General features: G+C 58.9%; 28 protein-coding genes and 2 pseudogenes. 20 read left to right on the top strand and 10 right to left on the bottom strand.

Annotated elements, in window-relative coordinates; genetic code table 11:
• The 6 genes from HDE80_RS21780 to HDE80_RS21755 all read right to left on the bottom strand — a co-directional run.
• The coding region (locus tag HDE80_RS21780; RefSeq protein WP_221437773.1) for a hypothetical protein at positions 1 to 237 on the bottom strand (237 nt) is incomplete at its 3' end.
• A 483-nt stretch (positions 238 to 720) separates the two neighbouring features.
• The gene (locus HDE80_RS21775; RefSeq protein WP_184674404.1) at positions 721 to 1,440 is read right to left on the bottom strand and encodes an XVIPCD domain-containing protein; all 720 of its coding nucleotides are present in this window, start codon (positions 1,438 to 1,440) and stop codon (positions 721 to 723) included.
• 107 nt (positions 1,441 to 1,547) lie between these two features.
• Positions 1,548 to 2,432 (bottom strand): hypothetical protein, encoded by an 885-nt coding sequence (locus HDE80_RS21770; RefSeq protein ID WP_184674402.1) that lies wholly within the window; start codon positions 2,430 to 2,432, stop codon positions 1,548 to 1,550.
• Positions 2,429 to 2,953, bottom strand: a complete 525-nt coding sequence (locus HDE80_RS21765) for a hypothetical protein (protein ID WP_184674401.1) — start codon at positions 2,951 to 2,953, stop codon at positions 2,429 to 2,431. The genes HDE80_RS21770 and HDE80_RS21765 overlap by 4 nt, the downstream gene beginning before the upstream one ends.
• A 378-nt stretch (positions 2,954 to 3,331) precedes the next feature.
• Entirely contained in the window at positions 3,332 to 3,523 is a 192-nt protein-coding gene (locus HDE80_RS21760) for a hypothetical protein (RefSeq protein ID WP_184674399.1), read from the bottom strand.
• Positions 3,524 to 4,272: 749 nt separating this feature from the next.
• Positions 4,273 to 5,964: an AMP-binding protein gene (locus HDE80_RS21755; protein WP_184674397.1), complete on the bottom strand. Its 1,692-nt coding sequence runs from the start codon at positions 5,962 to 5,964 to the stop codon at positions 4,273 to 4,275.
• 319 nt (positions 5,965 to 6,283) lie between these two features.
• Here HDE80_RS21755 and HDE80_RS21750 point away from each other — a divergent pair, with 319 nt between their 5' ends.
• Positions 6,284 to 6,805: a hypothetical protein gene (locus tag HDE80_RS21750; RefSeq protein ID WP_184674395.1), complete on the top strand. Its 522-nt coding sequence runs from the start codon at positions 6,284 to 6,286 to the stop codon at positions 6,803 to 6,805.
• Between the two features lie 4 nt (positions 6,806 to 6,809).
• Here the strand turns inward: HDE80_RS21750 and HDE80_RS21745 are convergent, their stop codons facing one another.
• Entirely contained in the window at positions 6,810 to 16,238 is a 9,429-nt protein-coding gene (locus tag HDE80_RS21745; protein ID WP_345776491.1) for an amino acid adenylation domain-containing protein, read from the bottom strand.
• A gap of 1,638 nt (positions 16,239 to 17,876) precedes the next feature.
• Entirely contained in the window at positions 17,877 to 19,034 is a 1,158-nt protein-coding gene (locus HDE80_RS21740; RefSeq protein ID WP_184674391.1) for a HoxN/HupN/NixA family nickel/cobalt transporter, read from the bottom strand.
• 426 nt (positions 19,035 to 19,460) lie between these two features.
• Between HDE80_RS21740 and HDE80_RS21735 the strand changes: the two genes are divergently transcribed.
• From HDE80_RS21735 to HDE80_RS21665, 15 genes and pseudogenes are all read left to right on the top strand, one after another.
• The gene (locus tag HDE80_RS21735; protein WP_184674389.1) at positions 19,461 to 20,390 is read left to right on the top strand and encodes a LysR family transcriptional regulator; all 930 of its coding nucleotides are present in this window, start codon (positions 19,461 to 19,463) and stop codon (positions 20,388 to 20,390) included.
• Positions 20,391 to 20,809: 419 nt separating this feature from the next.
• Positions 20,810 to 21,970, top strand: a complete 1,161-nt coding sequence (locus HDE80_RS21730; RefSeq protein WP_184674387.1) for an NAD-dependent formate dehydrogenase — start codon at positions 20,810 to 20,812, stop codon at positions 21,968 to 21,970.
• 272 nt (positions 21,971 to 22,242) lie between these two features.
• The gene (locus tag HDE80_RS21725; protein WP_184674385.1) at positions 22,243 to 23,517 is read left to right on the top strand and encodes an outer membrane protein transport protein; all 1,275 of its coding nucleotides are present in this window, start codon (positions 22,243 to 22,245) and stop codon (positions 23,515 to 23,517) included.
• 26 nt (positions 23,518 to 23,543) lie between these two features.
• Positions 23,544 to 23,987 (top strand): YeeE/YedE family protein, encoded by a 444-nt coding sequence (locus tag HDE80_RS21720; RefSeq protein ID WP_184674383.1) that lies wholly within the window; start codon positions 23,544 to 23,546, stop codon positions 23,985 to 23,987.
• Positions 23,984 to 24,493: a YeeE/YedE family protein gene (locus HDE80_RS21715; RefSeq protein ID WP_184674382.1), complete on the top strand. Its 510-nt coding sequence runs from the start codon at positions 23,984 to 23,986 to the stop codon at positions 24,491 to 24,493. The genes HDE80_RS21720 and HDE80_RS21715 overlap by 4 nt, the downstream gene beginning before the upstream one ends.
• A 384-nt stretch (positions 24,494 to 24,877) precedes the next feature.
• Positions 24,878 to 26,216, top strand: a pseudogene (locus HDE80_RS21710) (IS1182 family transposase); the annotation flags it as partial.
• Positions 26,217 to 26,551: 335 nt separating this feature from the next.
• Positions 26,552 to 26,683: pseudogene (locus HDE80_RS22410) on the top strand (BrnA antitoxin family protein); the annotation flags it as partial.
• Between the two features lie 425 nt (positions 26,684 to 27,108).
• Positions 27,109 to 28,845, top strand: a complete 1,737-nt coding sequence (locus tag HDE80_RS21700) for a Stf0 family sulfotransferase (protein WP_184674378.1) — start codon at positions 27,109 to 27,111, stop codon at positions 28,843 to 28,845.
• A 10-nt stretch (positions 28,846 to 28,855) separates the two neighbouring features.
• On the top strand, positions 28,856 to 29,197 hold the full coding sequence (locus HDE80_RS21695) for a hypothetical protein (protein WP_184674376.1): 342 nt from the start codon (positions 28,856 to 28,858) through the stop codon (positions 29,195 to 29,197).
• A 62-nt stretch (positions 29,198 to 29,259) separates the two neighbouring features.
• Positions 29,260 to 30,627, top strand: a complete 1,368-nt coding sequence (locus HDE80_RS21690) for a hypothetical protein (protein WP_184674374.1) — start codon at positions 29,260 to 29,262, stop codon at positions 30,625 to 30,627.
• A gap of 21 nt (positions 30,628 to 30,648) precedes the next feature.
• Positions 30,649 to 32,085, top strand: coding sequence for a hypothetical protein (locus HDE80_RS21685; protein ID WP_184674373.1), 1,437 nt, complete (start codon positions 30,649 to 30,651; stop codon positions 32,083 to 32,085).
• 84 nt (positions 32,086 to 32,169) lie between these two features.
• Complete coding sequence (locus HDE80_RS21680) at positions 32,170 to 36,915, top strand: hypothetical protein (protein WP_184674372.1); 4,746 nt, start codon at positions 32,170 to 32,172, stop codon at positions 36,913 to 36,915.
• A gap of 8 nt (positions 36,916 to 36,923) precedes the next feature.
• A complete protein-coding gene (locus tag HDE80_RS21675) occupies positions 36,924 to 40,481 on the top strand; it encodes a hypothetical protein (RefSeq protein WP_184674371.1) in 3,558 nt (1,185 codons plus the stop codon).
• Positions 40,482 to 40,502: 21 nt separating this feature from the next.
• Positions 40,503 to 40,946 carry a phasin family protein gene (locus HDE80_RS21670; RefSeq protein WP_184674370.1) on the top strand — a complete coding sequence of 148 codons (444 nt, stop codon included), beginning with the start codon at positions 40,503 to 40,505 and terminating at the stop codon, positions 40,944 to 40,946.
• A 492-nt stretch (positions 40,947 to 41,438) separates the two neighbouring features.
• On the top strand, positions 41,439 to 41,822 hold the full coding sequence (locus HDE80_RS21665) for a hypothetical protein (RefSeq protein ID WP_184674369.1): 384 nt from the start codon (positions 41,439 to 41,441) through the stop codon (positions 41,820 to 41,822).
• A gap of 1,844 nt (positions 41,823 to 43,666) precedes the next feature.
• Here the strand turns inward: HDE80_RS21665 and HDE80_RS21660 are convergent.
• Complete coding sequence (locus HDE80_RS21660; RefSeq protein WP_184674368.1) at positions 43,667 to 43,825, bottom strand: hypothetical protein; 159 nt, start codon at positions 43,823 to 43,825, stop codon at positions 43,667 to 43,669.
• A 65-nt stretch (positions 43,826 to 43,890) separates the two neighbouring features.
• On the opposite strand from HDE80_RS21660, the gene HDE80_RS21655 reads away from it, so the two are divergent.
• A complete protein-coding gene (locus tag HDE80_RS21655; protein ID WP_184674367.1) occupies positions 43,891 to 44,133 on the top strand; it encodes a hypothetical protein in 243 nt (80 codons plus the stop codon).
• Positions 44,134 to 44,188: 55 nt separating this feature from the next.
• Entirely contained in the window at positions 44,189 to 44,965 is a 777-nt protein-coding gene (locus tag HDE80_RS21650; RefSeq protein ID WP_184674366.1) for an HNH endonuclease signature motif containing protein, read from the top strand.
• 159 nt (positions 44,966 to 45,124) lie between these two features.
• On the opposite strand, the gene HDE80_RS21645 is transcribed toward HDE80_RS21650, so the two are convergent.
• Positions 45,125 to 45,523: a hypothetical protein gene (locus tag HDE80_RS21645; RefSeq protein ID WP_184674364.1), complete on the bottom strand. Its 399-nt coding sequence runs from the start codon at positions 45,521 to 45,523 to the stop codon at positions 45,125 to 45,127.
• Positions 45,524 to 45,670: 147 nt separating this feature from the next.
• Here HDE80_RS21645 and HDE80_RS21640 point away from each other — a divergent pair, with 147 nt between their 5' ends.
• The gene (locus HDE80_RS21640) at positions 45,671 to 46,099 is read left to right on the top strand and encodes a hypothetical protein (protein WP_184674362.1); all 429 of its coding nucleotides are present in this window, start codon (positions 45,671 to 45,673) and stop codon (positions 46,097 to 46,099) included.
• A 78-nt stretch (positions 46,100 to 46,177) separates the two neighbouring features.
• Positions 46,178 to 46,843, top strand: a complete 666-nt coding sequence (locus HDE80_RS21635; protein WP_184674360.1) for a hypothetical protein — start codon at positions 46,178 to 46,180, stop codon at positions 46,841 to 46,843.
• Positions 46,844 to 46,962: the final 119 nt, after the last annotated feature.

Here is a 46,962-nt window from a genome sequence, read left to right as displayed (position 1 = left end):
GCCCGCACTCCCGCTCAACTGGCCCTGGCTGTTATAGGTGCGCAGGACATCCAGTGACAGGCCGTCGAAGATCAGACCTTCGTCCTGGCTCTCCAACACCAGGTTGCCGGTGGCGGTATTGACGACCGGGGCCACATTGCCCTGGCCGATCGCTGCCTGCCCTCCCAACCCCTGGCCCAGCTGACGCAGTGAACTGTTGTCCAGACCCAGACCATTACCCGATACGACAGCGACCATCGACTTACCCTTGCTTAAACATTTGGCGGTGGCCGGTCGTCATGACAGGCCTCATCCAAGTCTTATCTGGTCTGGCGCGGAAAAGTTTAGGGGGCGACGATTGGCCAGAACCGGCGGCTCGGCTCTCGAAGAACAAATCGCCTACATCCGCTCGATCAGCCAGTGCACCAACGTGGCCCCTATTGGCACTGATCGAGTCCCCCTGTGATGCGATGCCGTAACGGTTCGAGCAGTGCTACCCAGCACGCGCCGCACCGCACCCGCATGGCCTATCTATGAATAGAGATCGATTTTGACGGGGTGTCCACACGCACCACGCGGCACCGTGTGGCACTCGCAGCGGGTCAGGCGCGCGTAATTATGTGACACAAAACGACGCGCCCAGGAGCTGTTTTTGGGCTACCGACGCGGGAAGCGATCGGAAATGCCGCCGATCCATTTGTCTACTGACATCACTCCAATCTGGAACTGAGGAAGCCACGCTCAGCGCGTTATCACGGGATTGGCTTGTTGTTGCTGTGTTTGCGGGTTCATTTGTGGAGTTTGCTGATGCACATGAGCCTGCTGTGCGTTGTGTTGCCACGTCGTGCTGTGCTGCTGGATCGGCGTGTTCACGGCCTGAGCGGTGTCCACGCCATTGGCCACTTGCTTCGCGGGTGAGCGCAGATCGCCTTGCACGGCAAACGCGCGCGAACCGTCGTCGCTAAGCACCACATGGTCCACTTTGTTTAGACCATAAGCACGCGCACCCACTGCGACCCCTGCGGCCAGATTGGCACTGTGCTGATCCGGCGTTCGACCATTCTGGGCATCCAGGCGATGCACCGCACTCAGCGACTGCTGATACATCGCATGGTCAGGATGCGAGGGATGATCGAGATGGATCGGATGCGCCTTGGCGAAATTCGTAACGTCTTCCATCCCGCGGGCAGTTGCATCGACCGTGGCATCGTAGACACGCTCACCAAAATGCCCCACCGCCTTGGCGCCATCAACGGTCGCCTCAATCCCATGCGACGTCGCGTTGACGGTGGCGTCGTAGGCTTGGTGTCCGGCATGTGCGGTCGCCTCAATGCCGCGCGAGGTGGCATCGATGGTGGCGTTGTAGCCCTTGACCGTTTCATGCCCGACGTATTGCGCTGCGTGCCCGGTTGCATGTAACCCTTCAACTGCCTTGTCGTGGACGACGTGCGCCTCACGCACCACCGTTTCGCGTGTCGCGTCGTAAGCCTTAACGATTTCATGGTCAGCATATTGCGCTGCCTGCTGGGTCGTCCGTCCAATGGCATGAGCTCCTTGATTTTCTTTCTCTAAAATGGCGCGATCAAGAGCCAAGGTGTTGCGAGCCACAGCGTTGGGAATTTCCCAGCCGGCCGACACCGCGATGCGGGCATCTTGGATATCGTTGTGCGGTAGCGATCCACTATACCGTGATGAGCTTGGTAGCGCTCTTCGTTCGCTGGGCTAATGATCGACTGTCCAAGCAATTTGCTCTGGGGCACAAAGTTATCGATCGCATGCGCACTGCCTTGAATCTTGCCCAAGATCGGCGCGTGCGCGGGAAGAGCGTTGATGAATGCGTTATCGCTATAACCGGACTTGCTCAGAGCGTCGATGTCTTGTTGTGTGGCATAGGTACGCACCTCGCCAAAATGAGCCGCACCGGCACTGACCACATCGGTTGCACGCACATGATCAATGACTTGATGCCCTCCCGCTGGAATACCGAGACCAAGACCAGCAGCACCATAGGCGTTGAAGGTTTCGCCGTGCAGCCCGAATTTATGTGCGTTGATTTCAGCGAGGGTGCCGCCGAGCGAATGTCCCGTAACGGTGATGTCATAGGAATAATGAAATTTCGCGGCATCACTTTTGACTTTATCCATAACACGCTGGGTAAAGGCCGTAGAGTCGGGGCCTTGGGCATTCAGGCCAGTCAGAACCATACCGGCATCAACGCCACCATCATGCACAGGCTCCCTGTCGAACTCTGTGCCTCGGTAAGCAATGACCACATTGTGTGAGCCATCGGCGTTGCGATGATCGTATGCCGTAGCTTGGAAACCTGTGCGCGGATCATTGGCATAGTCGATGGGTTTGTAGTCAACACGATCAAGCGTAACGGTCGTGCCTAGTTGTGGCTGCTGATACGAATTTTGGGACAGCAACGCATAGTCCGTTGAGCGTAGAGTCATTTGCTACTCTCCGTGGCAGCCAATGTCACCGAAAAGAATTTATCTGGGTTCTGAGTGATGAAAGGTGTGGCTTGCGAACCGATTTCAACATCCTGCTGAGATGTTGCCCCTGAATATGAGTCTTTTGAGAAATAGGTTTTTTCAGATCTCTGCGCTGCGAGATCTGACTTGGGAATATCAGGGCTAAAAACCACGGACTTGACTTTCAATTGCGCGCCAGTACCCACCACCGCCCACTGACATACACCCATGCCGTAATAATCTTCGTCTTGCAGAAAATCTGTGTAGAACGTGCCCTTGTAGGCGTGATCCCCAACACGCGTAAGTTCGATAGAGACGCTTTTTTCCAATGTCGGCGTAGCGCCACTACCCGGTCGCATCGGAACGCAGCTCGGGTTCATCACCTGATACTTCACATAGCTGTCGATCGAATCGAACGGTCCCGGTGCACCTTCGATGGTCATCGTGATTTCGTAGCGCATCTTCGGATGCGGATTCGATTTGATGTCGGGATTTTTCATGGCTGCACCACATGCGGAAGTGATCAAGGCAAAAGAGAAAAACGCGAAAGAGCAAAGGCGTTTCGTCATATCAGTGGGTTCTCTGTCACACACCCGCCATCGGAACCTGCGGTCAGTGAGCACGGTTCGGGTTCAAGAAAGTTGGGCTTAGCCCTGCACCAAGCATCATTTGCTCTGACGTTCTGCGCGTCTGCGTTCAGCGCTTTGACTATGCTCGAAGTGATGTTGGAGTTCATCACCGTGCTCCTTGCGTCGGTTGACACGAGTGTAATCCCATCTCCCGTTGGCTTAAACCAAGCAACGACAATCAGCAATCCCTACGCGCGAAGCGTGATCAGGATGGCAATCCTGCCAGCGTTGGACCAATGGGTAATCGCGTTAAGGGCGTTTCGGCTTGCCATCCGTGTCACGTCCCGCGGTCCGCGTACTGTCGTCGCCGCCGCTGCCACCGGAGCCCGCGCCGGGATCGTTCCCTTCCCCGCCAACTTCACCATCGACACCTGCGGCGCCCTTATCGCCTCGCTTGGGATTGCTTTGGTTGACCTTGCTCGGATCGTCTTTATCGCTCATGGCGTCGTCCTCAGTGAAACTCTTGGTCGACAGCATAGGCGTCGGGCACATCAAGACCCGATGAAGAGGACTCAGCGCAACCGATCGGCCAGCAATAACAAAATGAACTGGTAGCGGATGGCCTAGGCGCATAGCGCATATGTAGAAATGAAACCGCTTGGGAAGCTACGGGCTCATCGCGACTGAAGAGATACCTGATGATCAAAGCAACGCCATCTTCCAGGTGGCGTTTATATTGGCCAGCGCTTCTATTCGTGCAAATTATTCGCGCAAAGCCGTTGTAAGGCCGAATTCTCGTCATACTGGGCCATCAACAGGTCAAACTAAACGGTGTAAGTCATCAAACAGGAACTGCCGAAAGAGTTGGCGTCAGGCCAGATCCACATGGGTGTTCTAGCTTCGGCAACTCAAAATGGATGGCTCGCTCGGCTTGATTGCCATGTCGACGTCGTGGTTCCGCGCCCTTATGGCTCGAAAGGCCCCGTACTGGGCGACAAGGTTCACATCCGTTTGCTGGCAATCAACCGAGTTTCGGGCTCTGTTGTTGGCGTCATGATTCAACCCGAAAAACGAGAATAGCGAGCCGGCAAGAAAGTTCGGGGGGAACATGATTTGCAAATGCGCCCTATGGCTTCCCAGCAATGGCGTGCGGGTTCGATTCCTGCCAGGAGAGCGGCATAGCAACGATGCGAGTCGTTTAGTTTTACGCCAGGCAAATGCGCGATCGGTGGATAGCGGTTTGGGTAGCCTCAACGCAAGTCGGGAAAATCCTCTTCCCAGTATTCGCCGGGAAGTCGCGTGGGATCGGCAGTGCGCGTCAACTCTTGCTGACGTAGTTCGACGCGTCGGATTTTTCCGGAAATCGTTTTGGGCAATTCGCTGAATTGCAGTCGGCGGATGCGTTTGTAGGGTGCGAGTTTTTCGCGCGAAAAACGAAAGACGCTGCGCGCCAGTTCCGGCCCGGCTTCGAAGCCCAGTCGCAGGGTGACGTAGGCTTTCGGTACCGAGAGCCGCAGCGCATCAGCGCTCGGCACAACGGCTGCTTCGGCGATGGCTTCATGTTCGATCAGAATGCTTTCGAGTTCGAACGGGCTGAGTCGGTAATCGGATGACTTGAACACGTCGTCGGCGCGCCCGACGTAAACGTAGTGGCCGTCGTTGCAACGCGTCGCGATATCGGACGTGTGATAGTAGCCATGGCGCATGGCATACGCAGTAGCGTCGACGTCGTTGGCGTAACCGGTCATCAGGCCGAGCGCACGCGCTTCCAGTGGTAGTGCGATTTCACCCTCTTCGCCTGGCTGCTCGTCAGCATCGACCAGTGCGACGCGATAACCCGGCAACGGGCGCCCCATGGATCCGGGTACGAGCGGTTGCCCCGGCGAATTGCCGATCACGCAGGTGGTTTCGGTTTGGCCGAAGCCGTCGCGTATGGTGATTCCCCACGCGTGCCGAACCCGCTCGATGATCTCCGCATTCAGTGGCTCTCCGGCACCGACGATTTCGCGAAGCGTGACTTGATACGCCACCAGCGGCTCTTGCACGAGCATGCGCCAGACTGTCGGCGGCGCGCACAAAGTGGAGACCTTGCAGCTCACCAGGACCTCCAGTACATCCTTCGGCACGAAGCGTGGAAAGTTGAACACGAAGACGCAGGCCAGCGCGTTCCATGGCGCAAAGAAACAGCTCCAAGCGTGCTTTGCCCAGCCGGGAGAACTGATGTTCCAATGGATATCGCCCGGTTGCAATCCGATCCAGTACATCGTCGAGAGATGTCCGACGGGATAACTCTGATGCGTATGTTCGACCAGCTTCGGCTTGGACGTGGTGCCCGAGGTGAAGTACAGCAGCATCGGATCTGTGGCACGAGTCGGTGCATCGGGAATGAAGTCGGGCGACGATACGTAGCCATCGCTCAAATCGATCCAGCCATGACACGGCTCGCCGACCGATATCCGCGTCAGCTTCGGATCGAGCGCTTCGAACTTTTGCGTCTCAGCACTGCTCACCACGACAAAATCCACCGCTCCGACACTCACGCGATCGCGCACGTCATCCGTGGAAAGCTGCGTGGAAGCCGGCAACACGATGGCACCAAGCTTCATCGCTGCCAGCATCACATCCCAGAGCTCGACCTGGTTACCCAGCATCAGCAAAAGACGGTTACCGCGCCTGACGCCTAACCCTCGCAGAAAGTTGGCCATGCGCGCCGATCGTTCGGACATCTGCGCGTACGAAAAACGCCGCCCCTCGTGCTCCGGGAGATCGACGATCCACAGCGCCGTGTTTTCATTACCGACTGCAATGACGTCGAAGTAATCAAGCGCCCAGTTGAAATCGCCAAGCATCGGCCAGCGGAATTCGGCATAGGCCCGGTCGTAGTCGGTGCGGTGACGCAAGAGCAGATCACGCGCGTCGACGAAGCTTTTCGCTGAGCTCATTGTTTTCTTTTGTGGGTGGCTTGGAGATCGCTGCGCTCATTGCGAGAGCGCGACCAACGATACCTCTTTTATGGCGGACTACGGATGCTGCGACTTCATCTTGTTAGGCAAAATGTGTAGCTCAATCGCGCCGATGCGTCTTGAACAGCCTATCCATCTATAGCGAAATGGCGTCGCCACAAAAATGGCCCGCGTCGGCCGCGCGACCGGGGCGGCAGTCACGCTCTTGCTCCCACTGGCTCGACCTCACGACGCCCAGTGCTGATATCTGCTATATCGTGTCCAACGCCACGCCAGTGGCCCTCGTGGAGTGCATCGCATGAGCTGGGGACATCGACCACAACCTGGAGAGTGGCTGGTCAATAGCCGTATCCTCGACGAAGCCGCCGAAACCATGCTTAGCCGCGTCAAAGTGGTGCGCCTTTATGACGTGCCCTATGTGGGCTCATGCAACAAAAAAGGCGACACGATCTACATTGACCACGAGCTACCGCCTCAACTGAAACATCGAGGCAAGATCTACGGCATCGACCGGTTCATCGTGATGCACGAAGTCGTCGAGATGTTGTTTGAACATACGCTGGGATTTCCGTATCGCGATGCTCACCAGATCGCACTACGCGCAGAACGCGCACTGGTGGAATCCGATGGCTTGCCGTGGGACGTCTACGATAAGTTTTGCAGCAAATGGATCAAAGTGATCGGTGGACGAAAGAGCTATCCGAACCCTCCTCCGGACATCGATTTACAGCCCGAGATCGACGAGGACGACAAAGTGACGCTACGTCGGATGGGTGCCAAAACGGCGGCGAAAACGGGACGCAATACCATGGGAAAGTGAGCACTTAAGCAGTCGTCGCCCCTAAACAACTCAGTCGATGACGCCAGGCAACGTATTTCCGCAGCAAATCGGCAGTCATCGGCGGATAGGGCATGCCTTCGCGGGAAAGCTCGGCCACGGCATTGCTTAGTTCAATCGGTGCAGACACGGTTTGGCCAGTCGCCTGCGTCGAAAGTTCGGCCGGCATGACCGAGGCCAATCGGCTGACGGCCGGATGCTCGCTACAAAGCCGCCGCCAGTGCCGGTAGTCGACGCGTTCGATGGCCAATCCTTCAACCGCTGTTATCTGTCGGGTCAGCTCGCTCAGCATGAACGACTGCGGGCTGGTCAGATTAAGGCTTTTGCCATGCATACCCTCGCGCAATGACAGTTCGACGATACAGTCGCCCATGTAGTCGACCGGTAACGAGTTGATGCTGGTGTCGATCTCCGGTATCCGTTCCAGAATCAGGCAGGCATCCACGAACAGACTCCAGGTATCGCTGGCATTGCTCGCGCCGGTTCTGCTCGAGCCGGCGATATGGGTCGGCCGGTAGATGGTGAAAGGAATGCCTCGCTCGCCACCGATGCGCAGTAGTCGCTCGGCCACCCATTTGCTTTGCGCATAGCCCGAGGCCAGACCCGGCCAATGCTCGGCCAGTTGTGCCTCGGTGGTGACATCGGGGCCGGCTGATTCGATCGGTGGAATGGTGCTCAGGGTGGAAATATAGTGAATGTGTTTGGGCATACCCTGGCCGGCCAGGCGCAGAATTTCCTGGGTGCCGAGCACATTGGCGGCCTTCAGGCTTTGGTACGTGTGCAGCGAATTCACCCAGGCGCCGTTGTGATAAATCACCTCGATCAGTCCGGCGAGATCATCAAACCGGCGCTGGCTCAAACCGAGGCGCGGCTGCGCGAGATCGCCCGAAATCACTGCCACGCGCCCACGCTCATAGTCCCTCAGGCCAAGCAGGCGCATATTCGCATCGAGCTTGGACATACCCTCTGCCACATCGTGGCAGCGGATCAGGCAATGAACGGTCGCCTGCGTCCGCTTCAGCAAGGACGACAGCAAGAAAGCGCCGAGAAAACCCGAGGCGCCGGTCAGCAGAATATGCGCCGGCCGAGTGCCATGCGAAGCTGATGCACCGGCACGAATGGTTTCGTCGAGCACGAGCTCCGTGCCGAGATCGAGCATGGACGACCGTGCTGGATCGATAGTCGAAAGCGCGAGCCTCGCCATGTCTTTCAACACCGGATGGAGGAACAGGTCACGTACCGCCACCGCCGCCTCGAAGATCTCGCCCATGCGCGCCGCCAGTTGCGCGACGATCAACGAATGGCCGCCGAGCTCGAAGAAATGATCGTGGCGACCGATCCGCTCGACGCCAAGCAATTCCCGCCATAGCGCTGCCAAGGCGATTTCAGTCTTACCGTGCGGCGGCTCATAGGCACGGCGGGCGAATGCCTGATCGTCCGGCGCGGGTAAAACTTTACGATCCAGCTTACCGTTGGCGGTCAACGGCAAGCGCTGCAGCGCGACGAAGGCGGACGGGATCATATACTCAGGCAGGCGCGTGCCCAGGTAGTCGCGTAACGTGGCAACCAGATCGTCGCCGGCGTAGTCGGCAACCACATAAGCGACCAGCCTGGACTCGCCCGGACGGTCCTCGCGCGCAAGCACGGCGTTTTCGCGCACTGCCGGATGCATGGCCAAGTGGGCTTCGATTTCGCCCAGCTCGATACGGAATCCGCGCAGCTTGACCTGATGATCGTCGCGGCCGAGAAAGACCAGATTACCGTCCGGCAAATAGCGCACTAGGTCGCCGCTGCGGTACATGCGCGCGCCTGGGCGGCTGTCGAATGGATCGGGAAGGAATCGCTCGGTGGTCAGCTCGGGACGATTGAGGTAACCGCGAGTGACGCCGACGCCGCCGATGTAAAGCTCGCCGATGCTTCCCTGGGGTACCGGCAGGCCATGCTCATCCAGCAAATACATTCGCGTGTTGGCGAGCGGCCGCCCGATCGGCACCGCCAGAAGATCGCCGAGAACATCGGGACAGACCCATACGCTGGCGCAAACAGTGATCTCGGTAGGACCGTAGGCATTGGCGAGTTTGGCATGGCGCATCCAGTGTTTCAGCAGGCTGGGGCTCGGCGCTTCGCCGGCGAGAATCAGCGTGGGGCGATGCGTCCACTGCGGCGGCTCGACATGACCTTGCAGAAAAGCCGGCGGCAAGGTGGCATGAGTGATCCGGTGGCGGCCGATAAACGCGATAAAGGCTGCTGGGCTTTGGCGTTCTGCTCCCGAAGGCAGATATAGCGCCGCACCCGAGGCCAACGTCATGGCACTTTCGAAAATGCTGGCGTCGAAACCAAGCGAGGCGAACTGGCTGACGCGGCTGTATGCCGTCACACCGAGCCGGTCACTCAGCGATTGGGCGAGGTTGATCACGCCATGGTGCTCGACCATCACGCCCTTGGGCGTACCGGTAGAGCCGGAGGTATAGATAATATAAGCCAGATGGTGAGAACCAAGACCAGTAACCTTGGGATCATCAGCCCGGCCGTCGGCCCAGGGACTGTCGTCATCGAGATCGAGCATGTCCGGCGATGCCAGCGCAGCCGCACCGAGCGCGACACGGCCGGCATCATCGCAAAGCAGCAGGTGCGGTGCCGCGTCGCAGAGGATTTGATCAAGGCGGGCCGAGGCATGGGTCGGATCCAGCGGCACATAGGCGCCGCCCGCTTTCAGAATGCCAAGCAGGGCGATGAACATGGCCGCCCCCTTCTCTACACAGAGCGCGACGCGCTGATCCGGCCGAACGCCCAGCTCGATCAGATAATGCGCCAGCCGGTTGGCCTGCGCGTTCAGTTCGGCATAGGAAAGCAGGCGTTCTTCGCATACCAGCGCGGTCGCCTGTGGTGATTCGTGCGCCCAGCGCCCCACCAGCTGGTGCATGCACAGCTGATCCGGATAAGGTGTTTCGGTTCGGTTCCAGCTCTGCAGCAACAGCTGCTGCTCGGCTGTGGACAACATGGGCATCTGGCTTATCGGTCGGGAATCCCCAGTTGCCATCGCTTCGAGCACGTGCTGAAGATAGCCCGCATGCCGAGCGATCGTTTCGGGATCGAACAAGGCGCTGGCGTAGTTGATGCCGCCGTGGACACCGCCGTCGACCTCACTGAGAACCAGCTCAAGATCGAACTTGACCCAGTCAAATTCCAAGATAGGTTCGACCCGGATACCGGGAAGTTCGAGCCTGCCCTCATCGTGACTTTGCCAGGCGAATAGCACCTGCACCAGCGGCGTCTGGTCCATGCGCCGTGGCACTTGCGCGACGTCCACCACCTGCTCGAACGGCAACTCCTGATGGGCTTGGGCATCCAGCGCAACCTGCCGCACCTGAGCCAATAACGAGGCGATGTCGGGCTGCGCAGAAAGGTCGATGCGCAAGACAAGCGTATTGATGAAGAATCCGATCAAGGATTCCAGCTCCTGCCTGCCCCGGCCCGCCGTCGGCGTGCCTATCAGCACCTCCTGCTGGCCGGCCAGACGCGACAACACCACCGCCCATGCGGCGAGCACGAGCATGAACAAGGTAACGCCGTGTTGCCGGGCGAGCCGCTTGAGGTCGCGCGTCAATTCGCGGTCCAGGGTTAACGGCAAAAAGGCTCCGGCGAAAATCTGCCGCGCGGGACGCGGACGATCAGTCGGCAATTCCAGCAAGGTCGGTGCGCCAGCCAGATGGCTACGCCAGTACGCCACCTGCTCCGCCAGATGTTCTGCGGTGAGCCACTTGCGTTCCCAGGTGACGTAGTCGGCGTATTGAATCGGCAATGGCGGCAGCGGGTCCTCGCGCGACTGACCCGCAGCCGCATAGCAGGCACCGAGTTCGCGGACCAGGATGCCGAGCGACCAACCGTCGGCGACGATATGATGCAGCGTCAGCGCAAGCACATGTCTGTGCTCGTCCAGCCGTATCAGGCTGGCCCGGATCAATGGCCCGGCCGCCAGGTCGAACGGCCGGTTCCGCTCCTCGACGAGAAGGCGCGCCCGGGCAGCCTCGACATCGGGCTGCTGGCTCAGATCATGTTCGCGCAGCAGCAGACCGGAATCTGCGGATAACAGCTCGGCATGTGGCTGGCCATGTTCGGCGACGAACACCGTGCGCACGCTTTCATGGCGCGCGAACACACTATCCAGCGCCTGGCGCAGTGCGGCAACATCCAGCGCGCCGTCCAGGCTCAGCGCGAGCGGAATATGGTAGGCGGCACTGGCGCCATCGAGCTGGGCCAGGAACCACAGACGCTGCTGGGCGTAGGAAAGCGGCAGTCGCTGCTCGCGCGGCGAAGGTACGATCGCCGCATGAACATTCTCGCCGGCTTCGGTCAACCGATCGGCTAGCGCTTGGGCGAGACCGTGCAATACAGGCTGGGCGAACAACGTGGCCAACGGCAGCTCCACGCCGAAGACCTGGGCGATGCGGCTGAGCAAACGCACAGCAATGAGGGAATGCCCGCCGAGTTCGAAAAATTGATCGTGTCGGCCGACTTGCGTCACTCCGAGCAGGGTCTGCCATAACTTGGCCAGCCCCAGCTCTATCTCACCCCGAGGCGGTTCGTAGATGGCATGGACTAGGGCCTGCTCATCCGGTGCAGGCAGGGCCTTGCGATCCAGCTTGCCGTGAGCAGTCAAGGGAATCGCTTCCAGCGTCACGAATGCCGCCGGAACCATGTAAGCCGGCAGCAGACTGCCAAGATGCACGTGCAGCGCAGTGGCCAAGTCATCCGAGTGACCCAGCGGCACGACATAGGCAACCAGCTGCGCCTCACCTCGCACACCGTCGTGCGCGATAACCACGCATTCGCGCACAGCCGGATGTTCGGCAAGGCGTGCCTCGATTTCCCCCAGCTCGATACGAAAGCCCCGCAGCTTGACCTGCTGGTCGTTGCGCCCCAGGAACACTAGCCGACCGTCCGCGAGATAGCGTGCCAAATCACCGGTACGGTACATGCGTGCGCCGGGACTCGGATTAAACGGATCGGCGAGGAAGCGCTCGGCCGTGAGCTCGGCGCGACCGAGGTAGTCGCGGGCGATACCGAGGCCACCGATATGTAATTGACCCACGGCACCCAGCGGCACCGGCAAGTCATGCCGGTCAAGCAGATAGGTGCGGGCATTAGCGATCGGACGGCCAATCGGCACGTGACTTGGCGACGCGGCGATCGCTTCGCCGATCAGCGTCAGCGAGGTGACCACATGGGTCTCGGTCGGGCCGTAGTGGTTGTGCAAGCGACAGGACGGCAGCCGTTTGAAAAATTGCCGGATAGCCGCCGTCAGCCGCAGCTGCTCGCCGGCCACGATGACATCGCGCAGCTCGAGCAGTAAGCCATGCTCGCCGCTGGATGCCTCGTCGACCACTTCGGCCAGGGTCTGCAGCGCGATGTAGGGCAGAAAAACCCGCTGGACGCGCTGCCGGCGCAGGAGCTCGATCAATTTGTCGGACTGCAATCGGGTCTGCGCGTCGACCAGCACCAGTGACGCTCCCGCGCACAGGCTGCTGAAAATTTCCTGAAAAGCCACGTCGAATCCCAGCGCGGCAAACTGCAAGGTACGCGGCGCCGGCAGACCAGCACGCTCGGCCTCCTGCTGCTGCCAGTGGACCAGGTTGACCAGTGGCCGGTGCGGCATCGCCACGCCCTTGGGCGTCCCGGTAGATCCAGAGGTATAGATCACGTAAGCCAGATGATCCGGGCTCGGATCGTGCGGCGATGCGCCGAGATCGTCTGCCGGAAGCACCCCGCAGCATGCCGCAAGCGTATCCAGATCGACCACCTGATGTTGCTCGATGGCCTGCGTGCCTAGAGCATCGCGTCCGGCGGCATCGCTGAGTATAAGCAGGACGCCGGCCTCGTCGAGAATCTGCCGTAACCGTTCGCTAGGATAGGTCGGGTCCAGTGGCACATAGGCCGCGCCTGCCTTGAGGATAGCCAGCAGAGCGGTAATCATCCCGAAGCTCCGCTCCACGCATATCGCGACGCGCTGATCGATGCCAACGCCGCTGGCACGCAGATGGCGTGCCCACTGATTGGCCTGGGCATTCAATTCGGCATAGGGCAACTGCTGTTCGCCATGGATCAGAGCGATGGTCAGCGGTGAGCGCGACGCCTGTCGTTCGAACAACTGATGGACACAATGGCTCTGTGGATAGGCCGCGCTAGTATCGTTCCAGCCATCCAGCAAGGCCTGCTCGTTCGGCCCCAGCAGAGGTACCCGATTCAGCGCCAGTCCCGGGCTGGCAGCCATCGCCCGCAACATGGCGATCAGGTAACTGCCATGCCGCGCGATCGACGCCTCGTCGAACAAGGCCGTGGAGTAGCCGAGAGCGCCGACCACGGCATCGTCCTTTTCATACAAGTGCAGCTCGAGGTCGTAACGGATCGAATCGAACGACATATCGGCCTGCCTGACCTCGATGCCAGGCAGATCGAAGGCGCTCTTGTCGTTGCTTTGCCAGGCGAACAGGACTTGAAACAGCGGCGAATGATCCAGCCGCCTTGACAGGTGCGCGATCTCCACCACCTGCTCGAAAGGCAGATCCTGATTTTCCTGCGCGGCCAGTGCAGTCTGGCGCACCCGCATCAACAGTTCGGTGGCATCCGGCTCTCCCGATACATCGACGCGCAAGGTCAGCGTGCTGACGAAAAAGCCGATCAGCGACTCGATTTCGCGTTGTCCGCGATTGGCCGACAGCGTGCCGATCAGTACATCGTCCTGGCCAGACAAACGCGCCAGCACGCTCGCCCAGGCGGCGGTGAAGAGCATGAACAAACTCACGCCGTGCTGCTTGCACAAATGCCTGAGGCTTTCGGTCAATGACGGGTCAACCCGCAACGGCAGCATGGCGCCGGCAAACGACTGGCGCGGCGGACGCGGCCTATCGGTCGGCAGGTTCAGCAGCTCGGGCGCGCCATCCAGCGCCTGTCGCCAATAATCAGCCTGCCCTTGCAGCTGCTCGCGGGTCAGCGTCGAGCGCTGCCAGCTGGCATAGTCGGGATATTGCACCGGTAGCGGCGGCAAGGGATCCGGGCGTTGCTGTGAGAAAGCCGCATACAGAGCGCTGATTTCTCGCGCCAGCAGGTTGATCGACCAGCCATCGGCAACGATATGGTGCAGGCTCAGCAATAGCGTATGCCGCTGATCGGCCAGGCGGATCAGGCCAGCGCGAATCAAGGGCCCACGGGCGAGATCGAATGGCGCCCGGGCATATTCGTCGGTGTGGCGAGCCAACCGCGCGTCGGCATCGAGCGCTCCGCGCAAGTCGTATTCGGTCAAAGGTAATGGTGTACTAACCGGCAGAAGGGCTGCATGCGGATTTCCGTCGCTCGAGAAGAAGATGGTGCGCAAGGCTTCGTGGCGCGCGAGCAGACGGTCGAGGCTACGGCCGAGCGCGCGATTATTCAATTCGCCGTCCAGACGCAGCACCAACGAGATATGGTAAGTCGCGCCAGCGCTATCAAGCTGGGCCAGAAACCACAGCCGTTGTTGCGCGTACGAGAGCGGCATGGTTTGCGTACGAACGACTGGCAGGATCGGCGGCAGCTTTGGAGTACGCCCACCGGCCGTACGGCCTGCATCGATTGCCGCAGCCAGCCCTGCAAGAGTCGGATGATTGAACAGGCTAACCAGCGGTATCGCACTATCGAATTCTTGCCCTACCCTGCCGAGCAGGCGCATGGCTATCAACGAATGGCCGCCGAGCTCGAAGAAATGATCGTGGCGACCGATCCTCTCGACATCGAGCAGTTCCTGCCACAACACGGCCAGCGCGATTTCAACCTCGCCGCAAGGCGGCTCGTAGGCACGACGAGCAAAAGCCTGCTCGCCGGGATGAGGGAGAGCCTTGCGATCGAGCTTGCCGTTGGGAGTGAGTGGAAAGACGTCGAGACGGACGAAGGCCGCCGGAACCATATAGTCAGGTAGTCTTGCAGCCAGATGCGCACGCCAAACGCCCACGAGCGAGGATTCGTCGGCAGCCTCAGTCTCGGCAACCAGATAGGCGACCAGGCGTTTGTTGTGTCCCTCACCCAGGGCGAGGACGACGGCCTCGCGAACAGCGGGATGATTGGTCAGGTGAGCCTCGATCTCGCCGAGCTCGATACGAAAACCACGGATCTTGACTTGGTGGTCGTTGCGGCCAAGGAACTCGAGATTACCGTCGACCAGGTAACGGGCGAGGTCGCCGGTGCGGTACATGCGCGCGCCGGGGATGGAAGAGAATGGATCAATCAGGAAACACTCGGCGGTCAACTCGGGGCGGTTGAAGTAGCCACGGGCCACCCCGGCACCGCCGATATATAACTCGCCAACTGCCCCGAGCGGAACCGGCTGGCAGCCTTCGTCGAGCAGGTAGACCTGTGTGTTCGATATGGGACGACCAATCGAGGCGACATCAAGAGCTTGCTCCACGCGCAGCAAGGTGGCGTTGACAGTTGCTTCGGTGGGGCCATACGCATTGAAGAGCTGGGGTCGATGACCGCTACGGCAAAACCAGGCGGACACCGCCGGCAGGCTCATCGCATCGCCACCTGTACTGACTTGGCGCAGCGTGGAAGGAAATTCGGGCTCGGGTTGCGTTGTGGCCAGTTGCGCCCAGAACGTGCTCGGTAGATTGAGCGACGTAAGCTGGTGCGTAGTGCAGAACTCGGCGAAAGCGGCAGGAGAACTCAGACATTCATCCGTCCGCAGCACAAGCATGGCGCCGCTGAGCAACGCCGGGAAAATCTCTTCTACCGACATATCGAATGCGATCGACGCAAACTGCAGCAAGCGATCCTGGGCATCCAGGCGATAAGCGCTCTGCAATGCGGCGACTTGGTGGCAGACGTTTCGGTGCTCGACCATGACCCCCTTGGGCTGTCCGGTAGAGCCAGAGGTGTAAATGACGTAGGCAAGATGACGCGAGGTCAGGCCGGGGACATGTGGGTTATGGGTCGACAAGGCAGCCCAGTCCGCGGCGGCGGCATCGAGGTCGAGGATAATCGGTGTCTCGGTCCGCGCGCCCAAGGCGATGCGGCCGGACGCATCGATCAACAGGAGCAGCGGTTGCGCGTCTTTCAACGCATAGGTCAGGCGCTCGGATGGATAAGCAGGATCAAGCGGTACATAGGCTGCCCCAGCCTTGAGGATGGCCAGCAGGCTGACGATCATGGCCGGGCTACGCTCGAGGCAGAGAGCAACACGGTCGTCGGGACGCACGCCGAGGGCAATCAGGTGATGGGCCAGGCGATTGGCCTGGGCATTGAGCTCGGCGTATGTGAGCGATGCGCCACCGTGTACAACCGCTAGCGCATCCAGCCTTTGCTCGACCTGTAGTTGAAATAATTCTTGGATGCACTTGTCGTCAGGGAAAGCAACGCCGGTTGAATTCCAGGACGCAAAATTTTGCACCTCCCCGGCAGTAATAATAGGTAGCGATCCAATAGGGCTTTCCGGGCTCGATAACAACTCACGCATAAAACAACTAAACCGACCCTCAAGCGCCTCGATCTCATTATCATTGAAATACGATCGACTAAATATGAAATGCATCGTGGTATCTTTTGTATGAAGATTATCCCTGACGCACAACCTTAATGGAGTGCTCTCATGATCATTCGTGCACTTCACTGCGACGGCGGAGCTGCTCCCAAAGAACAACATGCCGCCGCCGGGCTCGTATGACATAGACAAATCGTAGAGCTGAGATCGGTGCCTTTTAAATAATTCTAAACCCTTATTTAATTCTCCAATTGGAAATCTCTGGTGACGATAATCTCGTCTCAGCATGGAAGAAATTTCTTTGATCAAATCAACCAAAGTTTCTTTAAGATCGAATCTTAACCGCATCGATATTACATTCGTAAACATTCCAGAGATTCCTCTGGACTCCGAATTTTTTCGATTCAATACGGATAGCCCGACCGTCAATTCGTCGCGCCGTTCCAGTCTCAGAAAAAATGCATAGAGAATACTCAGGATAACTTGAAATCTTGTCGATTGATGATCGACTGCCAGCGCATCTATTTTTTCGTCTAAATCCCGCGAAAGAATCCATTTATATTCGCCACTGGCTGTCGCCTGATTTATGAACTGCTCTTGATGCCGCGAAGACAATAGGGGATCGATAATTTCACTATATTTATCAATCCAGTAACTCCTATCCTTGTCGAATTGTATGGATTCTATATAATTTTTATCCGACTCCAGAAATTGGATATATGAAGGTGAGACAAGATTCGGCGCTTCTTTTCTTTCCAGCGCGCTATAGATGTCCGCCAACGAATGGAAAATCGTATCAATGGACCAGCCATCCGCAATCAAATGATGCACACATATAAACCAATAAAAACGATCCTCGGCCAGTTTTATCAATCTAAATCGAAAAAGTTCATGCCCGATCAGATTAAATGGAATGTTGATATTTTTATTTATCCACTCCCTGGCCTCATCATGCGGTGCGACGCATTGCGATAAGTCCAGCAGCTCCGAATTGACCGATATTTCTTCGACTATGTATTGCCTGGGGATGCCACCCTCACTCTCTACGAGCATGATTCTAAGTGAATCGTGCTTCTTAATGACAAAATTCAATGCTCTGCCAAAGCCATCAATGTCCAGCCTGCCGGAGATATCCAGATACCCGCCTATGTTATAGGTCGGAACATGGCCCTTCAGCAATTGATCATGGTAGATATCTAATTGCGGGCTTGACAGGGCATGAACGACCGGTGCGCATGAAAGCATTTCACTCAACTCTTCGAATGGCATAACTGACTCTTTCGTAATCGTTGGACGTGTGACACTGGTTTTGAAAATCTTCCGCCGTCGACCTCTTGGCCAAGATTTTGGAGACTGACGTCAGTTTGCCTTCAATAACACTCAGTTTTAGAATACAGGCGCCATCGTAGCCGCTCTCGCGGCGAGCTGTTGATCAAAGCCATGAACGAGGCCAGCTCCTGTACATGTTCGCGTCGCATGGCAGCGCAGGCCCAGGAAAAAGCTCCGCTAAGGGTCATTACCACTGCAACATGACTGACTCGGATTGCTTCAATGCAGATGCTGGTGCGTATGAGTAGTGCCACTGGCATGGGTATGCTGATGCACGTGGACAGAGTCTTGTCCGACACAGCGCTGATCCATGCGGCTGAACTTCCATACGCCGAATGAAATCATCCAGGTGAGCAGAAAGATCGCGACGATCACATAACCAAACATACCGAAGTCCAGTGTGCCGATGAAGTTGAAAACAGGATTGTCCAGATGCAGCATTGTCGCCAGCACCTGTAGCAGCTCGATCGTGCCGATGATCAGGGCCACCGCAATCGACAGCGAAGTCGTTGTGATGTTGTAGAAAATTTTTCGCATCGGATTCACGAATGCCCAGTGATAGGCTTTGACCATCAATACACCGTCGGTGGTATCCATCGCCGTCATACCGGCAGCAAACAGGATCGGCAGCGACAGCACACCGGCGATCGGCAGATTGCCGGCAGAGGCACCTGCCGTCATGGCCAGCAGCCCAACCTCTGAGGCAGTATCGAAACCCAAGCCGAACAGCAATCCGAGTGGATACATCTGCCAGCTGTGCTGTATGAGTTTCTGCAGACGCCCACCGAACAGCCGGTTGATCAACCCCCGCTGCATCAACAACTCATCCAGATGCACATGACTATGCATCCTTGCTTTGGCCTTTTGCCAGAGCTTGAGGATGTCGAGCAGGACGAACAGGTTGAGGATGCCGATGATCCACAAGAACACTCCGGAAACCCCCGCACCCAGTACGCCACCGACATGTTGCAACTGGGGTAGCCCGTGCTTGATCGTCGATGCGGCAAATATGATCGCTACCGCCAGCGACAGCACAATGGTCGAATGACCCAGCGAAAAAAAGAACCCGATGCCGAGCGGCTGCTTACCCTTCTGCAACATGTAACGCACGGTATCGTCGATGGCGGCAATATGGTCGGCGTCGAAGGCATGCCGCAACCCCAACATATAAGCAACGAAACCGAGGCCAACCAGAGCCGGAAAATGCACTGAATAGTGCAGATACAGCCCCCATCCCAGTAGATGGAGTACGACAATGAAGCCGTACAGGCCAACCAATTGCAGCCACTGGCGTCGACTGAAGATACGGTGTGTGGATACCCTCGCCTGCTGCCGCGAAGGCAGCGGAACAAACAGCAGGTCACCTGGCGTTGGCATGCAGCGTTTCCTTTGTTCGATCGCTACAGCACTAGGCCGTTCGCCAAAAAGCATGTCAGGAGTTGCCGTGGGGGAAACAGCGCCTATGCCGGTGCGCTGTAGCTACCCTGACCAACATATCCTGGCATGCGATACATGATTGGTTTGGTTGCAGGATGCCGTCAACACTAAAGCACAATGTGCAAAGAATGTTGCCGGAGGCGGTCAAGCGAATGGCGAGTGAAGTTCAACTTTGGCTCTCTCCAGACCTAGATAGATCATCCATGGAAACCTGCTTGCAGCCTGGTCGCACCGATACATCGGCTCGGCCCAGTCACAAATTCTGCTGTATATCGCGTTGCAATGCGTTGGCATTCGGAGCGACATCACAAAACATCTAAGATAGGCGACTGGATACAACATCCAAATCGAATGACGAGGACAGACATGTTTGTCAGGCAACTGCACTACCTCGTGGCGCTTGCCGAGCATAAACATTTTGCACATGCCGCCGAAAGTTGCTGGGTGTCGCAGCCCGCGCTGTCGGCAGGCATTCGCCAGCTAGAGCGAGAACTGGGGATTACAATCATTCTCAGGGATCGACGGTTCCAGGGCTTTACACCCGAAGGCGAGCGCGTGCTGGTATGGGCCAAACAAACCATCGCGTCGCTGGAAGGCCTGCGCCAGGAGGCCGCGCTGGCTCAATCGATTGCCGGCGGTCATCTGGCTATCGGCACGGTTCCCTCCGCATTGCGTGCGGTGTCGATGCTGGCCGGTGAATATCGTCGTGCCATACCCAAGCTCACGCTCGAAGTCTTTTCGCTGAGCACACGCGATATTCTTCATCGGGTCAAAAGCAAGGAACTGCACCTGGGTCTCGCCTACGCGGACGGCTGCGACGAGAGCACGTTCGAAAACATGGTGCTGTATTCCGAGCGCTTCGTGCTGTTGTCCAGCGACCATGCCGGTCTGCCGACAAAATCGTCTTACAGCTGGGCCGAGGCAGCACGCATGCCGCTGTGCCTGTTCAACCATGAAATGCAGAACCGCAAGATTGTCGACTCGGCATTCCAGCTTGCAGGCGTCACGCCAAACGTCGTCGTCGAGACCAACACCTTGAGCGTGCTCTATGAAGAGGTACGCAATGGCGAGGTATGCAGTATCGCGCCAGTCAGTGCACTACCGGAATATTTTCTCGCCAGCGGCATCAGTATTCGTCCGATCGAACCGCAGCAGTTTTCCGAGATGAGCTTGTTGCGTCTGCGTCAGGAAACGCCGCCTGCCGTCGTCTGTGCCGCATGGGATCTGACGCCGAAACTTGATCTGCAACGCAAGCTCGACAGCGTCCTTGCCGCAGCGACACCGCGGCCGGACTAGGGCGTGTCATCACTTACCAAGCGGCCCGCGCCGGGAGCTGTTTGCGTGCAGGCCAAGGAAGAGCGAAGAAGTGTACGTCCGTACACGCCTGAGCGATGACGCCGGCCTGTGGGCAAACAGACCCGGCCCGTAGGGTTGTTTCGTTGTGGCCGCCATGCGGCAGCGCTTGCACCTTTCTCGGTGCGCGGCTTGGCCCTGACCGCCAGTCAGGCGCTGCACACCGAGAAAGGTGTAAACCACGCCCCACCACCTGACAGCCGCAACGAAACAACGCGAGCCACTTGGTAAGTCATGACACGCCCTATATAAGCCGTGCTTATCAACGGATATCCATAAACGATTGGATGGCACAGGAGCCTGCAGTCCAGACTGCGCAGACAACGTGACGACGAGTCACATTCCCACGACTGGAGTGCTTCATGGCCAAGGTTCTTTGCGTCCTCTATCCCGATCCGGTAACCGGCTACCCCCCGACCTACGCACGTGACGCTATCCCCACAATCAAAGGCTACCCGAACGGGCAGACTGTGCCGTCGCCCAGCGGTGAGCTAGGTTTCAAACCAGGCGAACTGATCGGCTGCGTTTCCGGCGAGCTGGGCCTACGCAAATATCTCGAAGCCAATGGGCACGAATTGATCGTCACCAGCGACAAGGAAGGCGCCGACTCCGTATTGGACAAGCATCTGCCGACTGCCGATGTGGTTATCTCACAGCCGTTCTGGCCCGCCTATCTCACCGCCGAACGCATCGGCAAGGCCAAAAACCTCAAGCTCGCGCTCACCGCCGGCATCGGTTCGGATCACGTGGATCTGAAAGCAGCGTCCGAGCACGGCGTAACCGTTGCCGAAGTGACCTTCTCCAACAGCATCAGCGTGGCGGAGCACGTGGTGATGATGGTGCTTTCACTGGTACGCAACTATCTTCCATCGCACCAGATCGCCAATAACGGCGGCTGGAACATCGCTGATTGCGTCAGCCGCAGCTACGATCTCGAAGGCATGCACTTCGGCACGATTGCCGCGGGCCGCATCGGTCTTGCCGTGCTGCGCCGCCTGAAGCCGTTCGACGTGCACCTGCACTATTACGATCCGCATCGCCTGTCGCCGGAGATCGAGAAAGAACTGAACGCGATTTTTCACGAGACACCGGAATCCCTGGTCAAGGCCTGCGATGTGATCAATCTGCAGACTCCGCTTTACCCATCGACCCGAGGCATGTTCGACGACAAGATGTTCGAACACGTCAAACGTGGCGCTTACCTGATCAACACCGCACGTGGAGCACTGTGCGATCGCGATGCCGTGGTACGCGCACTCGAATCCGGCAAACTGGCTGGCTACGCCGGCGATGTCTGGGATCCGCAGCCTGCCCCGATCGATCATCCATGGCGCCGCATGCCAAATCAGGGCATGACGCCGCATGTCTCAGGGACCTCGCTGTCTGCCCAGGCCAGATACGCCGCCGGCACGCTCGAGATTCTGCAGAACTTTTTCGAGAAAAAGCCAATCAGGCCGGAGTATCTCATCGTTGATGGCGGCAATCTCGCCGGAACCGGTGCCAGCTCCTACAAACTGAGCTGACTGGCGCTCGTACTTCTCTAACCAGGAGAACAAAAGCCTCAGCTGATCACTGGGGCTTTTGTCATTAAGAGACGCCTCGAATAACCTTCTATCAAACTCGTCGCCCCTGCACTTTTAACAGCCGCATGGTTTGTGATGCCCTTCGATAGCGTGCGGGCTCCAACGGCGCTTGCACATAAGATTTAGTACTGACGTTATTCCCAGTGACTATTTGACGCCTCCGCTAGCTGCTGCCTATAACTCATGCACCCTCAAGGCTTCAGGAATGGTGTATGCCAGCAGCTCGACCTCGCCGGACAACCGCAAGCCATCGCCTTGGTGCTCTTGCTTTTGCGGCTGCCGTGCTGCCCACCAGCGTCTTCGCGACGAATGGCTACTTCACCAATGGATCCAGTATTCAATCGAATGGACTGGGTGGCGCAGGTATTGCGTTCCCCGTGGATGCCTTGGCCGGCTATATCAATCCTGCCGGTATCGCATTCGTCGGCAATCGTGTCGACGTGGGATTGACCCTGTTCAATCCGGATCGATCCGCGACGATTACGGGCAACCAATACGGTGCCGATGGCTCTTACTCCGGCAACGGCGTGAAGTACTTCCTGTTACCTGAAGCAGGTTATACGCATCAGGTTGCCGATGATCTCTACGTTGGCCTCTCGCTGACGGCCAACGGCGGCATGAACACCGGTTACCACAACAATCCCTATGGCGCATTCGGTGGCCAGGGCGAAGCCGGCGTGAACCTGCAGCAGATCGTGCTGACCCCTGCCCTGGCGTACAAGATCACGCCAACGCAATCCATCGGCATCGGCGCGAATATCGCCTGGCAGCGCTTCTATGCTGATGGGCTGACACCCTTTGCCGCGTTCTCCCAGGCGCCGGGCAGCGTCAGCAATACTGGTTACTCCAGCTCGGTAGGTGTGGGCGCCAGAGTTGGCTGGAACGGCCACTTCGGCGACAACCTGACGTTGGGGGCGACATGGGCCTCGAAGATCCCCGGCTCGTTCAACGGCTACCAAGGTCTGTTTGCCCAATCCGGCAGCTTCGACATTCCTGCAAATTTCGGTATCGGTGCGGCATACCGTGTGACATCCGGGTTGACCTTGCTTGCTGATGTTCAGCGCATCCTCTATGCGGAGACACACTCCGTCGGTAATCCGCTGGCCAACCTGCTGCAGGGCCATGCGCTGGGCTCGTCGGACGGCCCTGGCTTTGGCTGGCGCGACATCAATATCTACAAGGTCGCGGCAAGCTACGCCTACTCGCCCACGTTGACACTGCGCTTCGGTTTCAGTCACGCACAGCAACCCATTCCTTCCAGCCAGACGTTCTTCAACATTATCGCGCCAGGCGTGGTGCAGAATCAGGCCAGCGTCGGTGCCACCTGGCAGGCCAGTCAGCGTGGTGAGATAAGTTTTTACTACAGCCACGCCTTCGAGAAGACCGTTTACGGATCAAGTTCGATTCCCGCACCGTTTGGCGGTGGTGAAGCAGACATCGCGTTGAGCGAGAACTCGCTGGGCTTTGCTTATGCGTGGAAAATCTAGCCCACTGACCGGATAGGCCGTTTCCCATGTCTTCGTTCACACCTGTCAGCGCCCTAATCGGCGGCTTGCTGATCGGCGCTGGTGCCAGTTGGCTACTACTTTCGCTCGGACGCATCGCTGGTATCAGTGGCGTGGTTGGCGCACTGCCGTTTTCTCGGCGGATGGAGTTTGCCTGGCGTGCCCTGTTCCTGCTGGGATTGGTGACCGGCGCGGGGCTGCTGTACCGATATGGCAGCACGTTCGGCGTGCAGGCACCGCTCAGCCGTATCGATTTTCCTGCCTGGGAATTGATCGTCTCCGGACTCCTGGTGGGCTACGGCACAGCACTGGGAAGCGGTTGCACCAGCGGACATGGCGTGTGCGGCCTGGCGCGCCGTTCGCCGCGCTCTCTGGTGGCAACCGTGATCTTTCTGCTCACGGGCATAGCGACGGCGAGCGTGCTGCGACACTGGCTGGAAAACTGGCCATGAACCCCGACGAAGCATCGCCGCTGGAACGTGCCCTGTTGGCGGCCTTTGGTGCCGGCTTGGTATTCGGTGCCGGGCTCGCGTTGTCGGCGATGACCCATCCCGAGAAAGTACTCGGCTTCCTCGACCTGAGTGGACACTGGGATCCGAGCCTCCTGCTGGTGCTTGGCGGCGCGACGGGTATCGCCGGCATCGCGTTTCCATTGATCCTTCGACGCAAGACGCCGCTTTTGATGGCGGATTTCGATCTGCCGAGTGCTACGCGCATCGATCGTCGGCTGATCTTCGGAGCACTCCTGTTCGGCTTGGGCTGGGGAATCAGCGGTTATTGCCCGGGACCAGCGGTAGCTCTTCTCGCGGCGCTTCCCGGCAGTGGACGCGAGGCTCTGCTGTTTCTGCCAGCCCTGCTGATCGGATCATGGATCGGGCGATGGTCGACCCGGGCGAGCAAGGCGCGTAGCGCTGTCCAACGCATCGATGCGAACCTCCTCGATCGAGGCGATCTCTAGAGGTGCACGGTTTCCCCTCGACAAGTTCGCGGTAGTCCGCATCCTTCAGATAGACGTCCAGTAGGCGTCCAAAGAGAAATCAGCTGCATATCCCAGTCGAAACCGGCCACCTGTAACGATGTGAAGCCCGCCACGCAAAACGGCCTGAAAAGCGCCGCGAGGGTGAGCCAGTTTCACCGAAAATCACGTTGCCAAGGAAACCTGCGTCCACCGCAACACGTACTACAAGCGACCGATCGGCGATGACTAGGCCGTAGACCTGCATGATCAACTGCAGGCCGACGTCGACCGGCAGAAAGCGACCGATTCTGTTGAAAAACACTCTTGCTGCGGTGTGATGAAAGTGATGGACTGATCATCCATCGACCGAGCGGAATTTTCGCGATGATGGGACGTCAGCTGGCTGCACAAGCGTCCTTGGTTTTACGCCTTCAACCTTGACGATCACGTTCCCGTTGACCATCTGCTTCGCGGTATTGATCAGTTCCTCGATCTGAGCGAATTGCATGCGCATTTGTCCGCGCACTACAGCCATACCGGCCGTCCATCGATCGACCCTGCGCTGTTGATCCGAATGCTGATCGTGGGCTATTGCTTCGGGATTCGCTCGGAACCCTGGTTGTGCGAGGAAGTACACCTCAACCTTGCGTATCGTTGGTTTTGCCGGCTGGGCCTGGAAGATCCGATCCCGGATCACTCGACGTTTTCGAAGAATCGGCACGGCCGGTTTCGCGACAACGACACACTGCGGTTCGTGTTCGAACAGGTGCTTTCACGTTGTGTGAGCGAGGGACTGGTCGGCTGCGAGGGATTCGCGACGGACGCCAGCGTGATCAAGGCTGACGCCAGCCGTCAGCGTGGGGTGCCGGGCGCGGAGGCGCACTGGAATAAGACGCCGCCGCTCACCCGACCTGTGCGCGAGTACCTTGAAGCGTTGGACGCGGCGGCGGAGGAACGCACCCCACCGAAGAATGTGTCGCTGAGCGATCCGGCCTCGCAGTGGACCGCCGCGCCAGGCGGCCCGGCATTTTTCGCCTACTCCACCAATTACCTGATCGACACCAAGGCAGGTGTGATCGTGGATGTGGAAGCGAGTCCCGCGCATCGCACGGCGGAAGTAAACGCCACACGTACCATGCTGGAGCGCACTGAAGTGCGCATGGGCATGAAGCCCGAGCGGCTGATTGGCGATACGGCCTATGGCTCTGCCACCATGCTGGAATGGTTGGTCGAACAGAAAGGAATCGAACCGCACGTGCCGGTGTGGGATAAATCAGAGCGCTCCGATGGTACGTTCTCCCGGACTGAGTTTGCATGGAACGAGCAGGACAACTCCTATGACTGCCCTGGCGGCAAGGAGCTTCGCTCGAACTGGCGCGCCTTCAAGGTGCCGCGCACCGGGGTGACCAAGGCCGACACGATCATCTATCGCGCCAGCGAGCATGACTGCCCAGACTGCTCACTGAAAGAGCAATGCTGTCCGAACACCCCGATGCGCAAGATCGCGCGCAGCATCCATGAGCATGCACGCGAGGTCGCACGCAAGATTGCCACGACGCCGCAATATCTGCGGTCACGCTGCGAACGCAAAAAGGTCGAGATCTTGTTTGCTCACCTCAAACGCATCTTGCGGCTGGACCGATTGCGCCTGCGAGGTCTGCAGGGTGCGCATGATGAGTTTCTGATGGCAGCCATAGTCCAGAATTTGCGGCGAATGGCCAAATCCTGGATCCATTGCGCGACGATTGAAGTTGCCATCCCTCAATCGACCTCTTCTTGCCGCCGAGAGCATTTCGTGGATGGCTCAGCACAAGCATGACCGCATCCTGCTGGGAGAACGTGTTGGGCCATGACAGGATGTTGGCTGTCGATCAGCCCCTGCTGTTTCATGGCGGCAAGCACTTAACTTCGAAATACCGGCCGAACGGCTTTATCAATGTGTTGCATTGACCGGTTGAGACCGCCACCCAAAGCGGACACGCAGATCGAGACGCGAGGCGACGGCCCAACTACGAGAGTGCCACGACTTCGTCTGCAGCAAACCAGCCGCACGCCTTGATGGCGGAGAACAAGGGTAAGGAACGCATCACGATCGGGCTTGATGCGGACGTGTTGGCATGGTTTCGTGCGCAGGTGCAGGGTGGCGGCAACTATCAGACGTTCATCAACGACACGTTGCGCGCTGCCATGAACACCGAGGACGCCCGCTCACGGTGCGTAAGCTGCGTGAGGTGTTGCGCCAAGAACTGCACGAAGCCTGAAACCGCGTCGCACCCAGAAGGAGCATCCTATGGCGCTGATCCATCAAGCCGAAAACCGCGGCACGACACGGCGATCACATATACGCCAGAGCAACCTTCCCTCTCCGTTATCTAGGCGATATTCACTAAAAATTCATCGCCATATAACTCTCGAGGGTATAGATTCCGCCGCTCGGAGATAGGTTGCTTAAATTTCGCAACTGACTCGGTTGGGGTATGGGCGGATCGTAATTCGTGCGGTGAACGATCTGCAAGGGCGTGTTGCAAGACATTAATAGAGTGAAAGAACCCGACTCTTCGCAGAGTCGTCGGCGTGATCGGCCATGTGCAATAACTGAAAAGGTTGTTGTTCTTATGTCATCTCGACCATCGCTCGACCTGGCGGAACGGCTCGCACAGCGCGGCATTGATATGTCGAGTCCGCTGCGATCGAATAGCCCGATCTCGTCCTACATTATCTGCACCAATCCCCGCTCTGGCAGCTGGCTGTTGAGCGAGGGTTTGACGGCGAGCGGTCTGGCAGGAAATCCGCGCGAGTGGTTCAACGTACTGGAAGAAGACGCGCGCATCCCTGCTGAGCAACTGAGCACCACACCCGAAGCGGCCTACCGCATCTATCTGCAGCACGTGCGGGCTGCCGCCACTACGCCCAATGGCGTGTTCGGCGCCAAGCTTCACTACTATCAATTCGCCGAGTTGCCCGAGAAGCTGGGGCGGCTTGAGGAATACCGTGGGCTATCCGCGTTTGAATTGATATCGACGGTGTTGAGGCATCCACGCCATATTTGGCTCACGCGACGCGACAAAGCCCGCCAGGCGCTTTCCTATTTTCGCGCGTGCCAGTCGGGTGAATGGTGGCGGATTGATGGCGTGGCGCGGCCGGCGGCTGCGCTTGAGGACCCACCGTTCGATGGCCCAGCCATTTGGAAGCTGGAACGGGTGCTGGAAGCTAACGAGCGAAGTTGGCAGGATTATTTCCAGCGCCATGACATCGAACCGCTGGTGGTCGTTTACGAGGATTTGGCAGCGGATTATGCAGGGCAGATCGCGCGAGTGCTGCAATGGCTACGCATTCCGGGCGCTGACGCTACGGCGGTTGGCACACCTCGCCTGAAACAACAGTCGAACCCGCAAACCGAAGCGTGGCTAGCTCAATACCAGGCTTTCAAACTGGCTTTTCCCGACGATAGTGCTGACGCCGACACCGCTGTTACACCTGTGCTTTCCAGCCCGCTGTACGAGCAATCTCGTGAGGCCGAAGCGAACCGCACGCAAGTGCGATCCACCACTTCGGGCAAGGCCGACCGCCTGCAAAGCGCGCTACAACAGCTGGCTGCGCTCGCCCCGGCCACCTCGACCGTGGAACGGCGATCGGCGCTATCACGCAACGAATTTCTGGAGCGGTATTACGCGGCCAATCGACCGGTGATCATGCGCGGGCTTACCGACGATTGGCCGGCTATACGGCTATGGTCGCGCGAGCATTTCAAGCGATGCGCCGGCGACGCGCAAGTGGAAATCATGGCTGGTCGCGCCACCGACCCGAGCTATGAAACCAACATCCATCGCCACCGTCGCGAGATTCGCTTCGCTGACTACGTCGATCAGGTGTTCGATGGCGGAGCGAGCAATGACTATTACCTGACTGCCAATAACGATTTCTTCCGTCATCCCGGCACCGAAGCCTTGCTTGGCGAGGCGCCCCCCTTTACCGAATACCTGGACCTGGCAAAGCGGCTCGGCCATACCTTCCTGTGGTTTGGGCCGGCCGGGTCAATGACGCCATTGCACCACGATCCCTGCAATGTGTTTATGGCGCAGGTGTTCGGACGCAAGCGCTTCAAGATCGTGCCGGCGAAGCAGTGGTCGTTTGTCTATCACTACGCCACCTATTTCAGCGAAGTAGATTGCGAACATCCGGACTTCTATCACTGGCCGCTGTTTCGCCACGCGAACGTGCAAGAGGTGGTGCTTGAGCCCGGCGAGGTGCTGTTTATGCCTGTCGGCTGGTGGCATCAGGTCCGCTCGCTTGAGACCAGCGCGATGGTCTCCTTCACCAACTTTGTCTTCCCCAACACTTTCGATTGGTAGGAAATAGACCATGCCAGTTCAGACATCAGCTTCGCCCAGAACCTCTCAGGTCGAGCACCGCGTACATGTCCATGATCGCCGCGAATATCGGCTGCGAGTGCGCGCAACGGTGTTTTTGTGGGGCTCTGACGGCATCACCCAGAATCTCAGTTTTGATAAGCCGCTGCTGCTGCATATCCACAACGATCTGTTTGGCGAGCAGATCACGATCGGCACCCAACTGGCCAACGGCACGCGCAACACGTTTGGCACGCTTAACGCCGGGCAGTGCCTGACCATCCCGATTCAGGACATCTGTGCGGTGTTTGCCAGTTGCACGCTGGAATCCATGGTGAGTTGCACGGTGCGCTAACCGCGCCGGTCAGCTTCGGTTGAAAAATATCTGTATGTCGACGATACGCCGCGGAGATAGTCATGGCTGCAGCAAAAATTCAGAACCTGAGAGTCAAGCCGTCGCAATGGGCGAACCTGTGCTTTGAGGTTGGCGGTGTGATGGGCAGCAGTTCAGTCGAACTTGGCGACACGGTAACGCCCTTCGATTTCCCGACCTTCTACGGCAACCTTGGTACGACCGTGCTCGGCATGCCGGCGCGGCTCAAGTTTGACTCCGCAGGTATCGGGGCCGACCCCGGTGTTACCGCTTCCACGCTCTGCGCGTTGCGCGCCGAACCGGCCAAAGCGGTGCTCGACAAGGCGGTGGCCGCACGGGAGAACAGTTTCTACGGCAAGTACGCCAATCAGACCGCCGTAATCGCCCAGACCCGGGCCTACTACGATCCGGGCACGCTCAATTCCAAACCGCAACGGTTGACGGCGCTCAGCACTATTTCGCAGAACCAGACCGATCTGCTCTATGCGGCCTACTTCGCCGATGGGCGACTGGCGGTGGTCAAGTCGACCACGGCGGAAATTCGCTCCACCACCGACAGCGTCAGCGAAACCTGTTCGACCACCGTCAACGATGGCTTCAACCAATCCACCAACACCGGTTCGCAGAACGGTACCTCCAATACGTTCACCGACAATATTGCGACCGATATCGCCGTTGATATTGCATCGGGTGGCGTGACCAACACCATTTCGGACGACGTTTCGTTTGGGGTTGCTACCGCGTCCTCGTTGGCATCTTCATTTGGCAGCGGCTTTCAAGCCCAGTACGGCGTCAGCATCGGGCGCGCCGACAGCAAGGGCGAGGCCAAGCAGTTGCAGTCGGGCGTGAACACCGACTACGGCTACCGCGTGCCGAATCTGGAAAATTCGGCGCAGAACCATCGCGCGCAGATCAGCCTGATGGACGAACAGTTTTCGCAGTACATGTACGCGCAGAACCTGCCGAACCTGGAGAAGGTGTTCCAGAACGAATTGAGCTCAATCGACCTGGACGTCAAACGCCTGCAAGTGTCCTACTTGAGCACTCTGCTGCTGTCGCCGATCCCCGGCGTGGTTACCGGCCGCTACAAAAATCCGGGCGATCGCGTGAGCGCGGGCGAGGCGGTGGTGCGGGTCGAGAACAACCAGGAGATTTATCTCGTCGGCATCCTGGTGTATCGCGGCATGATCACGCTGAGCAACACCGTCACGGTAACCACCACGCTCTTCAGTGCAACCGGCACGCCACCGACGGTTATTTCAGGACAGGTGGTTGCTGCACGCGGAAATCAGGGCAACGATGACCGCTGGGAAGTAGTCGTCAAGTGCAACAATCTCGACGGCGGGGGAAATCCAATTTTGCCGTTGCACTACAGCTTCGACTACGACAGCACTTCAGCAACCATCGCTTAAGGCCGGGAGCGAAAACCTGTTATGGGCGCCCCGCCTCCGGTACCACCGCCGTCTCCTACGCCTGCGCCGCCGGCCCCAACTCCGCCGCCCGCACCGACGCCGCCGCCTGCCCCGACACCACCACCTGCTCCAACACCACCGCCAGCGCCGACGCCACCACCACCGACGCCGCCGGTTAGCACCGGCCCTCCGGTAAGCACCTCGCCACCGCAGGTCAGCCCAGGCACGCCCAATGTCAGCGTCGCGCCTGCACCGGTGTCTGCCGCACCGCCACCGGCGACATCGGTTGCTACGGATACGGCGCCGGTTTCGGTAGCGCCACCCGCGTCAAATACCTCGCAGGTCGACCCCTCCAACAGTGAGCCGCCCGTCAGCGATCCCACCTCGGATCAGCTGGTGTGTGAGCAGCTTGATCCCGAGGCATCGGCGGCTGGCCCCACCTCAAGCAGCGCCGATGTCAGCACCGTCGACCCTTATACCGGAGCGGCCGCGGTTGATCCCTATACCGGCGGGCAAAGTGCGAACCCCTACACCGGACAGGTGAGCGTTGCGCCGCCGGACAGCACACCAACCGAACCAAACGCCAGCTTTACCGGCGAACCCAGCGGCACTCCGTTCGAGAGCAGTGCCGTGGATACAGCTTCCAGCGGCGGTTCGGACGCCACTGGCCTGGGTGCGGGCGCGGCCATGGGCGGCGCCGTCGACCCTTCCACCATGTCGCCGGAAGAACTGGCGGAGTGGAACGAGTATTTGAAATCCGACGTATCCACTTACGATTTCGAGGCGTCCGACGAGGCCATTGCATCGGCGCGATACGACGCCAAGGTCAACGCGTTTGAGGACTTCAGCGAATCGGTTCAGTCCGGCACGTATTCGCCAAGAGCCACGGCCACGATGGACAACATCACGCCGGATACCGCGACGGAGATTTCTGATGCATGGGAATCAGGCCAGAGCTATGCCAAGTTCACCGGCGAGCCCGGCGCGATCAGCCCGGTTGATTCTTCCGATGTGCCGTCGATTCAGAACGACCCGATCAACCCGGAAAACTCCTATCTCAACGATCCGGCTTCGCATTTTGAGAACGATCACCTTAGCGATTACAGCAACGATCCCGGCGATTACGCCAACCCCAATGCCGATGTGAATGCGGAGATGGACGCCGAATTCGGTGAAGGTTCGTTTATCCAAAATGATGGGGTCGCCTCGCAGCTGGAAACCAACCCGATTGGGGCAAACAGCCAAGCTGGTACCGACTTCCTCGCCGAGAACGGTTATGCCGCCGATGGTACGTCGCTGGCTGGAGACGCCACTGCCGCGGTCGACACGGCAGAGGTAGTGGAAGGCACCGAGGCGGTTGTTACCGGAACCGAGCTGGTGGAAGGCGGCGTGGTGGCCGCGGAAGTGGGCGTGGAGTTTGAGGCTGCCGACCTTCTGATTCTGGTGATCTTCTTATGAGGAGCCGTGCGATGACCGCCCCCATGTCCAGCACAGACGACGCAGACCGGCTAGCGCCGGTTCGGGCGCGGTGAGGCGCACGCCATGAATACATCATCCACCTTGGCCCAGATCGCCTGGCTGACCTCCGGACTTTCACCCACCGGCCAAACCACTGCCTTTGACCTGCAAACCGTTCGTGAAGCGTTGGCCCACGCCATTGCTCAACACGGTGCCAATGGTGCGCAGGCCGCTGCCGGCTTGCCCGCCGCGCCAACGCCGGCTCCGTCTCCTGTCGAACTTACGGCGATCGCTGATGCCGTGGCACAGGTCCAGGCCAACCCTTTGGTAGGCGCCTCGCCACTGGTGTTGCGCCGCAGCCTGCCGGCTTCGCCGATCGGCAACCCGGCCTTCACGCCGGCCGCTACCAACGGCATGAAGGCCCACGTCATTGGCCCCTTCGCCGATTTGCTGGGCGCGCTGCATTGGTTCGATATCGTGCCGCCGGTGGCGCAAACGCTAGTCTCGCGAAATTCAGTGGCTGTCATGTCGCTGCCGCTCGCGCTGGCCAACGGCCCCACACCAACCTCACTGACGGTGGCGGCAGGCAGCCTGTGGATCAACGCGCAGCTACTGGTGCCTACCGCGCCAGCGAGCAGTTTTGTCGGCCTCGCGATCGACGGCGGCACGCTTACGCTTTCGGCTGCTGGCACTGCGACTACGGGCGCGGTGTCTGTGGGGCAAACGGTTACGCTGACGCTTACCGTCCAACCTGCCGCCACGAACGGCCCGACCGGCGGAACGGGTGTTGGCGCAGACGGCGGCGCGGTGGTTGCCGAGCTGCCCAATGAGGTGACGTTCGTCTTCACCGAAACGAGCGCACAGGTCACCGCAGCGGGGGACGCAAATTTCACCGCTTATGGCACGACCACGCCGCTGCAATGGCAAGCCGGGTCTTGCACCTATGAGGCGGGACTGAGCCAGCTGCTGATTCCGTACCTTCCCAGCGTTGCCAGCTTTACCGTGGGTAGCAGCCTGTCAACAATGTTCAGCCTTGCAGGAAGCGCCCCGACCGCAGAAGCCGCCTGGGCTTTGCCCGTGGCTGTCACCACACCAGCACAGTTGGGCGCCGCTTCTGGCTGCGGCTTCCTTATCTTGTTACTTGGCACCGGGCTCAAAGCGCAATGGGATGGCATGAACGGGGCCACCGCGTTGTCAGCCGTTGCGCTGCAAGGTGCCGCAGGTGTGCTGGCGGTGCTTGGCGCCACCACGGGGCCACGTGGAGCGTGCGGAACCTTCAAGCTTTGGGCCAATGCACCCTCGCCTTCCACCGCCAGCAGCACGATCGACTTCGCCCTGCCCAACAGCACCCTCGTCTACTTCACCAGCATCGACAGCTACGACAGCGTCACGCAGACCGAAATGGTGCTGTGCGGCGGTGAACTGTCCGCGCATATCGACCGGCCAGTGGCGGCGGATGGAAGTCGGCTAGGCCCGGATATGCCGGGGCTGCTTATCCTCTACGCCACGGCCAGCAGAAACGGCGTGATTCTGCTCGGTGAACCCGCGCCAGACTCGCTCCAAACGCCCATCGCGCTGGCGCTGAAGAACGCCTTGATGGTGACCACGCCACCGGGGCTGCTGTTGGTCGCCGGCACCTTCGGCGCTACGTCGGCGGAAATCACGGCAGGCGGCCTGCTGCTGGCCTTCGGCCTGGAAACGCTGTTCCCGATTTTGCCGGACCCCTATGCCGCCAATTTCCTGCCGCTCGGTCGCGCCGGTGATGCGGCCTCATCGATGCTGTTGGCCAGAGTGCTGTGGACGGCGACCACCCACGCCGTACTGAGCTTCAGCGATGCCTCGCTCAGCCTGGCGAGCTTTCGCGTCACTGGGCTGGAGCCATCACCTGCACCTGTCATCAGCGGGGATGCCGCCGAGCAGGATGCCGCATGGCTCAACGCGCTGGACCGGCAGTTCAACGCGGCGGTAGGCGGCGGTGATCCGCAGCTGTTCATGCTGGACGTATCCAGCAATGTGGATCAGCTCGGCGTCGCCGTCTCGGTGGTCGGTTCGTATCGAGATAATGATCCGACAACCTTGGCCACCGCAGCTGGCGCGGTCGCAACGGCGGAGGCCACCCAGATCTCCATCGCCGGCCTCGACCTGGTGGCCCCCGCCAGCACCATGCGCGTGTTCACCACGCCAGCCGTGCAATGGGAACCGCTGGTTACCGTGCAGAACCCCAATGTCGAGCCGAACCCGTTCCCATCACCGGCCGGGTTCCTCAACGACGGCGGCCCGACGTTGATTGGCATCAACAACGTCACCTTGGTGCCTGTCGCCCCGGCGCCGTTGCTGGACGAAGTGCTGCTGTCCTACGCCCACGGAAAAACCGGAGCAGCGCGATTCACGCTGCCATTCGGCATGACCGCCCTGGCGACGCTGCAAGCCCAACAGACCGGCCATTACCCGTTGCCACACCCGGGGCTGAAGCCGGTGCGTCCCAACTTCGCCGCCAACGACATGCTTGGCGGTCGCCAACTCGCATTGACCGCGCCGTCCAACGTGTTCAATACGCTCGCCAGCCCCACGCTACCTGGCGCGGCCGTGCAGTTGCGCAACCTGGTCGATCAAGATGGCAACCCGCTACTCGATCCACGCGCGCCACCGGCGCCGGGCGGCCTGCAGTTGAGCGTGCTTGGGCCGGATGTTGATGAGATTTTCAATTCCCAGTTCGCACCAGACGGCGTAGACCCCGCCGTGCCGGTGACGCGAATCGACTTTTCCGGTTACGGCGCATCGAGCTTCAGCGCCTGGACCGATCCGAACGCGGTGCCACCAGCGGTGGTGCAAGCACGGTTCAACATCATGGTCGGGCGCACCAACCACGAAGTGGTACAGGTCAAAAGCATCTTGCTGCCGTGGTGGGCGATCGTGGTGCGTACGATCACCATCGACCGCCAGGACGACGCCGAAATTTCCCGCAGCGACAGCGGCTGGGTGGCGGCAACGCCGGGCTTGTTCGGTGGGCCCGGCACAACCCATCCAGGCGTGGTGACCGGTGCGTACAACATCCGCGAAATTCGCGACACCTCGCAAACCTACTCGCCGGGCGGCGGGGTGGAACTGGTCGGTGTCTATTTCGATGCCGATATCGCCATGACGGGCTTGGTCAGTGGCGGCTCGGGCGGGCGTGTGCCCAGCACCGGCCAGTTCGGCTATATCCAGACCGCACCGGCGCATACGCCGATCACGCCCGCGCAGCTGGCCAAACTGATCTCGGCGCGCGGCCCCTTGGGCGGGCCGGTGGACTGCGTGATTGCCCTGGCAGGAACCGCGCAGACCATGCGCGTTTCGCGCGTGGAAGTAGACAACGCGCCACACGCCGGCGCCGCCGAAACCCACGAATTCGCCGCCACCGCGCGCGGCTCGGTGGTACTGCCACAACCGGGTAGTTGGAGTGTGTTGGCGCGCACGGATAGTGTCTCCGAGCCCACGCCAATTGATCCGGACCTGGGCGTGCCGCTGATCCAGCAAGGTGCTGCCGGCGGTTCGCCGACCACCGAACCGTTGCGGCTGGCCGAGCCGGTCGATTTATGGACACCGACCTCGCCGTCGATGGATTACTGCTTGATGCATGCGACCGATTCCACTCGCATGCTATTTCCCCGCCCGGTAATCGCCCACGGCACCAGCGCGTTCAGCAGCGATCAAATACCGTTGCTGGCTGATGGCTTCGCCCTGATGGGCGCCACGTCGATCTGTCCGCGTCAGGACAGTTGCCTCACCTTTCCGAACAACAGTTATGCCCTACAGATCGACGGCGCTGGCGCGTTCACTCTCGCCAATGTGCCGACACCCTTTGCGCCGAGCCGCGCCGATCGCACGTTATCTACCGCCAGCGTCGGCACCGTCGCGCTGGAATATGCCGATCAGCACGGCACGCCAGCGGCGATTTCCGTCGCCATCGACTCCAGCGAGTGGTCGGTGGGCCTTACCGGCGTCAACGTGCGGCTGGACATGGGTGCCTTCGACGGCCTGATTCGCAGCGTCGGGGATTTCAAAGCCTCCAGCACCAACGGCGTCGCGCTACAGAATGGCCAGCTGGTACTCGGTTCGGTGTTGGAGCCGCTTGAGTTGCTGATCGAATTCCTGACCATGCTCGGCCTGCCCAATCCTCTGGCGATGTCGTTCGCCAACGGCGGTTCGACCAGTTCCACCATCTACAAGATGAATGCGAACCTGGGCTTCAGCCTGCCGTCGCCGCTGATCCCCGCGCTAACGCCGCTGATGCAGACGCCGACCTGGAAAATGTCAGTCGGCTTGAAGGTCGGCTTTGGCAACACCGCCAGCTCGGCGGGCAACCTGTTTTCATCTACTTCGCGCTGGATGTTCTCGTTCACCATCAACGGCAACATGCAATGGGCGGTGTTCCCGCCGATCTTCGCCGGCGGGCTGCTCGGCTTCGGCATCCAGGTGTATTTCCCGGCGGGCACCGCACCGCAGAGCGAAACGTTGAGCTTCCAGATCGGGGTGATCGCCTCCATCGGCGGCAACATCGTGCCCAACGTGCTGAAGGTGGAAGGCTCGGTGTCGTTCTCCTTCATGCTGGTGATCGGCATGGGCGCGTCGACCAGCGTGGCGATCGGCTGCGGGCTGACCATTTCGGTAACCGGCTCGATTCTCAACGGGCTGCTGGCGCTCACATTCTCCGCGACGGCCACTGGCTTGGTGGCGGTCACCAACCCCAAATCGGTGCAAGCGACTTTCGATGTATCCGTCGATATCACGATCTGCTGGTTCCTCGATATCGCGTTCGACCTCACCTTCCAATACACCCAGTCCATCTGAGATCGGCCATGACGACCAACCCCAACTACCGTCTCAGCCTGCAAGCCTTTCCTCAAAGCTGGGATGGCACGCAGATCACGCTGCGCATCCTGGTAATGCCGCAGGGTGATCCAACGTCCGCCTTGCTGACCGGCGTCGCACCCGCACCCGACTCTCCAGCTTTTGCCGACGCCAACCTCAGTTTCGTCGCTGCGCTGATTCCCTCACTGGACGCCCTGCCCGCGCCTGCGGCGGTAACCGCGCAAATTCCGCTGACCATCACGCCACCGACCGGTGCGCGCGGCCTGTTCCAGCAGTTGGCCGCGCAGTTCAATATCGCACCCGATCCACCGGGCAAGCCGCCCCGGCGGGTGGGCTACAGCGTGCAAAAGTTTCTGCCTGAGAGTTATCGCAACGCATTTGATTTCGACCGCCCACGCACCCCGTTCGCGCTGACCAACGACAGCTACAGCTGCCTGCTCAAAACCTTGCCGATTAACACTCCGCAGCCGCCTCCGCCCAGCACCGTCAGTTGGGGCCGGGTGATTGGTTTTACGATGCGCCAGCCGTTGCTGGCCAAGGCGCTGGGCCTGCTCTACGAAACCACGGTGGTTCTGCCCGACCCCACCACGTTCGCCAACGGTGGCTGGCTTTATGTAGGCCTGGCCCCAAGCAGCGACTTCCAGCCTCAGCTGGCGGTTAATCCCAGCCTGTTGCAGCTTTACGCCGCGCGCATACCGCCGTTGACATCGACACCTAGACCGCTATTTGCGGCGGTGCTGTTCCCGGTTTCTTCGATGCCGCCGACCGGCTCGTATGACGGCGCCTTCACCGAGGCCGAAGACTACGACGATGGCTTCGTAAAGATCGTGCACGGTGCCCAGCCCGATCGTGCCGCCATGTACGACTCGTCATCCAACGGCCTGCCACCTTCAGGTGATTTCGGCATGCAACTGGGCTGGGACGACGAGCAGATCACCATTTGGTACAACCAGCAGATGGATTCCACCGCAGTCGATGCGCCGTTCGCGGTCGCCGGCTACCGGATCGATGTGCGCGCCCATGGCAACACGGCCTGGAATTCCATGTGCCAAGTGACCGCAAGCCTGGCGCTGGGGTCCACCGAACTTGGCACATTCCAGGGCGAGCTGAGCGTGGAATCGATGCCGGTGCGGCTTGATCCAAGCCAACCGCAAGACTGGTGGTTGCCGCCATACTTCAGCCACTGGCGCGGCGGCTCCATCGTGTTGCCCGATCCGCTCGCCGCACAACTGCACGGCACGCCAGCGGTCCCGCAGCAATATACCGCCGTCGCTGCCGACGCCGTGCCGTTGCTGTATGGCCGCAGTTACGACGTGCGCGTACGCCTGACCGACCTTTCGCGCGGCGGCCCTGCCGTTACCGACGAGGCGATCAACCCCGGCCCGGCGCCCATCGCCACCTTGCCGTTTCGCCGCTATGTGCCGTTCAAAAACGTGCTCACGCCCGATCTCGACCTGACCACTACGCCGTCGAACCCGCAGACCAGCTATCAAATTGGACGTCCACTATTGAACTATCCGGCGGTGGCCTATGCCGGCGTGGCTAACGTGGCCGCGGCCCTGGTGGCGGATTTGCCAAACGCGCAAGCGCAAGGCCGTGAAGCAGGCCTGCCCGATCCGGATGCTGCGTTGCTGTCGATCGAAGTCCAAGTGATGCAGCTGGCCGGCGATGCGGCCCAACTGGTTTCCGACCAAGACCCATCGCCCTTTGCGCTGCTCTACACCACCACCCGCGCGTTCCCAACCGACCCCACCGCGTCGCTGGAGTTGGACATCGCTTTCCAGGACATCCCGGACATCACCTCGCTGCCACCGCAGCCAGATACCGGGCCGCTGCTGCTGCCGCGTTTTCGCAACATCCGCTTGGTACTGCGTGCAGCCGCGACGGCGGACCCGCAGTTGCTTTACTGGGGCTCGACGGACGCCATGTTCGGCCAGGCGGTGGAAATTCTGACTGGCGCCAACCCAACCGACGAACGGAGCCTGTTCGCCCCCGACATCGAGGCCAATCTCATTCGCGGCATCTTGTTGCAGCCCGACCCGGTGCAGACCAGCAATGTGACCGCTGCGCTAGCCGTCGCCGGTCAAGGCGGAACCACTGCTTATGACCTGAGCCAGCGCCTGGCCCAAGCGCTGGGCCTTAACTTCACCGGCCTTACCTATTCGGGCCAGCCCGGCCAGCGCGTGGTATTTGGCTGCTCGTCCGCCTTGCGTCATTCGCTCTCGCCTGAACACGGCGCGCTTACCTTCGGTGCCAAGAGTGAACTGACCCAGCACTGGCTGATCGTGATCACCGTGCAATTGGCACGCGACTGGACCTGGGGCGTGCTTAACCCGATCCGCTTCGATATACGTGATAGCTCAAATACGGTGGTCGGCAGCATCAATATGACCGACGCCGTTGGTATAAGCGCGCTGGCCAATCCGGATCGCAGCAACGCTTCGCTGGTGTTCTTCGATGCGGTCGACTACAAGCCGGCAGCAGGCAGTTTCCCCGCAGAACTAAACCTGACTTACCAGATCGAGCCGGTGTTCGCGGTGACACCGGCCTTGCTCGATGCGCCGCTATCGCTGCCGTTGACCCTGCCGATTGCTGCGCCGCCAACCCAGACGCCGCAACTGGCTTCGGCCGGCCTCGCCCTGTCGCCCTACGACGCCCAACCGGACTATTCCGCCACCGCACCACGTCAGCGCGCACTGTGGCTGGAGTTCACCGAACCGGTGGCGGACCCAGACGACATCTACTTTGCCCGCGTGCTCGCCTATGCGCCCGATCAGCTGCTAACCGGCGCCCCTTTCATCGATCCCGGCGGGGTCGAGCCACCGCCTGAGCCCGCACTGCCCATCGACCCGGAGCTAACCCGCCTGATCGTCCCCGGTCAATCGGACGACCACGCGGGACTGGGCGCCATGCAGCCGTTGATCCCGTCCAGCTCGCCGCTGCATTACATGTTGCCGATTCCCACTGGCCTGGCGCTCGATGCACCGGAACTGTTCGGCATGTTCGTCTACGAATTACGCGCCGGGCACAGCAAAAATTGGTCAACCGCCCAAGGCCGCTTCGGCCCACCGCTGCGGGTGGCCGGGGTGCAGCATCCCGCGCCCGTGCTGTTGCCTGTAGTCAATAGCCAACCGGCCACCGTGGCCGTAAGTGCACCGTTCGCAACCCCTGTTTTCACCGGTCGCAATCTGTTGCCCAGCCCACCGCGCAGCCAGCTGTGGGCCTTGCTCTACGCCCAGGTAACCCAGGCAGACGGCCAAGCCCAGCGCAATGTGTTGCTCGATCGCCTCCGGCTCAGGCGGCAAGACAAGCTCAGCGACTTGGCCCCGGTGACCGCCAACGGACTGGCCGCGGTGACTTGGCAACGCGCGTTGATCGAGACGATTCTGGTATCGCTCGCCTTGCCGCCGACCTCGCCGCTGAGTCTGGTCGTGGTGGAAACCCTGCCGGATCTGGGCGAGTTGGAAGACCCCTTGGGCGGCGACCTCGGCCATGTCCGCATCTTGCGGACGTCGCCGTTGGTCGTCATTCCGGCCATCTGTTAGCAACTCCATTGGAGCATCATCATGGCGACGAAAAAAACTGACAAACCTGCAGCGACTGCTACTCAAACGGGTAGCGACACCTTGAGCACCGCCGCTGGGAACACCTTGAAAGAAGCCTACCAACAGAACTTCGCCACGCTTACCCAGGCAACCCAAGCCCTGACCGACGGGGCCGCCAGCGTGTTCCAGCGTCAGCACGAGCTATTGCAGCGCGCCCTCATTGACACGGTCGCACAGACCAACGGCCAAGTAGCAAGCCTGCCGCCGCCCCAGTGCCCGGACGCGGTGAACCGGTTCAAGACGGCGCTGGAAACCGGGCTAACCAATAACCGCACCATGATCGACCTCGCAACCAAGGCCCACAGCGACGCCTTCGACATCGCCCAACGCCATATGAGCGAACGCCTAGAACAGCGAGGCAAGTCGCTGCAGGACTTTCTGGCTCTGCAAAATCGCAGCAAATAGGCGCCAGGAAAACTCTGAACAAGCCCGCTCTGTCGCGTTACAGTTAGCCGTCCAAACGCATGGCCGTCCAAATGCAGAGTTTCCATTCACCCGCCAGCAATGAATCTCAGGATTCCGAATCTGGCCCAATGTCCGGGAACGACCCATTTGAGCCGGTCACCAACGGCCGCTTTGCGGCAGGTTCTATGCCCAGCTGTGTCTTACTGGCCGCGTTGTGCTCGTAGGCCTTGCGTGATACCCACCACTAACCATACGGTTTATTACTTCGTTCTCGGAGTCATAAAACTTATCGCTCCGATCAGCGAGATAAGCAAAGGCTATCCTTGTTCCGAAGATCGCTTTCCTCATCGAGTAAACGAATGTTTATCTCCGGGATTTTTCCCCTTGACGGGGCAAGAACTAAAGCTGAATATCCAGTGCATATGCCCCGATATGGGGTCTAATAAGCGTTAGCAGTAGTGCATCGTTCGTGCTTCGAAGGGGGGAGCCAACATGGTCACGTACACCGCAAAAGAACTGAATGGTTTGACCTTCGACAAGCACATTTACCCCCGCGAGTTCCGCGACGAGGAGAATGTGGTTCCTGTCTCAAGCTGGGTGGAGCTTTCCATCGCGTTTCTTCGCTGGCTACTTGAGAACGGTCATTTGTGCATGCACAAAGTTCCAGTGGCAAATCATGCTGGGCGCGGCAAATACCTCATCAATAGTGAGAAGCGCCATGAGTATCCAGACCTTGACGCCAACTGGGAAAGAGTTGGCGCGTACTACATCGATACCAAGTACGATGCTGACCATCACAGAAAAAACATGCTTGAAGCTCTGCGTATCCTTGGCGTCACAAGTCCAAATTTTCGCATTTCATTTCGCCAAATATAGTGTCGCGTGAGCTGCTAACTATTCGTTCAAGGCTGACGGCTGCGCCGCCGCTTAACTCAAGCGTTAGGCATCGGAATCAGCATGACTGAATCGTCGAGTTCCGTTAGTGCAAGAAACTATGTATCGGCATGGCTTGCCACCAAGCATATCCAGCTCGGTCTCAAGCAGCTCAAGCTAGAAACTACGGAGTCGCCCGTTTTCAAACTATCAGCATGGTACGAGTCTCCGGAATTTCTCGTTGACATCTCCGTTTGGGATCGTGCGTGCTGCCTAGACATACAGGTTATGGAGAAGTCGTCGAATCAATTCGTGTTCTCGGAAGCCGGAGCTTGCGAAAATACAACCGGACTCTTGGTCCGTCTCAACACTTTCTCAAATTGGCTCGCGGCACGTGCAGCCGCTGCCTAACAATTCGTTCAAGGCGGACGCCTCCGGCGCCGCTTAACTCTAGCGTTAGGCGTCAATAGCAGTGGCCCCACCAATCACGCGAACAGAGTCAAGAAATTTCCGTATAGCTCGCATTGCGTGGCCGCTTCTATTTGCCTTGATCATGCTTCTACTCAATACATCGATTCGGCCACTTCTTCTAAATTTCCTTGCCGCAATCGAGGCCTTACTCACGCTCTACTTGCTGTTCTGGCGTTGTCCGCGGTGCCGTGGCTTCTATAGCCTCAAGTTATCTGGCACTGATTCGTTTTTTGGCATTGCCTGGCCTTATTTCAATCGATGCCTGCATTGCAGTAGTAAGCTTGAAACAGGTGGGCCTCACCCACCGAGCAGTTCGGGTGGCGCCTAACAACTCGTTCAAGGCGGTCGCTAGTCGATCAAAAGTGGACCGTCATCGGTTGCTCCGTGTGGCCGAAAGGGAGTGAGATTACGTGATAGCGCCAACCCACGTGGATCCTGTTATGCGTCCGGTTGTTAGCCGGACCCAGCATGGATAAGCTCTAGAAGAATCAGGGCGTTGCGTCGGGACTTCCGAACGTAATCAGAGATGTATAACCGGACCCACGGGTCCGTCTATTAAGTAGTTAGGCCTTATCCATGACAGTCTTTAAGATCTTGTCCTGCTCGTCGGCTAGTGCGGATCGCTCCGATTTCACTGTGCAGGTCCGCTCAGGCGAGTTGGCGGTTGGCGACTCATTCGCTTGCTTCGATACGCATCATCAAACAGCGTTTCAAGTTCTTCTAGTCAACGCTACCGCCGAGCATGCAAAGATTGTTTGTGCAGGCCATATTGACTTCAACAACCAATACGCTGGTGCGTTAGTCGACACGTCAGCAACCACACAACCTGATGCGTTTCGCTACGAGCACGCGGCGCCTTCAGCCTAACAATTCGTTCAAGGCGGACGGCTACGCCGCCGCTTAACTCCAGCGTTAGAGCGCACAGGGAAGTTCATGGCAACCGATAAGAATCGAAGCTTTTTTCTTCGCTGTTGGAGTGGTCACGCTCGGTTATGGCAGGCGTATTGGCTTATAGGGGGCCTTGGGCAGCTTTGCGCTATGTTGCTGGTTGCGCTCGTCGGCACGATCTTTTGGCATAACCCCCAAGACAGCCTTTGGTTCAATTTGGTTGGTGCTGTCATTATTGTTGGGTGGTCAATTTTTTCGGCTGTCAGCATCTGGCGTTGTGCGCCAAATGCATCTCAGCCTGCTTGGGGCGCGCTCGCACGTGTTGTCATCATCATGTCCGTAGCTTACGGGGTGTACGCCGTGTGGCGCGTGCTCTAACCAGTCATCCAAGCGGACGGCTCCGCCGCCGCTTAATTCCAGCGTTAGGCCTGTAACAGCGACCGAGGAAGAACATGTCTAATAGTCAAAATGCTAAGCGTAGTGGCTACCTATTTTTGGCGAGTGGCTGCATGTTTTTCGCCGCCGCCATTTTTGGCAAACAGTTGGCCTTTTGTGGCATTGGCGTGGCCTTCATTGCAATTGGAGCAACTACTTTGCAAAAGGCAAAACGTGGGTAGTTGCAGCCAGCCCCATACGGTGAGCAACATGCCTAACTACTCATTCAAGCCGAAGCCGCTTCGCGGCTCGGCATAATTCAGGCGTTAGGCAGCCAATGAGCTATCAGGCAAAGAAAAGAATATTCGCAGCATTATCCGTTCTCATGATTCTTACCGCGATTTACTCTGCTCTTGGCGTCTTACAAGCTGCTAGCCTGTTCACTGGCGAGCGCGCTCTGCGTAACCTGAACTTTTGGGGCACGATCATGTGTGTTGCATTTGCTTGTTCCGCGCTCTTCGGCTTCCTTGCCTTCCGTGCAAGTAGGTTGGCTAAAGTCGGCAGCCGCGAGGCTGTCTAACTACTCGTCCAAGCGGACGCGTGCCGCGCGCCGCTTAACTCAGGCGTTAGACTCTATGGCCTTCCTCGAAATCACCAAATTGGCGATCAAGCGCAAGGCGCATTTTGCTTGCTGCCTGTGTAGAGGCGTGGGCGTTGAGATCCACCACATTATTCCTCAGGCAGATGGCGGCCCTGACACAGAAGACAATGCCGCGCCACTGTGCCCAAGCTGTCACGAAACGTATGGAGCCAATCCCACAAAAAGAAAGTTCATTCGTGAGGCTCGTGACTTTTGGTTCGAGATATGTGCAACGCGGTACGCGGCAGACGCTGGTCGCATAGATACGATTCATCAGATGCTTCAACTCTTACCAACAAAAACAGATATGGAGCAAATGATATCGCGCGTTTCCGCCACGATAGACCCGAGTGCTGTAACCGACGTATCGGAAGCTACGGATGCCTCCGCGCCATCCGAACTATTGAATGAGCCGATCACAGACGTTTCTGTTAAGGCCTATCTAAGATTCATGTATGGCTGTCTAGTCCACTGCGGAAAAGACACCACTTCAATATTGGTGGCCGACGCTCTCGACGTGGGCCACACAAATATTCGCTCGCTGCACAATCTGCTCTCTCTTTCTCGAGGGGTTGTTGCCGAGTTGGCTCAAGAGCGGAGAGATGCTGGAGACAGCATGGCAAACGTATCGGATGCAAACATCGTTCAACTTTTTCTGGCAATCTTCGACGAAGCATATTGTATTAAGAAGCATCCGAACGTTCATGCAAAATACGCTGACAAGCATTGGATGCGGCCAGTTCAAAAGAACGATCTTGCCGCGTCAAATTGACCGAAGAATCAACAACAATAGTGCTCGGCAACGCGGGTCTAACTATGCGCTCAAGCGGACCGTGCGGGATGCAGTTTCCGGTGCAATCATGCATTGCGGCCCGCACGGCCGCTTAGCTTAGGCGTTAGGCGGCATAAAGACCATGAACGCTGATCTCAGCTACGAAAGCAGATCGTCTATCGAGGCGAGGGTCAACAACTTCCCAGCTGCCCACATCAAATCAACATCGCGTGTCACTAGCGCGTCGGCTTGTAGCTTGGTCAATGCGAGGTATTCGGCCGCGAATGTATCTTTCCAGCCGAGTTCCTCAGCAAGCTTCCAGGCAACCTGTTGCAACGATCGGTCGCCCAGCAAGCGAATCTGCAAACCCCTCAGGTAGTCGAGGCGCTGGTTCGCCTCCTTGCGAGTCACCAAGCCATGCTGAACGTCCGCGAATAGTTGGGCGAGCACCTGCGAACGCAGTAGCGTCGGTGCGAGGAGACGGTGGTGCCCCGGAATCTTGGCCCTCTGCTCAGCCAGCACGAGAGCCACATCTAGCCCAATCACATATCGTGTCACGTCTTATCTCCACCGCGTTCATTGCTCAGGAGTACGCGCATGCTAGCAATGCCTAACTATTCGCTCAAGCGGACCGCTACGGAGTGGCTGCGGTAACATGCCATACATCGCGGCAGCGGCCGCTTAGCTTAAGCGTTAGGCAGATTGATGACGTACACCGTTAGGACGCCATTTCTATTTTGGTTCGGCGCTTTCGCTCTCGCCGTATCTCTCGGTATTGCGATTTCCGCATGGGGCAACTGGATGGTGGTCTTCGTCCTTACCGCCTTATTTGGCAGTTCTGGGGCCGCATTGCTTTTGATGTCTGCGCATGTGACCGGCAACCTTCATGGATTGACAGTCCGACGACCTCACAAAACGTCCGAAGTTAGTTGGAGCGAAATCACTGCATCCGAGATTGGCGGTGGCAATCTAGTCTTTAAGACAAAGAACGGGCGAGTTGTTGCTCCATCATTCGAGTTTTGGTGGGGTAAGGACAAAATACTTCTCATGGCGCTAGTTGCCAACAAATTACACGAGCAAGGCATCAGTATCCGCACTACGCTCCGCGCGGCGGCAACACCGGATGATCGGTGAGTCGCCTAACATCTCGTTCAAGGCGGACGGCTCCGCCGCCGCTTAACTCAAGCGTTATGCCTCTAGGACAGACTGACGATGAACGATGGAATTGCCATGTTGGATCGTCTAGATCGAACCCATACCGCAATACGGGCAAAGCATGACGCTCTTTCTAATGCAGACGACCGCGATCGCGTCGGCAAGTACCTAAGCATTCTCTATAACATTTCCACCTGCGCCGACGGTTGCCGCGGTGGCGACCATATGTTCGAGTATCTTAGCGGTCGAGCTTTCAATCTCAGTTACGCTGCGTACGAACTTCTTCAAATCGGCCTATACGACGAGGCGCTCAATCAGCTTCGCAGCTTGGGCGAGCTAGCAAATCTTGCTTCACTATGCGCATTTGACAATGACACATTCAATGAATGGGTCAGTGCCGGTCATGATGAGCGTATTCGGCGGTTTGGCCCTTCACAGGTTCGCAAACTCATTGTTGCTGCCAACGGGGTTCTCATTGTAAATACCGATCTTTACGCGCAACTTTGTGAGTTGGCAACCCACATCACACCTCAAACAAAGCCAAATACTCATAACGCAGCTGGACTAAGTCACGTTGGCGGCTCCGTTCAGGCGGACGGACATGCTAAAGGGATCGAGTTGCTTCAATATCTTATGTATTTCATGTGCACTAGCTTCACTGCATTTATTGGCAGAGGCGACCTTGTGGATGGCATTCCAACCCCACCCTCGGTCGAGGCATAACATCTCGTTCAAGGCAGACGGCTTCGCCGCCGCTTAACTCAAGCGTTAGGGGTCGCATGAAACTGACGGGCTTACTTGTGGCATCCACACTTGCTCTCGGCGCCTGCAGCCAGTCAATT

The organism is Rhodanobacter sp. A1T4, from assembly GCF_014207185.1.
GTDB lineage: Bacteria > Pseudomonadota > Gammaproteobacteria > Xanthomonadales > Rhodanobacteraceae > Rhodanobacter.
Note: the sequence above shows the minus strand (reverse complement) of the source record. Positions and strands in the feature narration are given on the sequence as shown.

What these genes read in the sequence shown, in the direction of transcription:
- HDE80_RS21770 (WP_184674402.1), bottom strand. Translation starts at nt 2,432, where the DNA reads ATGACTCTACGCTCAACGGACTATGCGTTGCTGTCCCAAAATTCGTAT.
- HDE80_RS21765 (WP_184674401.1), bottom strand. Translation starts at nt 2,953, where the DNA reads ATGAAAAATCCCGACATCAAATCGAATCCGCATCCGAAGATGCGCTAC.
- HDE80_RS21760 (WP_184674399.1), bottom strand. Translation starts at nt 3,523, where the DNA reads ATGAGCGATAAAGACGATCCGAGCAAGGTCAACCAAAGCAATCCCAAG.
- HDE80_RS21755 (WP_184674397.1), bottom strand. Translation starts at nt 5,964, where the DNA reads ATGAGCTCAGCGAAAAGCTTCGTCGACGCGCGTGATCTGCTCTTGCGT.
- HDE80_RS21750 (WP_184674395.1), top strand. Translation starts at nt 6,284, where the DNA reads ATGAGCTGGGGACATCGACCACAACCTGGAGAGTGGCTGGTCAATAGC.
- HDE80_RS21740 (WP_184674391.1), bottom strand. Translation starts at nt 19,034, where the DNA reads ATGCCAACGCCAGGTGACCTGCTGTTTGTTCCGCTGCCTTCGCGGCAG.
- HDE80_RS21735 (WP_184674389.1), top strand. Translation starts at nt 19,461, where the DNA reads ATGTTTGTCAGGCAACTGCACTACCTCGTGGCGCTTGCCGAGCATAAA.
- HDE80_RS21730 (WP_184674387.1), top strand. Translation starts at nt 20,810, where the DNA reads ATGGCCAAGGTTCTTTGCGTCCTCTATCCCGATCCGGTAACCGGCTAC.
- HDE80_RS21725 (WP_184674385.1), top strand. Translation starts at nt 22,243, where the DNA reads ATGCCAGCAGCTCGACCTCGCCGGACAACCGCAAGCCATCGCCTTGGT.
- HDE80_RS21720 (WP_184674383.1), top strand. Translation starts at nt 23,544, where the DNA reads ATGTCTTCGTTCACACCTGTCAGCGCCCTAATCGGCGGCTTGCTGATC.
- HDE80_RS21715 (WP_184674382.1), top strand. Translation starts at nt 23,984, where the DNA reads ATGAACCCCGACGAAGCATCGCCGCTGGAACGTGCCCTGTTGGCGGCC.
- HDE80_RS21700 (WP_184674378.1), top strand. Translation starts at nt 27,109, where the DNA reads ATGTCATCTCGACCATCGCTCGACCTGGCGGAACGGCTCGCACAGCGC.
- HDE80_RS21695 (WP_184674376.1), top strand. Translation starts at nt 28,856, where the DNA reads ATGCCAGTTCAGACATCAGCTTCGCCCAGAACCTCTCAGGTCGAGCAC.
- HDE80_RS21690 (WP_184674374.1), top strand. Translation starts at nt 29,260, where the DNA reads ATGGCTGCAGCAAAAATTCAGAACCTGAGAGTCAAGCCGTCGCAATGG.
- HDE80_RS21685 (WP_184674373.1), top strand. Translation starts at nt 30,649, where the DNA reads ATGGGCGCCCCGCCTCCGGTACCACCGCCGTCTCCTACGCCTGCGCCG.
- HDE80_RS21680 (WP_184674372.1), top strand. Translation starts at nt 32,170, where the DNA reads ATGAATACATCATCCACCTTGGCCCAGATCGCCTGGCTGACCTCCGGA.
- HDE80_RS21675 (WP_184674371.1), top strand. Translation starts at nt 36,924, where the DNA reads ATGACGACCAACCCCAACTACCGTCTCAGCCTGCAAGCCTTTCCTCAA.
- HDE80_RS21670 (WP_184674370.1), top strand. Translation starts at nt 40,503, where the DNA reads ATGGCGACGAAAAAAACTGACAAACCTGCAGCGACTGCTACTCAAACG.
- HDE80_RS21665 (WP_184674369.1), top strand. Translation starts at nt 41,439, where the DNA reads ATGGTCACGTACACCGCAAAAGAACTGAATGGTTTGACCTTCGACAAG.
- HDE80_RS21660 (WP_184674368.1), bottom strand. Translation starts at nt 43,825, where the DNA reads ATGTTGCTCACCGTATGGGGCTGGCTGCAACTACCCACGTTTTGCCTT.
- HDE80_RS21655 (WP_184674367.1), top strand. Translation starts at nt 43,891, where the DNA reads ATGAGCTATCAGGCAAAGAAAAGAATATTCGCAGCATTATCCGTTCTC.
- HDE80_RS21650 (WP_184674366.1), top strand. Translation starts at nt 44,189, where the DNA reads ATGGCCTTCCTCGAAATCACCAAATTGGCGATCAAGCGCAAGGCGCAT.
- HDE80_RS21640 (WP_184674362.1), top strand. Translation starts at nt 45,671, where the DNA reads ATGACGTACACCGTTAGGACGCCATTTCTATTTTGGTTCGGCGCTTTC.
- HDE80_RS21635 (WP_184674360.1), top strand. Translation starts at nt 46,178, where the DNA reads ATGAACGATGGAATTGCCATGTTGGATCGTCTAGATCGAACCCATACC.